This is a genomic window from Candidatus Bathyarchaeia archaeon (assembly GCA_038883335.1).
Taxonomy (GTDB): Archaea; Thermoproteota; Bathyarchaeia; order Hecatellales; family Hecatellaceae; genus JAVZMI01.
Genome location: JAVZMI010000002.1, coordinates 1 through 57,671 on the forward strand (window position 1 = coordinate 1; position 57,671 = coordinate 57,671).

Annotated in this window: 59 protein-coding genes (1 of these 59 running past the window's edge); 28 read left to right on the top strand and 31 right to left on the bottom strand. The window is 47.8% G+C overall.

The features are described 5' to 3' along the window. From QXJ75_01120 to QXJ75_01140, 5 genes are all read right to left on the bottom strand, one after another. Nucleotides 1-503, bottom strand: a 503-nt coding sequence (locus QXJ75_01120) for a hypothetical protein (GenBank protein MEM3736681.1), incomplete at its 3' end; no start/stop codon positions are given. A 14-nt stretch (nt 504-517) separates the two neighbouring features. Next, nucleotides 518-2,782 (bottom strand): CRISPR-associated helicase Cas3', encoded by a 2,265-nt coding sequence (gene cas3, locus QXJ75_01125; GenBank protein MEM3736682.1) that lies wholly within the window; start codon nt 2,780-2,782, stop codon nt 518-520. 18 nt (nt 2,783-2,800) lie between these two features. Beyond that, nucleotides 2,801-3,154 (bottom strand): CRISPR system precrRNA processing endoribonuclease RAMP protein Cas6, encoded by a 354-nt coding sequence (cas6, locus tag QXJ75_01130; protein MEM3736683.1) that lies wholly within the window; start codon nt 3,152-3,154, stop codon nt 2,801-2,803. Next, nucleotides 3,112-3,591, bottom strand: coding sequence for a hypothetical protein (locus tag QXJ75_01135; protein MEM3736684.1), 480 nt, complete (start codon nt 3,589-3,591; stop codon nt 3,112-3,114). Before QXJ75_01135 ends, cas6 begins: the two co-directional genes overlap by 43 nt. Nucleotides 3,592-4,044: 453 nt before the next feature. Next, complete coding sequence (locus QXJ75_01140; protein ID MEM3736685.1) at nt 4,045-4,467, bottom strand: hypothetical protein; 423 nt, start codon at nt 4,465-4,467, stop codon at nt 4,045-4,047. Nucleotides 4,468-4,930: 463 nt separating this feature from the next. On the opposite strand from QXJ75_01140, the gene QXJ75_01145 reads away from it, so the two are divergent. Together QXJ75_01145 and QXJ75_01150 are read left to right on the top strand one after the other, a co-directional pair. Next, nucleotides 4,931-5,056 (top strand): hypothetical protein, encoded by a 126-nt coding sequence (locus QXJ75_01145; protein MEM3736686.1) that lies wholly within the window; start codon nt 4,931-4,933, stop codon nt 5,054-5,056. Next, on the top strand, nt 5,031-5,333 hold the full coding sequence (locus QXJ75_01150) for a hypothetical protein (GenBank protein ID MEM3736687.1): 303 nt from the start codon (nt 5,031-5,033) through the stop codon (nt 5,331-5,333). The genes QXJ75_01145 and QXJ75_01150 overlap by 26 nt, the downstream gene beginning before the upstream one ends. Nucleotides 5,334-6,606: 1,273 nt before the next feature. On the opposite strand, the gene QXJ75_01155 is transcribed toward QXJ75_01150, so the two are convergent. The 4 genes from QXJ75_01155 to QXJ75_01170 all read right to left on the bottom strand — a co-directional run bounded on the left by QXJ75_01155 (nt 6,607) and on the right by QXJ75_01170 (nt 9,890). Beyond that, nucleotides 6,607-7,224 carry a LysE family transporter gene (locus QXJ75_01155; protein MEM3736688.1) on the bottom strand — a complete coding sequence of 206 codons (618 nt, stop codon included), beginning with the start codon at nt 7,222-7,224 and terminating at the stop codon, nt 6,607-6,609. A gap of 5 nt (nt 7,225-7,229) precedes the next feature. Then, nucleotides 7,230-7,529, bottom strand: a complete 300-nt coding sequence (locus QXJ75_01160; GenBank protein MEM3736689.1) for a hypothetical protein — start codon at nt 7,527-7,529, stop codon at nt 7,230-7,232. Nucleotides 7,530-7,720: 191 nt separating this feature from the next. Beyond that, entirely contained in the window at nt 7,721-8,083 is a 363-nt protein-coding gene (locus tag QXJ75_01165) for an ATP cone domain-containing protein (protein MEM3736690.1), read from the bottom strand. Nucleotides 8,084-8,345: 262 nt separating this feature from the next. Next, nucleotides 8,346-9,890 (bottom strand): AMP phosphorylase, encoded by a 1,545-nt coding sequence (locus QXJ75_01170; protein ID MEM3736691.1) that lies wholly within the window; start codon nt 9,888-9,890, stop codon nt 8,346-8,348. Between the two features lie 98 nt (nt 9,891-9,988). Here QXJ75_01170 and QXJ75_01175 point away from each other — a divergent pair, with 98 nt between their 5' ends. Together QXJ75_01175 and rbcL are read left to right on the top strand one after the other, a co-directional pair. Next, complete coding sequence (locus QXJ75_01175) at nt 9,989-10,975, top strand: ribose 1,5-bisphosphate isomerase (protein ID MEM3736692.1); 987 nt, start codon at nt 9,989-9,991, stop codon at nt 10,973-10,975. A gap of 4 nt (nt 10,976-10,979) precedes the next feature. Further along, complete coding sequence (rbcL, locus tag QXJ75_01180; protein MEM3736693.1) at nt 10,980-12,212, top strand: type III ribulose-bisphosphate carboxylase; 1,233 nt, start codon at nt 10,980-10,982, stop codon at nt 12,210-12,212. 121 nt (nt 12,213-12,333) lie between these two features. Here the strand turns inward: rbcL and QXJ75_01185 are convergent, their stop codons facing one another. Beyond that, a complete protein-coding gene (locus tag QXJ75_01185; protein ID MEM3736694.1) occupies nt 12,334-12,501 on the bottom strand; it encodes a hypothetical protein in 168 nt (55 codons plus the stop codon). 105 nt (nt 12,502-12,606) lie between these two features. Between QXJ75_01185 and QXJ75_01190 the strand changes: the two genes are divergently transcribed. The 4 genes from QXJ75_01190 to QXJ75_01205 are packed head-to-tail and all read left to right on the top strand — an operon-like array spanning nt 12,607 to nt 14,006. After that, the gene (locus QXJ75_01190) at nt 12,607-13,056 is read left to right on the top strand and encodes a 30S ribosomal protein S19e (GenBank protein ID MEM3736695.1); all 450 of its coding nucleotides are present in this window, start codon (nt 12,607-12,609) and stop codon (nt 13,054-13,056) included. An 8-nt stretch (nt 13,057-13,064) separates the two neighbouring features. Next, the gene (locus tag QXJ75_01195; GenBank protein ID MEM3736696.1) at nt 13,065-13,382 is read left to right on the top strand and encodes a DNA-binding protein; all 318 of its coding nucleotides are present in this window, start codon (nt 13,065-13,067) and stop codon (nt 13,380-13,382) included. Nucleotides 13,383-13,393: 11 nt separating this feature from the next. Next, entirely contained in the window at nt 13,394-13,549 is a 156-nt protein-coding gene (locus QXJ75_01200) for a 50S ribosomal protein L39e (protein ID MEM3736697.1), read from the top strand. A gap of 25 nt (nt 13,550-13,574) precedes the next feature. Beyond that, the gene (locus QXJ75_01205) at nt 13,575-14,006 is read left to right on the top strand and encodes a 50S ribosomal protein L31e (protein ID MEM3736698.1); all 432 of its coding nucleotides are present in this window, start codon (nt 13,575-13,577) and stop codon (nt 14,004-14,006) included. On the opposite strand, the gene QXJ75_01210 is transcribed toward QXJ75_01205, so the two are convergent. Then, entirely contained in the window at nt 14,003-14,332 is a 330-nt protein-coding gene (locus QXJ75_01210; GenBank protein MEM3736699.1) for a ribonuclease P, read from the bottom strand. The genes QXJ75_01205 and QXJ75_01210 overlap by 4 nt on opposite strands. Nucleotides 14,333-14,391: 59 nt before the next feature. Between QXJ75_01210 and QXJ75_01215 the strand changes: the two genes are divergently transcribed. Continuing rightward, nucleotides 14,392-15,096, top strand: a complete 705-nt coding sequence (locus tag QXJ75_01215; protein ID MEM3736700.1) for a 16S rRNA methyltransferase — start codon at nt 14,392-14,394, stop codon at nt 15,094-15,096. 258 nt (nt 15,097-15,354) lie between these two features. Here the strand turns inward: QXJ75_01215 and QXJ75_01220 are convergent, their stop codons facing one another. Beyond that, nucleotides 15,355-16,683, bottom strand: coding sequence for an Nre family DNA repair protein (locus QXJ75_01220; GenBank protein MEM3736701.1), 1,329 nt, complete (start codon nt 16,681-16,683; stop codon nt 15,355-15,357). Between the two features lie 115 nt (nt 16,684-16,798). Between QXJ75_01220 and QXJ75_01225 the strand changes: the two genes are divergently transcribed. Continuing rightward, nucleotides 16,799-17,464 (top strand): MBL fold metallo-hydrolase, encoded by a 666-nt coding sequence (locus QXJ75_01225; protein ID MEM3736702.1) that lies wholly within the window; start codon nt 16,799-16,801, stop codon nt 17,462-17,464. 79 nt (nt 17,465-17,543) lie between these two features. Here the strand turns inward: QXJ75_01225 and QXJ75_01230 are convergent, their stop codons facing one another. From QXJ75_01230 to QXJ75_01260, 7 genes are all read right to left on the bottom strand, one after another. Then, nucleotides 17,544-18,887, bottom strand: coding sequence for an S-methyl-5-thioribose-1-phosphate isomerase (locus tag QXJ75_01230; GenBank protein MEM3736703.1), 1,344 nt, complete (start codon nt 18,885-18,887; stop codon nt 17,544-17,546). Nucleotides 18,888-19,019: 132 nt separating this feature from the next. Then, on the bottom strand, nt 19,020-19,463 hold the full coding sequence (locus QXJ75_01235) for a NusA-like transcription termination signal-binding factor (protein ID MEM3736704.1): 444 nt from the start codon (nt 19,461-19,463) through the stop codon (nt 19,020-19,022). Further along, nucleotides 19,447-19,764, bottom strand: a complete 318-nt coding sequence (locus QXJ75_01240; protein MEM3736705.1) for a 50S ribosomal protein L30e — start codon at nt 19,762-19,764, stop codon at nt 19,447-19,449. The genes QXJ75_01235 and QXJ75_01240 overlap by 17 nt, the downstream gene beginning before the upstream one ends. A gap of 75 nt (nt 19,765-19,839) precedes the next feature. Beyond that, the gene (locus tag QXJ75_01245) at nt 19,840-23,661 is read right to left on the bottom strand and encodes a DNA-directed RNA polymerase subunit A' (protein MEM3736706.1); all 3,822 of its coding nucleotides are present in this window, start codon (nt 23,659-23,661) and stop codon (nt 19,840-19,842) included. Next, entirely contained in the window at nt 23,661-27,011 is a 3,351-nt protein-coding gene (locus tag QXJ75_01250) for a DNA-directed RNA polymerase subunit B (protein MEM3736707.1), read from the bottom strand. Before QXJ75_01250 ends, QXJ75_01245 begins: the two co-directional genes overlap by 1 nt. 2 nt (nt 27,012-27,013) lie before the next feature. After that, nucleotides 27,014-27,262: a DNA-directed RNA polymerase subunit H gene (locus QXJ75_01255; GenBank protein ID MEM3736708.1), complete on the bottom strand. Its 249-nt coding sequence runs from the start codon at nt 27,260-27,262 to the stop codon at nt 27,014-27,016. A gap of 154 nt (nt 27,263-27,416) precedes the next feature. Continuing rightward, nucleotides 27,417-28,175 (bottom strand): (5-formylfuran-3-yl)methyl phosphate synthase, encoded by a 759-nt coding sequence (locus tag QXJ75_01260; GenBank protein MEM3736709.1) that lies wholly within the window; start codon nt 28,173-28,175, stop codon nt 27,417-27,419. A gap of 68 nt (nt 28,176-28,243) precedes the next feature. Between QXJ75_01260 and QXJ75_01265 the strand changes: the two genes are divergently transcribed. Continuing rightward, nucleotides 28,244-29,482 (top strand): NAD(P)/FAD-dependent oxidoreductase, encoded by a 1,239-nt coding sequence (locus QXJ75_01265; protein MEM3736710.1) that lies wholly within the window; start codon nt 28,244-28,246, stop codon nt 29,480-29,482. 209 nt (nt 29,483-29,691) lie between these two features. Here QXJ75_01265 and QXJ75_01270 read toward each other — a convergent pair whose 3' ends face one another. After that, nucleotides 29,692-30,048: an ATP synthase subunit C gene (locus tag QXJ75_01270; GenBank protein ID MEM3736711.1), complete on the bottom strand. Its 357-nt coding sequence runs from the start codon at nt 30,046-30,048 to the stop codon at nt 29,692-29,694. Between the two features lie 65 nt (nt 30,049-30,113). Further along, nucleotides 30,114-31,196, bottom strand: coding sequence for a V-type ATPase subunit (locus tag QXJ75_01275; protein ID MEM3736712.1), 1,083 nt, complete (start codon nt 31,194-31,196; stop codon nt 30,114-30,116). Between the two features lie 12 nt (nt 31,197-31,208). Here QXJ75_01275 and QXJ75_01280 point away from each other — a divergent pair, with 12 nt between their 5' ends. Next, on the top strand, nt 31,209-31,415 hold the full coding sequence (locus QXJ75_01280) for a hypothetical protein (protein MEM3736713.1): 207 nt from the start codon (nt 31,209-31,211) through the stop codon (nt 31,413-31,415). 33 nt (nt 31,416-31,448) lie between these two features. Here the strand turns inward: QXJ75_01280 and QXJ75_01285 are convergent, their stop codons facing one another. Then, on the bottom strand, nt 31,449-33,905 hold the full coding sequence (locus QXJ75_01285) for a V-type ATPase 116kDa subunit family protein (protein MEM3736714.1): 2,457 nt from the start codon (nt 33,903-33,905) through the stop codon (nt 31,449-31,451). A gap of 247 nt (nt 33,906-34,152) precedes the next feature. Between QXJ75_01285 and glmS the strand changes: the two genes are divergently transcribed. The 3 genes from glmS (at nt 34,153) to QXJ75_01300 (ending at nt 37,562) form a co-directional block, all read left to right on the top strand. Next, nucleotides 34,153-35,976, top strand: a complete 1,824-nt coding sequence (gene glmS, locus QXJ75_01290; GenBank protein MEM3736715.1) for a glutamine--fructose-6-phosphate transaminase (isomerizing) — start codon at nt 34,153-34,155, stop codon at nt 35,974-35,976. A 98-nt stretch (nt 35,977-36,074) separates the two neighbouring features. After that, nucleotides 36,075-36,500, top strand: a complete 426-nt coding sequence (locus tag QXJ75_01295) for a 30S ribosomal protein S12 (GenBank protein ID MEM3736716.1) — start codon at nt 36,075-36,077, stop codon at nt 36,498-36,500. A gap of 645 nt (nt 36,501-37,145) precedes the next feature. Next, the gene (locus tag QXJ75_01300) at nt 37,146-37,562 is read left to right on the top strand and encodes a V4R domain-containing protein (GenBank protein MEM3736717.1); all 417 of its coding nucleotides are present in this window, start codon (nt 37,146-37,148) and stop codon (nt 37,560-37,562) included. 311 nt (nt 37,563-37,873) lie between these two features. On the opposite strand, the gene QXJ75_01305 is transcribed toward QXJ75_01300, so the two are convergent. After that, complete coding sequence (locus QXJ75_01305; protein MEM3736718.1) at nt 37,874-38,485, bottom strand: 30S ribosomal protein S7; 612 nt, start codon at nt 38,483-38,485, stop codon at nt 37,874-37,876. Between the two features lie 159 nt (nt 38,486-38,644). Here QXJ75_01305 and tuf point away from each other — a divergent pair, with 159 nt between their 5' ends. The 4 genes from tuf (at nt 38,645) to QXJ75_01325 (ending at nt 42,523) form a co-directional block, all read left to right on the top strand. Continuing rightward, complete coding sequence (gene tuf / locus QXJ75_01310; GenBank protein ID MEM3736719.1) at nt 38,645-39,937, top strand: translation elongation factor EF-1 subunit alpha; 1,293 nt, start codon at nt 38,645-38,647, stop codon at nt 39,935-39,937. Nucleotides 39,938-39,997: 60 nt separating this feature from the next. After that, a complete protein-coding gene (rpsJ, locus tag QXJ75_01315; GenBank protein ID MEM3736720.1) occupies nt 39,998-40,303 on the top strand; it encodes a 30S ribosomal protein S10 in 306 nt (101 codons plus the stop codon). Between the two features lie 165 nt (nt 40,304-40,468). Then, complete coding sequence (pyk, locus tag QXJ75_01320; GenBank protein MEM3736721.1) at nt 40,469-41,914, top strand: pyruvate kinase; 1,446 nt, start codon at nt 40,469-40,471, stop codon at nt 41,912-41,914. A gap of 3 nt (nt 41,915-41,917) precedes the next feature. Next, entirely contained in the window at nt 41,918-42,523 is a 606-nt protein-coding gene (locus QXJ75_01325; protein ID MEM3736722.1) for a MarC family protein, read from the top strand. Nucleotides 42,524-43,007: 484 nt separating this feature from the next. Here QXJ75_01325 and QXJ75_01330 read toward each other — a convergent pair whose 3' ends face one another. From QXJ75_01330 to QXJ75_01345, 4 genes are all read right to left on the bottom strand, one after another. Further along, a complete protein-coding gene (locus QXJ75_01330; GenBank protein ID MEM3736723.1) occupies nt 43,008-44,075 on the bottom strand; it encodes a glucose-1-phosphate thymidylyltransferase in 1,068 nt (355 codons plus the stop codon). Then, complete coding sequence (rfbD, locus tag QXJ75_01335) at nt 44,072-44,962, bottom strand: dTDP-4-dehydrorhamnose reductase (GenBank protein ID MEM3736724.1); 891 nt, start codon at nt 44,960-44,962, stop codon at nt 44,072-44,074. The genes QXJ75_01330 and rfbD overlap by 4 nt, the downstream gene beginning before the upstream one ends. Nucleotides 44,963-44,995: 33 nt before the next feature. Beyond that, nucleotides 44,996-45,448 carry a dTDP-4-dehydrorhamnose 3,5-epimerase family protein gene (locus QXJ75_01340; GenBank protein ID MEM3736725.1) on the bottom strand — a complete coding sequence of 151 codons (453 nt, stop codon included), beginning with the start codon at nt 45,446-45,448 and terminating at the stop codon, nt 44,996-44,998. Between the two features lie 109 nt (nt 45,449-45,557). Beyond that, on the bottom strand, nt 45,558-46,538 hold the full coding sequence (locus QXJ75_01345) for a glycosyltransferase (protein ID MEM3736726.1): 981 nt from the start codon (nt 46,536-46,538) through the stop codon (nt 45,558-45,560). A gap of 128 nt (nt 46,539-46,666) precedes the next feature. Here QXJ75_01345 and QXJ75_01350 point away from each other — a divergent pair, with 128 nt between their 5' ends. From QXJ75_01350 to QXJ75_01360, 3 genes are read left to right on the top strand one after another with little or no spacing between them, the layout of a single operon-like run. Then, the gene (locus QXJ75_01350; GenBank protein MEM3736727.1) at nt 46,667-47,398 is read left to right on the top strand and encodes a glycosyltransferase family A protein; all 732 of its coding nucleotides are present in this window, start codon (nt 46,667-46,669) and stop codon (nt 47,396-47,398) included. Nucleotides 47,399-47,419: 21 nt separating this feature from the next. After that, a complete protein-coding gene (locus QXJ75_01355) occupies nt 47,420-48,274 on the top strand; it encodes a glycosyltransferase (GenBank protein MEM3736728.1) in 855 nt (284 codons plus the stop codon). Nucleotides 48,275-48,308: 34 nt separating this feature from the next. Beyond that, nucleotides 48,309-49,445 carry a glycosyltransferase family 4 protein gene (locus tag QXJ75_01360; protein MEM3736729.1) on the top strand — a complete coding sequence of 379 codons (1,137 nt, stop codon included), beginning with the start codon at nt 48,309-48,311 and terminating at the stop codon, nt 49,443-49,445. Here QXJ75_01360 and QXJ75_01365 read toward each other — a convergent pair. After that, nucleotides 49,435-50,397: a glycosyltransferase gene (locus QXJ75_01365; protein MEM3736730.1), complete on the bottom strand. Its 963-nt coding sequence runs from the start codon at nt 50,395-50,397 to the stop codon at nt 49,435-49,437. The two genes, QXJ75_01360 and QXJ75_01365, sit on opposite strands and share 11 nt — an antisense overlap. Nucleotides 50,398-50,894: 497 nt before the next feature. Between QXJ75_01365 and QXJ75_01370 the strand changes: the two genes are divergently transcribed. Together QXJ75_01370 and QXJ75_01375 are read left to right on the top strand one after the other, a co-directional pair. Further along, on the top strand, nt 50,895-52,088 hold the full coding sequence (locus tag QXJ75_01370) for an MFS transporter (protein ID MEM3736731.1): 1,194 nt from the start codon (nt 50,895-50,897) through the stop codon (nt 52,086-52,088). A gap of 175 nt (nt 52,089-52,263) precedes the next feature. Continuing rightward, nucleotides 52,264-53,016: a radical SAM protein gene (locus tag QXJ75_01375; GenBank protein ID MEM3736732.1), complete on the top strand. Its 753-nt coding sequence runs from the start codon at nt 52,264-52,266 to the stop codon at nt 53,014-53,016. 86 nt (nt 53,017-53,102) lie between these two features. Here the strand turns inward: QXJ75_01375 and QXJ75_01380 are convergent, their stop codons facing one another. Next, a complete protein-coding gene (locus QXJ75_01380; protein MEM3736733.1) occupies nt 53,103-53,381 on the bottom strand; it encodes a hypothetical protein in 279 nt (92 codons plus the stop codon). A gap of 82 nt (nt 53,382-53,463) precedes the next feature. Between QXJ75_01380 and hjc the strand changes: the two genes are divergently transcribed. Continuing rightward, nucleotides 53,464-53,877 (top strand): Holliday junction resolvase Hjc, encoded by a 414-nt coding sequence (gene hjc / locus QXJ75_01385; GenBank protein ID MEM3736734.1) that lies wholly within the window; start codon nt 53,464-53,466, stop codon nt 53,875-53,877. A 3-nt stretch (nt 53,878-53,880) separates the two neighbouring features. Here hjc and menA read toward each other — a convergent pair whose 3' ends face one another. Further along, the gene (menA, locus tag QXJ75_01390) at nt 53,881-54,930 is read right to left on the bottom strand and encodes a 1,4-dihydroxy-2-naphthoate octaprenyltransferase (GenBank protein ID MEM3736735.1); all 1,050 of its coding nucleotides are present in this window, start codon (nt 54,928-54,930) and stop codon (nt 53,881-53,883) included. Nucleotides 54,931-55,056: 126 nt separating this feature from the next. On the opposite strand from menA, the gene rtcA reads away from it, so the two are divergent. Genes rtcA through QXJ75_01405 form a run of 3 tightly spaced genes read left to right on the top strand, consistent with a single transcriptional unit; the run spans nt 55,057 to nt 57,277 of the window. Further along, the gene (rtcA, locus tag QXJ75_01395) at nt 55,057-56,130 is read left to right on the top strand and encodes an RNA 3'-terminal phosphate cyclase (protein MEM3736736.1); all 1,074 of its coding nucleotides are present in this window, start codon (nt 55,057-55,059) and stop codon (nt 56,128-56,130) included. After that, nucleotides 56,111-56,752 (top strand): MGMT family protein, encoded by a 642-nt coding sequence (locus tag QXJ75_01400; GenBank protein ID MEM3736737.1) that lies wholly within the window; start codon nt 56,111-56,113, stop codon nt 56,750-56,752. Before rtcA ends, QXJ75_01400 begins: the two co-directional genes overlap by 20 nt. Nucleotides 56,753-56,803: 51 nt before the next feature. Then, nucleotides 56,804-57,277: a PadR family transcriptional regulator gene (locus QXJ75_01405; GenBank protein MEM3736738.1), complete on the top strand. Its 474-nt coding sequence runs from the start codon at nt 56,804-56,806 to the stop codon at nt 57,275-57,277. A gap of 16 nt (nt 57,278-57,293) precedes the next feature. Here QXJ75_01405 and QXJ75_01410 read toward each other — a convergent pair whose 3' ends face one another. After that, a protein-coding gene (locus tag QXJ75_01410) for a hypothetical protein (GenBank protein MEM3736739.1) crosses the window boundary here: on the bottom strand, nt 57,294-57,671 show its 3' portion. Its footprint extends 159 nt past the window's final position; 378 of the gene's 537 nt are visible here — the last part of the coding sequence; its start codon lies beyond the right edge, outside the window — the gene reads right to left on this strand; its stop codon occupies nt 57,294-57,296.

Sequence of the window (57,671 nt, forward strand, 5' to 3'; positions counted from 1 at the left end):
CAAGCAGCACCTATAGCAGCGATACACCAAGAGAACTTATCAACTTGAAGCTGGCTGCCTTCATGGTAAGTTAACCTCTTTTCTTCTCTATACCCCTTAGCCGCTGATACATCAATTGTTTGATATAGAGTCTTTCCGTCCTTAACTTTAGTGCCTATTTCAGGCACAAATTCACGCTTACTATAGAGATCAAGTATCTTACTAAAGTGTTGAATTGCTATATCTTTTACATCTTCTAAAGGCAGTTTACCTTTCAAATCTTTTCGTTCCTTAAAAGTTTGAAATACAAAAGGCCACGAGTTGCTTTCTGTTTTCTCAAAAATTTTGGGATCTGGACCTTGCGGGGCATCTCCTTTTACATTTATAGTATAAGCATAACCGTGATCATGGATGAATATTGGAGTCTCATTCCCTAGGCCGCCTATTAGAAGAGACAGCCCATAAGCTCTGAAACAATCAAACATTTCAAATCCAGTTTTGTTAACAATGAATCTACGGCTCATGTGTAATTAATTTGTCAATTATTTTTAAATAAATTTTCGTCTTTAATTGCAAAGGATTCTCTGTCGCTTAAACGAAGTATTCTCGATATTATACAATATGCTGTAAAGGGCTTTAACGCCTCAAAGTTAAACATGCGTGTTTCTAACTTCTTATATGAGTTTTCTGATGTTCGTATTTCTGCTGGATCCACGTCTATTGAGTATTCTTCACATACTTCTCTGATTGCGCCTTTGTAATAACTTCTCCATCCAAGCTCATAGGGCAATATTTCTTCTGCCCTAGTGTGGTGATGGTGGGCCATAGCGAATTTGAACGCCAATGCAAAATATATGTTGGGAAGTAAACTCTTGAAAATGGGATAAATCGCGTCCGCAGATATTGTTGCATGAGGCGGGACTCTTTGTTGATAAGCTGTGTGAGCGAGCGGGGTGTCATCCTCTTGTATTCCTATACTTTTTTGCCATTTGATGTTAAGCTTCCCTAAATCGTGAAGAGCAACACTTATTGCCAGCAAACCTTCTGTAGTGCGTTGGTCAAGACCAATAATATCTGCTAACAAGCGAATGGGCCGCATCTCTTTTTCCTTAAGCCTTTTAAATGCTTGGAGGCACTTTCTTGAATGCTCAACCCATGTTTCCTCCTTATAATCATAGCTTAATGCCATCGGATCCCGCATCTTACTTTCTACGGGGTTAAGGACTGAACCCTTCTCACCCAAAATTAAACCCATTTTCGCATCATATTTTGCGTAATCCGAATGTATTATGCAAAACCCATATGGATATAATCTGCCATGAATTTTGAGGTCTACAGATGGTTTTCCATACTCGTCATGTTCAAAAACGACTTCCCAATATTTTGCCCTATTCAAATATCGTTCTAAGACTCTAATATCAACATTAAGCCATGGCATACATAAAAGTTCTTCATATTTTAATGTTTCAGGATTATCCCATATCGTTACATTTGTCCCTAAAATTTCACGGACATTTCTTTCTATTCCATACCGATCTCCTTTAAATGCGGCGTCACTTAAACTCAGCACCACCCTGTATCTGCACCGATCATCATTCATTATCGTCTTGAAAGTTTCGTTCAAGATGCTGTTCACAAATTCGAGTTCCTCTTTCCAATGGATTATCTTACCGTCAAGATTTTCTACAACATAATTTCTGCTTCGTTCAATCTCTATTCCGCCATACGGTGCAGGAAAAGCCACATCGTAAACTGCAACCTCACCATGCCCACCTTCACGTGCACACCGACCGATTCTTTGTACGAGCGCGTCAGGAGGTGCAAGCTCTGTCAGTAGTAAATCACAAGAAATATCTAGTCCAACTTCGCACACCTGTGTAGTTATTATTAACGATTTAACATTTTTGTCTCTAATGGATGCCTTCATATTTTTTTCAATTCTCTTTCTATCTTCATCCAAAAATCTAGAATGTAATAAATAGACGTCAAAATCTTGAGCCTTAAGCTGTTTTTCAACAGTTTCATAAATGTTTTGTGCGCGGTCTACAGTGTTACAAACAACCATGATTTTGCTATAAGTTTCTGCGGCCTTTATAACATCTTTTGCTTCAAGAATCTTGCTACACCACCTCAAAACGACATGTCGATCTCTCCTCTTAGGTATATCTTTTTCATTTCCTTCAATCACTTCAACTTTATTACCAAAGACGGGGTTATCCATAAACCACTCTATAAAGGATTCTGGCAATGTAGCGGACATAATTAAGAAGGGCAATCCCAACTTTGCTGCCCTCTCTAAAAGAACAAGCATACTTTGAAGACCTAATTCATAATCATAGACATGCGCTTCATCAAAGCATAGAAAGGAGGAGACAGCAGCTCCTGCGGGAATATTCCCAAAATGTACTGGTAAACTTAACGGAGTGCAACAATAGGCACCCACAGTCTGGTCGATAGTTGCAACTATGATATCGCTCCTGAAAAATGGATCTTTGGAGTTTGCTCCATGTTGAGGTGAAACTGTATACTTGCTTTCGGTTTTAGCTAAGCCTCTTGTTATACGTTCAGCAATATCCTCCACTAAAGCGCGGGTCGGTAACGAATAAACCAGTCTATTTGGCAAGATATTATCTAGGTCGAGAAGCATAGGAGCGTAGGCTGCCTCAGTTTTTCCAGACCCACATGGAGCGCGTAATATAACCGATTTCCCATTAACCAAGTTTTCGGCAGTCTTCAATTGATGGGGATAGGGCTTCCTTCCATCAAGAATTTTAAAGAAAACCTCCTTCAACAAACTTACCATATGGTTGTCACCTAATAGTTAAAGTATTGTTTTTGTCACGCCGTATCCTGCTGTTTTGTTTCCTCCTATGTTTGAGTATTCCGCATATTTAGCCAGCATAACCGTCACCCTATTCCATTCACTTTCCAAATCCCCCATCTCATAAGCACACCAACCAGTAAAACCCACAGCCTTCTTGTCCCGCATAACTGCCAATCTCGTCCCAAGCCTATACCCACAAACCCCAACATTCTTCGCCAACCACTCCTTATAAGCCAAAAACTCCTCTTTACCAAAACGTCTACCATCACTAAATTTGTTCCAAACACGCAAAAGCCCAGAAAAAACCCTCACGGCATCGGGAACATCCAACGATAACTGCTGCCCAAACACGGCAAATAAGTAGGAGTCTCAAAAACAAGCCTAAACCGCTCAACAGCTTTAGCGTCACGCTCCAAATCCCCATAGCTTTTGCTCTTAATGCTTAAAGAAGCTATGCGAAAAACAGCGTCAAAAATCATAACACTGTTCTGTTTCTCAAAAAACCTTAACACGTAACCCGCCAAATCATCCCTCAAAAACCTAAAATCCACACGACAGAGATAAGCAGGATCCAACATAAAACCCTTATCAACCCGCGAACCACTTCGGAAACGCAAAGGCGTAACACTATAAGGCTTAGAAACATCCAACTCATGCAAAACATCAGCCGAAATTGGATCCACCTGCTTAACAACATGCAACAACAAACCCCTAGCCACATGCCCAGTAAAAGACGGTAAAACAACACTCTTCTCACCATACAACTCCAAACCAACCTCAACAGGCAACCAAATCACTCCCACAATGGGATTCGCACATTAACCTTACACTAAATTACATACCATAAACAATAATTAAAACTTTAAGGGTAACTTCTGTTAGTTGCAGCTAAACGACATTGTTTTGCATTATGGTGGTGTTAGCCACGGTTCTGCTTGTTCTTTGTATGTTTGTCTCCAGCTTTCCCTGCTCTTGTTTATGTAGGCGCGTAACTGTTCGGGCAGCTTGTGGCCCATCCAGAATTCTATGTATAGCAGATCCACTTTGTGGTCGCTTAGGAACGTACGGAAGGCCGCTCTAAGCGAGTGGGGGCTGTAGGGGTTTCGGCCCTTAAGCGCACCTGCGAATTTCTGGGCGGTCTTGCGAAAATAAGCGTGTAAGGTTCTGGCGGATACATTGTAGATTGACGATGCATCCTCAAGCTTTCGGCTTGATAAATGTTCCTTAAGGAGCTTAACAGCTCAGCTGCCGAGAAACGTTATGAATTGCACGCCTGTTTTTCTCCTAGCTAAGTCGAGGCATAATGGGGTTATTCCTTTTTCAAACTCTCCTTTGATGTCGCGGTATGTCAGTGCCAGGAGGTCGGATAGGCTTAGACCACTTTGGAGGAGGGAGGCTGCGATGCTCCTATACATTGGCTTGTCCATGACTGCTATGAACTCGCCTATCTCCGCTAAAGTCCAAGGATGCTTCCTATGGATGGGCTTGGCTGGCGGAAGACGCACATAACGCAGGCTTATAGGTATATCATAATATTTTGCTAGGCTTTGGACAGCCCCAACATAAACCCTAATAGTCTTTGGCGCATAGCCGCGATTAGTAAGCCAAACCACAAAACCGTTCAAAACCACCACAGCTATGCGTCTCCTTTCACGCCTAGGCAAAAGTCTATCCCGCTCAACCCGATCCAAGAAATCCCGCAATGACCCTTGATCACTATAAAACTGTTCAAAAAGCTTCAGCCCTCGACCATAAACGTTACGAGTGCTGGACTCTAAAGCCGAAAGAAAACCCCTTAAATCCGCGTCATCCGAACACGCCAAACACAACACCAAAAATCATCCAAACCCAAAAATTAAAATCGCAACAATGGAAGATCGCAGAAACAATCTCTGAAAAATCAAGAAAACTTTAACTCTAACCCCGCTCAAAATATAAGTTAGGTGCCCCCAAATGAAAAACAGGTCAAAAAACAAGTGGGAGGGCACCAGAACTAGGGGTTCAAATCCCACCCCCCGCACTCAACCTCGTGACTAGCGCCTAAATTCTCGGTTTTTCCATTTTTTCTGCAAAGATGCAGCTAATTTTCCGCAAGTCATAAAAAATGAGGGGAAACTTAGTATAAAAATGGTGGAGAGATTATTAGTGAAAGTAATTGTTGTTTATGAGTCAAAGTATGGTAACACCAAACTTGTAGCGGAGACAGTCATAGAGGGCCTAAAAGAAGTTGGGGGGGATAGAAGCTTCCCTTAGTGAACTTAAAGAAATAGACCTAGACAAAATCCCCAACTATGGCGTAATTTTGCTTGGTTCCCCAAATCACATGGGCGGACCAACAAGGGGCATTAAAAGCTTTATCGATAAGCTCGGCAAGTTGCAACTTGAAGATAAAAAAAAGTTCGCAGTTTTCGACACGTATATGGGAAAAGACTTCGAAAAGGCAGTAAAAAAGATGGAGAAACGAATAAGTGAAAAGGCTCCGGGATTAAAACAGATAGTTCCTGGCTTATCAATAAAGTCTTGGGAATGAAAGGCCCCATCGCGGAGGGCGAATTTCAAAAATGCAAGGAATTTGGAAAAAAGATAGCAACTCAAATCGGGTTGATGGCGGAGTATGGTTAAGAAAGAAATTCATAGCTCAGGAAAACCGACCAAACCAAAAGCACAACCTTTGTAGCGCTCTTATGGACACTTCAGCCCGCTGGAAGATTTGTCTTGTGACACCTTAGCACAATTACGCCTGAGGGTCTCTTAGATGTGGAAGTTGCTCTAGTGATTATTCAGGCTATAAATGCGATGTCTTTGTGTTGAGGACGTGGAGGTTCATAGCTGCTGCTGGATTACTGTTGATGAGAAAATGGAGGTTCTGGGCAAGAGTCTTGTCAGTATTTTAACAACTTTTTGACATATGGGGAGTAACCATCCAATTCACCGCTACCATGGGCTTTGTGGTGCCAGCAATATCGCTTTTTGTACTTCTTGCTAAAAAGTCTCAACTACAAGAGAGGACGAGATAGCTAAAGCCATCTGCGACGCAGATTTTCTTTTATTATCGTAGTTTATTTGCTACATATGGAGCTAATAGAATAGTTAGCAGAACGAGGCTCCAGATTCTTCCTTCAAATAGATTGTAGTCCGCAAGAAGTTCCCCCCACGGATTTCCAAAAACATAATGCCCGGCAATGAATTCAAACGCAATTGTTGAGATCGGCTATATAGCACCCGTAGAGAATGCCTTAAAATCGCTGAGTTCAAGGTTGCTAATTCTTAAAATTGCATAAGTCGCGACAAGAACAACTGCCATAAATGCTATCGAACTTATTTGATGAGCAGCTAAATCACCGACCACTGGTTTGTATACTTTGTTCCGTATTACCGCATTGATTATTGCAAGAACCATAAAAAGCAACCATGCTCCAATTGTCACAATAACGAATTTTAAATTCATATTCTCAACATGCCAGCGAGGCACATAAAAATCCTACGCTAAAGACACGTCAGAAATCATATGCTCGTGTTTAAATTCTCGGAATTTAAACCTAACCCCCGTACCATCGCGTGTTCGGTCGTGGACACTATAAAGTGGCTTATGGAGGGCTGAGGAACCTGGCTGTAGAAGTCAAGAAGAACAATTAGAAGATTTATTGAGCATCTCTAAGCCGAGAGTTCTATGGAAGGGCCCAAGAAACGGAAGCGCGCTCCAAATCCTAAACAACTACGCCAAGATTTCCCGTAATGTTTCTCGACCTGGCAATAAGCTTTGTAAATTTAAGGATGAGCTTAGCAGACCCTGTGAGGAGGCATTATAGAGCGGAGAAGATGAACCAGACCCCGAAGCCTATGAGGAGGAGTGCACAAAAACCAAAGATCATCCTACAGGTCCTCCGACTCCAAAGCCGCTTCGACTTGAAGACGATGACAGAGAGGAATAAATACCAAGAGAAGTCGCAGAGCCAATGGATTATAGCGAAAAGTAGGAAACCTATCAGACCGAAAGCTGCTGAACTCATGATCAAGGCGGCCCCGACTGTAGCCCACCAAAGGAAGAAGTAAGGGTTCGCTCCTGTAGTAGCCGCCCCAACAGTCAGCGAGCCGTAGCGCACCTGTAGACCCCCTAACGGAAGCTCTCCCTTAAATCGGAGCATCTTCACCCCCATGAAGACCAGCATCCCACCGCCTACCAGCCCCACAGCCGCTTTCACGAGGCTTGAAGCGAAAAACTGGGCTAACCCTAGATATATTAAGACCATCAAGGGGAACTCAACAGCCCCATGGCCTAGGGCGACCAAGGCTCCAGCATTTCTATCCGCGTACCCCCTTGCAACTGTCGCGGCGAAGACAGGCCCAGGCATCACCACACCCGAGAGCGAGATGAAGACAACTGAGGCGAGAAACAAGTACAAGTTGTGTAGGACCTCCAAATTCTTCAGCCTTGACAGTATGGCTTAATTCTTTCTAGTTCTCTCAGAATTCTCGCCAGTCTCACTTTTGAGATTTTTGTCCTCTGCATTAGATCCTCCAGCGGGACGGTTTGGAGATCCTTTAGTAGCATGATACCAGCTCTCGAAAGCTTCTCAAGCGAATCCCTATTTACGGAGTTTAGGATTGTGACTGGATAAAGGCTCTTCTCCTCGATGAGTTTTTCCAACCCTCCTTCAGGGGGGTATCTCCAAGCTATTAGCCGCAAACCTCTGCACTCACAATAACTCCCAGCTTCTAACGACACCTTAGTGTTAGTTACGAGCCATGCGCCGTCTAAATGTTCGCAGATTCCTTTCTCAGAGCCTTACCTCAAGTCTAAGAGACGGGCATGAGTGTACAACGCTTCCTTCAAACCTGTATAGATTCCTCTAGAGTTATGATACTTGAACTCGACCATATACCTCTTCATACCGTGAGGCAGATCCTCCTCAACGATTACGTCAACCTCATGGTCAACGCACGCCCCCTCAGAACCACTCCAATCTTGGTTCGATACCCATAATGTCTCAGAATCTCGCCGATGTAAACCTCAAAAGGGAAACCTGACGGCCCCAGACGCATGATTGCATCCTTAAGCCTGAACCTGACAGCCGAGCTGTATTTGTATTTCTCCAGAATATGGTAGATTCGCCTGTAAATCTCTCTCGTGCTTATGCCATCATACACAAAATCTGAGACTCTCTCGACAATCTCCTCCACTGCCTCTAGCGGAGCCCCCGCCCTCAGGCATGCCTCTCTCACCTTATTGAGGTCAAGAGGCTCAATCTTGCCAGAAGCCTTAACCACGCGGATTACCATCTCTTAACCGCTGTCCCCAGAGTTTATGTGACTTCTCTAATTTACTCTCTTCGGTTGGTTTTGGTTTAGCTTAGACTTCTTTTCCAGCTTCAGAAAGGGGCAGATTCGATCTTTGGCTTTGGATGTTAGTATGGAGAAATTTTGTCGTTTTGATTTTCCCGAGTAGCCAAGCTGTTTTGGTTTGTTAGAAACATCGGATAGCCCCCGGTTGCCACATGTTTTGGGCAAGCTAAATTCCACTCATTGCACTATTTTGGCGGTTTTACCTTTCGAGAATGAAAGTCTTCTCATGACGGGGCCTATCCTCAATCTTATCGAGGAGCATCTCCATCTTATCCCCAACCGCAACTATTTTCAAGCCTTCTAGCATCTTCTCCGCCCTTTGAAGCTTCACAGAGCTCTCAGCGTATATGGTGAACAGAGACTCCCCTTGCTTCACTCTACTTCCTAGCTTCTTATTTAGGATTATTCCTGCACCTTTATCCCTCGGAGAGCCAGCGACCCTCGCAACCTCGACCAGTTTTGCGGTATCAATCCATAACACGTAACCTCCATTGCTTGAAAGTACGTTAGTGTGGTGGCTGCCTATGGCTATGTCTTCAGGCTTCACGTTCGAGTTCCCACCCTGCTCCGCTATTATCTCCCTTAACTTCTTCTCCGCCATACCAGAAGCTAAGATCTCGGTCGCTCTCTTCTGCCCAGCTTCAAGACCACACATCTCAAACAGTATCCCCGCCAGGTGAGTTGCCTTATCGATAAGGTCTGGTACAACCTTTCTACGCGACAAAACTTCAAGAGCTTCCTTGGCTTCTAGCGCTGGGCCTACAGCGTGCCCTATGGGTTGCTCCCCATACGTGATGGCACACTGCGTCCTTATATTTAGCCTCTTGCCTAACTCTATGAAATCCTTTGAAAGTAGGCTAGCGTCCCCTATAGTCTTGATCTTAGTTCCTCTTCCAGTCGGTATATCTATGACGAGGTGGTTCGCACCCACAGCCTTCTTCTTGCTCATGATTGAAGGAAGCAGGAGTGGATCTATGGATAGAGGATACTCCACCTGAACGAAGATGTCATCTGCAGGGGCTAGGTGTATAGCGCCCCCCCAAACAATGCATCCATTAGTCTTCTCCACAACCCTCCTCATCTCGTCAACGCTCAACTCAACATTCATCAGGGTTTCAGCTCTCTCCGCGCTTCCAGCTGCAGAAGTTATAGCTCGTGAAGAACTCTTTGGTATGCACAACCCAGCGGCTGCCACTATTGGAACAACCAACAGCGTGGTTTTGTCGCCGGGAACTCCGCCGATGGAGTGTTTATCTACTATAACTTCTTTGTCAAGTACCAGCGTATCTCCAGTCTCAACCATGGCGTTAGTCAGGCTCACAGCCTCATCCAGGTCTAAACCTTCTTTCGCCAAGGCTATTACGAAGGAGGTTATCTCAACCTCGCTTAGGGCGCCATTCACAACATCCTTGACGATCTCTCTTATCTCGTTAGAATCTAACTGCCTACCCCTCAGCTTATTTCTAATGTATTCAGTAGATCTTGGGAAGCCTACTGGTTCCACCTCTATTAGACCACCATCAGGTGCCCCTAGATATTTATACACCTCCTCGTAGAGGAATATCTCCCCCCTTGAGAGAAGCTCTGTGGCGGTGTTGACTATGGCCACCCGCTCCCTCAGATTATAACTCAGTTTAACTCTGCCTAGACTTCTCACACCCATGCTTTCCGCGTCCTCACGGTTCAACACAACTATCGGCTTCCCCCCCGACTCTAACCCGATACGCTTAACCTTGAAGTTCAACCTCACGACCCTTCCCTGATGAGTTTATCTTGAAGATCAGCATTAGATGACTATAAAACTACTACCTCAAAACCATCTATGGCAGGGCGAGTTAATAAATGGAAACACTTTATCACCCGGAGGCATTAAGTATCGCGGAAGATATTAAAAACATGAAAATTAGGGGCGCGGGGAGAGTTGCGAGAGCAGCTGTGAAGGCGTTGCTTTTTACAGCGCGCCACTCTAAGGCCACAAACACCGACTCCCTCATAAAAGAACTTGAATCAACCGCGAAAATGCTGATGGAAACCAGGCCCACCGCGGTAAGTCTGCCAAATGGACTCAGATACGTTTTGAAGCGAGTCTCCGACGCTAAGGGTTACGCGGAGAGTACGGACGCAATTAGAAAGATAACTAGTAACGCTGCTTTACAGTTCATCGCCGAGTCGAAGCGGGCTGTAGAGAGAATCGGGGAGATCGGAGCTAGAAGAATAGGTAACGGCGATACAATATTGACCCACTGCAACTCTGAGGCCGCAATATCTATAATAGCTACAGCTTGGAGGCAAGGTAAAGATATACGTGTCTTTGCAACTGAAACTAGACCCAGGTTGCAAGGGAGAACTACCGTGAGAAGATTGGGCAGGGAGGGGATTCCAACCACACTTATAATAGACAGTGCTGCCAGACATTTCATGAACAAAGTGGACAAAGTTGTTGTAGGATCTGATGCTGTAGCAGCAAATGGGGCTGTAGTAAACAAGATAGGCACTAGCATGATCGCCCTCGCGGCTAAGGAGGCACGGACACCTTTCTACGTAGCCGCTGAGACCTATAAGTTCAGCCCAGCCACCACGCTCGGGGAACTTATTAGGATAGAGGAGAGGGACGCTTCAGAGGTCATTCCAAAAGGCACCTTGCAAAGTTTAAAGAATGTAACGGTGAGGAACCCTTCCTTCGACGTGACACCCCCCCAGTACATTGATCTCATAATAACCGAGAAGGGCGTAATACCTCCTCAGTATGCCATATCCGTGATACAACAAGAGTTCGGATGGGCGCTCTTTGAAGAAGGTGAACGCCCAATAACCCCGGAAGACGAGTAATGAGGTGAAACCAGTGGGATACATTGATTTTGTAGATTTGAAGTATATCCCTGCAGCCAGTGATCTGATATGTAAGTTTTACGTTGAACCTCAAGGATTAAGCCTCGAGGAAGCGGCAGGTGGGGTCGCGGCTGAGAGTTCTGTCGGGACATGGACAGAACTTGGAACTATGAGAGAATATGCTTGGAAACTACACGCTACAGTCTTCGAGATCAAAGGCAACCATGTGACGATAGCCTACCCAGCAGAACTTTTCGAGAAAAGTAACATGCCTAACATACTTAGCAGTATAGCGGGGAACGTCTTCGGACTTGCCGCCTTAAAGAATCTGAGGCTAGTCGACATTCAGATCCCGAGAGAGCTGGTTAAGAGCTTTAAAGGGCCAAGATACGGGATTGAAGGAATACGGAGAATCCTTAAAGTGCCTAAGAGACCGCTTGTGGGAACTATTATCAAACCAAAGTTGGGTTTAAACCCCGGCGACCACGCCGAGGTTGCTTACGAAGCCTGGTCTGGCGGCTGCGACATTGTAAAGGATGATGAGAACTTGGCCAGTCAACGCTTTAACAGGTTTGCAACGCGACTGCGTGAGACACTTAGGAGGAGGGATCGTGCTGAGAAGGAGACCGGAGAGAGGAAGATGTACCTTGTCAACATCACAGCAGAAACTGAGGAGATGCTGAGGAGGGCCCAGCTTGTTAAGGATAGCGGTGGCGAATATGTGATGATAGACATATTGACCTGCGGTTTCGCCAGCGTTCAGACTCTGAGGGATATGAATCTAGGGCTGGTTCTCCACGGCCACAGGGCGGGGCACGCCGCCTTCACGAGGAACCCAAAGCACGGGATATCGATGAGGGTCATCTCACGCATTGGAAGAATCATCGGGCTCGATCAGCTCCATGTAGGAGCAGCCGTGGGCAAGATGTCGGAGGAGAGAGATGAAGTTCTTGAGAACGTTCAGGCGCTAAAGGGGGAGTTATACGGCCTTAAAAGAGTTCTTCCCGTGGCTTCAGGTGGGCTCCACCCCCGCCTCGTCCCCTCCCTCGTGGAGATCTTCGGGAATGATGTTGTGATCCAAGCTGGAGGCGGGATCCACGGTCATAAAGATGGAACCTACGCCGGAGCCAGAGCTATGAGACAGGCCATAGATGCTACAGTAGAAGGGATAACCCTCGCCGAGTATGCAAATAGCCATGGCGAACTGCGGGCGGCGTTGAATACTTGGCCGGCTTGACGGCTAGAGTATAACGGCTTTAATCCTGAAATGTTTAGGGGAGATATGTGCCGAAGCCCCCCACCCACTAAGGAGCTGGGAAGAGCTTGTTTATCGGCATCTCGCTAACCCTGTAGCGATGTTAATGAAGTTTGATGGTAGCTTCTGCATAGCTCGGTGTTCTTATATCGCGTTCACTTGCCGTCTCCTTGACTACCCCGAAGCCTTCAGGGTTAAATGTGAACTGAGAAAAAATGGCTAAGACATACCTTTTTGCATATAACTCTCTCAGACTTACCATTATCTTCATCTACGCATATGAGCGGGAAAACTAGGTTGGGGTATACTAAAGGTAATCTTTTTAATGAGCTAGAGACATTTAGAGAGGACGTAAATCCTTAGGGGCGATAATTTGGTGGCTACACCATACGAGGTGCCGGCTGACAAGCTGATTGAGATGCTTTCTAAACATCTAGCCGAGAATGTTGAGGCCGTAAATCCGCCGCAGTGGGCCGCCTACGTTAAGACTGGAGCCCACGCTCAACGCCCCCCGGATGCGGATGACTGGTGGTATACTAGGTGTGCTTCACTTCTGAGAAAACTATACATCCACGGGCCTATTGGTGTCTCGAGGTTGCGTTTAGAGTATGGAGGGAGGAGAACTGGTAGAGCATCAAGACCTGAGCGCTTCCGCCGAGGGGGAGGAGCTATTTTGAGGAGGGCTCTCCAACAGCTCGAGTTAGCCGGTCTCGTGAAGACTTCGAAGAGAGGGCGCTCACTTACCACTGAAGGTAAAAGTTTACTGGAGCAGGTTGCTGGGAAGATTAAGATCGAGATGGAGAAGATCATGCAGGCAGGAGGTTAACCTGTGGTATGGCGGAAGAAGAACTTGAGCGGTTGAAGCAGCAGCGCCTCATCGATCTGAGGAGGAGGATAGCCGAGGAGGAAGCTAGAGCTAGAGCTGAAGCTGAAAAGCAGGCTGCTCTAAGGGTGGTTTTGACGGCGGAGGCTAGACAGCGTCTGGCGAACATAAGGATGGTGAGACCTGATTTTGCAGAGCAACTAGAGTTGCAGCTAATCCAGCTTGCTCAGGAAGGCAGGCTTCAAATTCCAGTTACAGATGAGAAGTTGAGGGAGCTTCTTGATAAGGTGAGCTCTCGAAAGAGGGAGATAAGCATTAGGAGATATTGAGGAGACCTAAAGTGGCGAGATATAAGACGCTATCTAAGAAGATTAAGTTGGCCAAAGAGTTTAAGAAAGCAAATCCTGTCCCAGCTTGGATTATCGCCAAAACGAGGGGAAGAGTCCGCCGGACACCTACTAGGAGACATTGGCGAAGGGTCAAGATAAAGATCTGAAGGGTTATGGACGCTTGACGCTAGGATGAGAGAGGGAGACCAAACAATGGAGACCGGTATGGAAGAGAAGACTGAAAAAGTAGCTGAGGAGACGACTCGTTCAAAGAAGGGGGAGGTTAAGGAGGTAAGGGAAGCCGAACCGGCTAAAGTAAAGAAGGATAAGGCTAAAGAGATGGAAGAGGAGATTCTCGAGGAGAAGATTTACACAATCCCTCTCGGGCGTGTATGGAACATCCAACAGCCCTATAGGACACCGAAGTCGATCAAACTTGTGAGAGATTACGTAAAGAGACATATGAAAGTTGACGTGGTAAAGCTCCACGACGGGTTGAATCGCTTCATGTGGCGGAGAGGAATAGAAAAACCGCCACGCCGAGTACGTGTAAGAGCCACGAAGGATAAGGAAGGAAATGTCACGGTATACCTGGCTGAGGGGAAGGAGTCGCGTGCCCCTTAAGTCAGCCTGCGTCGTGGTTTCAAGGACATCCGTTTAACGTTGCCGCAGCTTAAGCAAGTTATGGTGAGGTGGGGCTCCCTTCTCTGCTGTATTCTGACTCTGCAGTTTGAGTTAGGTAGGAGGAAAGTTTTACATTTTTTACAGATCAGAAGCTTCCACTTCCTCGGAATTCTAACCCTACATTTCATCCCTACATGGCGGGCCATCTCACTGTAACGTTGAGCAAGCTTAGGATCTTGGTTATAGATTTCTAGAGCCAACTTGAATAGCGCCTCTACAGTCTGCTCCGCCAACTGTCTACGATCCCTTCTCTCGCCCAATCCCAAATCGACCGACCCTTAATAGTGGAAGCCACATAATATCTAAAGCTTAGGCGGGTGGTTTGATGTTAACCTTGATCATAGCAGAGTCTGCGTTAGAGGTTATCCCTGAAGAGATTAGGGGTGACCCTCGAATTCTAGCATACTCTAAGAGAGCCGGGAAGGATCCGTGCCGGATGTTGTTGGACAAGTCTTATCACTATGCGGCAATGGGACGCATCGACCAGAAAGAGAAGCGTGGTAGACCTGACATCGTCCACCTAACACTCTTAGAAGCGTTAGGCTCACCCCTCAACTTAGAGGGTCTACTCCAAACCTATGTTCACACTATTAACGATCAGACTATCACCATCAACCCAAAAACCAGAATCCCAAGAAACTATAACCGCTTTGTGGGGTTGATGGAGCAGCTCTTTCAGACCGGGAAAACTCCGATGAGAGGCGATGTGTTACTTGAACTTAAAAAGGCTGAGCTGAAGAGTTTGATCAAGTCGATCGGGGCCTCTTACGTATATGCCTTCAGCAGAGTTGGAAGGCCGGCCACTGTGAAAGAGATCGGGGTGCTCCTGAGAGATCGAAGGAACCCCGCAATTTTAGTCGGCGGTTTCCCGAAGGGCCATCTTACACCCAAAACATTGGAAGCAGCGAATGACTGTTTCTGCGTAGACCCTTCTCCATTAGACGCGTGGGTAGTAGTTTCAAGAGTCATATCAGCTTACGAAGAGGCAATAGGACTACCTGAACGGCGGCTGAGCAGGATTCGAAGGTAACGGGGGTTATTTTTATTCGTAGACGAATGTGCCCCCCTCCAAAAAGGATGACTCCGCTCGGATCCCGCAGACTCGTCTCCATATTGACGATGAGAGCTCAGAGAGCCTCCCTAGTTGCCTCTCACATCGAAACATTATCTATTAGAAACTGAAGATCAAAAGCATAACCAGTTCACCGAGGAATTTTTAGAGTGTATAAGTATAGAATTAGGCGCCGCAAAGCGTGAGCGGCATATAAGCCCTGACAGGCTGAGTACACTAGCTCGGCGCAAGGAATTCGGTGATCCGCGTCTGGAGGAGCAGCTGCCTCAAGACTGTACTATTAGCAATCCAAGTTTTGAGGGGTATGGCAAGATGCCTCGTTGCGTGAGCCAGCGCGGCCTCGAGGCTATCAAATTTCTCAGGGGCGGCTCTAAGGGCTCTCCGGACACTCTCCCTAACGTTCCAAACACCCACAGGGAGAACATAGCCGGGGTGGATCTCCCTCAGCAGGAGGGCGGCTGCTTGCCTCCGCTCTACGCTGAGCTTCTCGGCTGTGGCTAACCGTGCGGAGTAGTAGCAGCCGCCTACACTAGCGTAAGTCCTTCGCCCTCCCCAATCTTCCCAGTCGCCCATTATCGCTGGGGCAGCCCCGTTGGCGTTCCATGTTGTGCCTGGAAACCACGCCTCAATCCACTCGAAGCGCCATGTGTAAGGCATAAGGAAGACTACGAACCTGTTGTCGAGGTTTGTGTAGGTGTAAACCCTGTACTCGTTGATCGTCTCGTATTGTTTGATCTCCTTGATGAGGTGGAGGGATAGAATACTGTCGATGGCTGTTATGCTCCACCTCGTCGGCACTAGCTTCCTACTGGACCTCAGCCCTAACATCCCCAAGCTGAAGGGGCGTTGGATCCTCGTCACCGCAACGCCTTCCTTATAGAGTTGGACAACCGCCTCAGACGCCCTCAGATCGCCGTCAGAGAAAACCTTCTCAACCCGCCAGTCCGTTTTGATATTTGGCACGTTGAAGAATCTGAGAGGGGCTGAAGGGCCGAACGGTTGCGAATTGTCGTCAAGAGTTAAAACTCGCCGAGGCGTCTTGGCGAAGGTGGCCTCAGCTTCCGTGGGGGAGATACCCATCGCTAACTCTTGAAGCTTATCGAGGATTCGCCCTCCTTTGCTCGCGTCATCTACGGAAGCTCTGATCTTGCCTCTGATTAGAGAGAAACGGTAGTCTATTATCTCGCTAATCGATAATCCTATCCACCGTTCTGGGGTGTCTAAAATCTCCGTATCGCCGAAGTAAGGTGGCATCATAGGGCCGAAGGCGACCTTAGGGTAGCCTACGTGACCTACAAAGACACTTGGAGGAGATGAACCTTCAATATGTTCAGAGGCAATTAGTGGAGTTAGCTTGGCTAGCGCCTTAGCCTTGGCGGCTATTGGGCAGAAGGGCTTGCCGCAGAGCATCCTTCCCCCTTTACAGAGGAGACAGATGGAAACTTTCGGCTGTATGAACTCAATACCTTCTAGAAACTCGAACCCCTTAAACTCCTCTTCGGAGAAAATTCTGCGTTGCTGGAGGAGCTCTCTAATGTGTGGCATGAATCTTCAGTAGTACTCTTTATTAGTCAAGAATTTAAGGAATTACCGCGTGCCCCAAAGTTTGAGTTCTAAGGGTTTGTCGTGATGGTAGCTTTACCAGGCTGAGGTGGAACTCGTGAGAATATGTGACCGAATATTTTTCTATCCTGGCTCCGAGTCTGACATCCTAAGCTCCAACACATACTTGATAAACGATAAGGTCTTAGCAGTTGTAGACCCCGGTAGCATAAGCCGGCTGGACACTCTACTCAAACACTTCAGGGAGGATAGAGTAAACGTTGAAGATCTAGAGCTGATAATCAACACGCACAGCCACTTCGACCACTGCGGAGCGAACTTCCACCTTCAGAGGGCCTCGAGAGCGAAAATAGCAATGCACGAATTGGAAGAGAAGTTTCTAGCTAATTCGCGGAGTATAGCGCTCAGGTTCGGAGACATGATGCCTACATTCAAGGTTGACCGACGCCTTCGGGATGGAGAAAAGCTCGTCACTGGAGACCTAATCTTTGAGGTAGTTCATACCCCAGGCCACACGCCTGGCGGTATTTGCCTCTACGAACCAAGCCTCAAGCTCCTTTTCTCAGGCGACACCATATTCCCTTACGGAAATATCGGAAGGACAGACCTCCCGGGAGGAGACCCCGCTCAGCTTGCAAAGTCGATAAGGCGACTCACCGGGTTAGATGTGAGGATACTTGCCCCAGGTCACATGAATATAGTTACTGAGGCTGTGAATGAGCAGATTGAAGCCTCCTTGAGAAACGCTGAACTGCTATTATGACCGAAGATAGACGACCTCCCTCCATACGGAGAATTGTCTAAAAACTAACCTTTGTAGGTAGACTCTTTTGGAAGGCAAGCTAAGGCTCTAGTAGATGTCGTTGAAGTAGCTTCTCCATGTAGCGCGGCACACTAGCAGGCTCAACCACCCCATCCTCTGTTATTATGCCCGAGATCAGACTAGGTGGGGTTATGTCGAAATACAAATTTCTGACGGTCATACTTGGCGGGAAGCTATCCAGCACATCTGATGGGTCCCTCTCCTCGAGTATAGGTTCTTCGCCAAGATAGTTTCTAACATCGAACTTGGAGAACTCACAAACCGCATAGAACGGGATACCCTTATCCTTCGCGGCCAACGCAATCAAATAAGTTCCCACCTTATTGACTAGTGAGCCATCGGCGAGTACGCTATCCGCACCAACTAACACCATGTCAGCTTCAGTAATGAAGTGGCCAACTGCTGCGTCGGTGATTAGCGTTACGGGTACCCCTACCGTTGAAAGCTCAGCTGCAACCTCTCTTCCCTCGCAGAGCGGCCTTGACTCTGAAACTACGACTCTCATCCTTCTCCCTTCCGAGGCTACCTGCTTGAATGTCTCAATAACCATCGAGCTGTTGCTATGCGTTAGCACTGTGTACCCGTCGCCAATATTTCTACACGCTTCCCTCACAGCCTTCTTCGAAGACAGCTCTAAACCTTTAACCGCCTCCTCGACCTCCCGTGCAACTGAGATTTTTAGTGAAGCCAAACTCGTAGCTTTAAGTCTTAAAATTCGGGAGCACAGGAGATCTATAATGTTAGCAATTGAACACATGCTGGGTTTAAGGTTTCTAAGCCTCTCAGCTGTCTCCTCGAGGCGCCGCAAACATTCCTCGGGAGCCCCCAGCTCGCATGCATCCGCAGCTAACCTCAAAGTCTGAGCGGCTTCCACTGCAAGTTGCCGTGCACCCCGCTTTCTATCAGATGCTATCTCCCAGAGTTTCCTAGCGACATCCGGGCTTGGTGGAAGTCTAGCGTCAAACTTAACCCTCATAAGCGCCTGCCGGAGCATGGGCACAGTTTCGTATAGGTCTATCTCCTCCGGTTTTATCCACCGGTATTCCTCGTTCTCCCAGTTTACCGTTATACTTGGCTTGTCAGCCTTGAAGAGATAGGGATACACAACCCATAGAACATTTTTCTCCTTGTCGGGAACTAGCAGGAGCTTACCTTTAACGGCTAGGTGAACTTCCCGAGCGTTGAGACCTACCTCCTCTTGGATCTCTATTAGCGCCCTGCTCGAAGGGTCTTCGTTCCCCTCAATATAGCCGCTGACCCCGGCCCACTTGCCCTTGAAAGTTCCAACCCTACCGCTCCGTTTGAGAATTAAAATCAGCCCGTTATATTCGAGGAAAACTGTTACAACTTTTCTCAGCTCCAAAGGTCCAACCTCCGATTCAGAGTAACAAGCCTCCTTAAAACCTGAGAATTAGGTTAAAACGACAACTGAGGAGGCGCGCCTAGGAAGTGCAAAGGGGATACAATAATAACATGAGGATACGTATCGCCTATTTCAGGTTATGATTATGTTGTCTATGTCGTAGTATCTTTTCACAAGGTATCTGCCTCTCTCAGCCTTCTCTCCACCTCGGCCGATAGCTGCACCCTTGTCCCTAGGATCTACCGTGACGACAGCTATCTTCCTGCCATCGAGCTTCTCGGTTATACGAATCTCCTTTATCCTCGCCGGGCTGAAAAGATTCTTTATGAACTCAGTAGGGGTCTCAGCATACTCAACTATCTCAATATCTCTCCCAGTCATCCTCTTAAGCGCCTTCACCTTTGACCCCCCTTCCCCTATGGCTAAACCCGCTTCATTAGGCTTAGTCACGAAGATAATTCTGTTACTATTCTTGTCAATGAGACAGTCTCGGGAGGTGGCTCCAGTTACACTCTCGAAAAGTGCAATGTAACGCATCTCGTCAGCTGTGAGCTTTATCTTATTTGATATCAACACCCTTCACCAACCTCATGAGAGTTTCACTTTCCCCGATCTCCGCCAAAGCCATTGCTGCAACCGTATGAGTTCTACTACATGCGACCCCCAGATCGGTGCTTGAACTCGGATATTGAAATACAGGCGTATTCGACAGTTTCGCGAGCATGTTTACCTCAGCTCTAACTTTCTCAGGACAATTTGAAGCTAATATAACAAGTTTAGCCTTCCCACTTTTCAGCATCTCCAAGGCCTGTTTGCAGCCAAACCTAGCCTTACCCGCCTTTAACGCCATCAAGATGGCTTTATTCATATATGACATTCTTACACCGCCCTAAACCACACCCTAACAATAGTTGAAATATAATTAAAGCAATATGATTTCGCGATACTAATTTTAAGACCTCTCCTTGCCTGGTGCCATGTAGAGATTAACAGTACCAGTCCCTACAGGGATCATTTGACCACATATCACACTCTCGGTTACTCCGGTTAGATTATCCTCCAGACCTCTAACGGCTGCAGAGATCAGTGTTGGAACTGTTATCTCAAAGGCAGCTCTCGCTAGGACACTGGCCTTCTCACCGCTCACCCCATGCCGCCCAATCTGCATAACTTCGCCAAGACAGGTCATCATGTCTGCGACCAGCATAACATGTCTAATGTCAACATCTAACCCTTGTTCACTCAATACGCTCCTTATCTCTCTTATCAGAGCGTTCCTAGCAGCCTCTATCCCAAGAGTCTCAGCGATCTCGTGTATGCTGTTAGTATTAGTCCTAGTCGGATCGACACCCTCTACTCTTATTACCTTTGTTAGATTCGAGCCGTCAGTCTTAATTATCCACTCCCCATCTTCCTGAGTGATTAAGGCCCTACTGATGCCTTGCACCCCCTTTATGCATAAGGACGGGATTTTCTCAAAGAGCTTAGTTAACTCGCTAGTATCATCAGGTTTTATTTTCAACGAATCCCCATGAGTTGAGATGGAACACTTCATAGACTTAAATGCTGACTTGATCTGGTTGAGGTTTACGCCTCCCTCCTTCATTGCCAGCCTATCAAGTTTCACGATTATCGAAGCCTCAGCCTGATCGAGAAAGATTCCTGAAGACACGTCGCGGAGGGTGGTGTAGACTAGCTTTTGGGCTATAGCAGTTGCCTTCTCCCTATCCTTTCTGAACTCCCCCTGCAAATAAACCGTCATGATAGGTGTGGAAGGGATCTTTCGAGCATCTACCAACTCGATGATTCGTGGAAGACCTAGGGTAACGTTCATCTCCTTAACGCCGGCAAAGTGGAAGGTTCGTAGAGTCATCTGTGTGCCAGGCTCACCTATCGACTGTGCAGCAACCACCCCCACGGATTCTCCAGGTTCAATCTTCGCCATACTATAATCGCGAACCGTGGTTGAGATAACCTTGTCCACGGCCTCCTTACTAAGCTTCGACCCTGAGAGGTCCTTCCTCAGCTCATTGATAAGTAGGGGGGTTAATTCATTTTTAACCTCGTCCAATCTTTCATTAATATAACGCTCAGACGCAGCCATTCCTCCAGAAGTGGAAAGTTTCACCCTCTCGACAAGCCGCTCAATATTGACGGCTTTGCCGTGGTCGCTCTTGGCAGGGTCAACTCCGTCCTCTCCATAACGGAATTGGATAATTTGACCGGTAGCCGTTCTCACAGTCTCGTCATGTTCAACCCTTAAATCTTGGAGGGCATTAACGAGGCGGCGTTGCATATAACCACTCTGCTGAGTTCGAACAGCCGTGTCCACCAAGCCCTCCCTGCCACCGATAGCGTGGAAGAAGAATTCAGTCGGCGACAAACCGTCTCGGTATGATCTGTAGACGAAGCCGCGGGCTTCGGGGCTAGGGTCGCCGGGTTCGAAGTGGGGCAAGGCACGATTCCTGTAGCCGCGAATTATCCTCTTCCCTCGAACTGACTGCTGACCTAGGCAGGCCGTCATTTGACCTATATTTAGGCTTGAACCGCGAGCTCCAGTCCTAGTCATTATAGCCCCGCTATTCTCCATACCAAAGTAATAGTTAGCCTTGGCCCCAGCCTCGTCGCGAGCCTTGGCAAGCTCGTTCATAGCGTAGATCTCGAACGACTCCTCGATGGAACGGCCAGGCAGCCTCGGTAGAGTTCCATCCTTAAGTGAGGCTGTCAACTTAGTTATGTACTTTTTAGCGTCAGCTGTTCTCTTCTCTATAGCCGATTTAACCTCCTGTGATATATCCAACTCTTCCAGAGAGTAGGAGAACCCTTTTAGAGATAAGAAATTGTTTACGAGTCTGCAGAGAGAATTCATAAAGGCTTTGCCTGCTTCAGTTCCATACTCTTTTATTATTCTGTGTAAAATGCTCTCTGACTTTTCAGCCCCTATAGCACTCCTGTCTATCACGCCGGACAGCAGTTTCCCATTTTTAATAACGACATAAGCATCCTTGTCGCAGTCTTCGTAGAGGCATTTGGGGCAACCAGGGCAGATGTTAGCTTTCATGACGTAGTCCAGCCCCTTCGGTAGTAGGAGACTGAATAAGTCCTTGCCAGACCATAACGGTTCTTTACCTTTTACAGTTGGCTCTGGAATTTCACCTTCATAACCAATCGAGACCAGCAGATTGCACAGCTCATCCCTACGGAGGAACGTAGTCTTTCTAGTTAGGAGGTATGATGCTGTGATGAAGTCCCGAATAGCGCCAATAAGAGGCCCACCATATCTCGGGGAGAGAATTTGATTTTGAACCTGCATTAAGACCCTAGCCTCTGTCACTGCCTCCTCCGTTTGTGGAACATGGAGGTTCATTTCATCCCCATCGAAATCAGCGTTGTAGGGAGGACATACACAGAGGTGTAGTCTAAAAGTCTTATATGGTAGAACTTTGACGAAGTGTGCCATCATAGACATTCTATGAAGGGAAGGCTGCCTATTGAAGACCACCACATCGCCGTCCTTCAGGTGGCGTTCTACGATAAAGTGAGGCTGGAGGCTTTCGGCGACTTTACTTCTATCGACTACGAATTCAAGTCTGATACGCTTGCCGTCAGGCCTAACCACGTAGAGAGCCCCAGGGTAGGTTGATGGCCCATTCTTTACAAGTTGCCGGAGCTCTTCGATGTTCCACTCGGTTACAACTTCCGGATAGGTTAGCCGCATCGCTATCTCCAATGGTACCCCTACCTCATCGATGCTGAGGTTTGGGTCAGGGGAGATTACAGTCCTAGCTGAAAAGTCTACTCGTTTGCCGGAGAGGTTACTTCTGAATCTACCCTCCTTGCCCTTCAACCTCTGCGAGAGAGTCCTTAAAGCCCTACCAGACCTGTGCCTAGCTGGAGGAATCCCAGAAGTCTCATTGTCGAAGAAGGTTGTAACATGGTATTGGAGGAGGTCTGAAAGTTCGCGAAAGATGAGAGGAGGAGCGCCGCCTTCAGCCGCATACTCTTTGAGGCGATTATTTATTCGTATTATATCGACCAGTTTATGTGTTAGATCGTCCTCAGACCTTATGCCTGACTCGAGCATTATCGAGGGTCTAACGGCAACGGGCGGGACGGGTAAAACTTGTAGAACCATCCATTCTGGTCGAGCGGATTGAGGAGAGAAACCTAAGACCGCAAGATCCTCGCTCTTTATTAGTTCTAATCTTCCCCTTATGATGGACGGTTCGAGGGGGCGTGTCCCTTCATCCGTGATTTCGAAGAAGTTTGTGGGCTTACTAAATTCGATATGGTTATGTTTCTTCATACAATGTGGACACCTAATATTCTTCCTCGCTTCATGCCTAACCTCCTCGTATATGTTCACAGGATCGATGCCGACTTCATCTCTGGCTTTTGCTATTCTAGCCTTATACTCCTCAACTTTTTCATCTGAGAGGAGGATTCTACCACACTCGCTACAGAATAGGTTTAAAAGTTCATGTATAATCTTTGTAAAACCTGTGTGAATAACTGGCGTAACGAGTTCTATATGACCGAAGTGACCAGGACATTTCGCCGGGGGATTCCCGCAGGTTTTACACCGTGTCCTAGGCTCCAATGTACCCATGCGTTCATCCATCAGCCCCATCGGTATCGGCGCCCCATCCTCGTCGTAGGTGTCAGCCTCTTGCAATTCGACGACGGATAATTTCCTGATCTCCTGAGGGGATTGGACGCCGAACTTGATCTTCTTGATAGTTTTTGTTACCTCTTCTACTACTTCCAGCGACATCATGTTCTGTCCTCCAGAATTAGTCTAGGAGCAAGGCATAGACTCATCAGTTCTTGGAGAAGAAGTTTGAAGGCGTATGAAACTACCACAGGCGACACAATAGCGTCATCGCCACAAAGGTTGCAGACGTATCTCCTCTGCATCTGGTCGTAGTAAGCGATAAAGCCACAATGCTCACAGACATACATCACACACCTATCAGACTCGTCTAATAGCCTGTTCTTTAGGAGAACTGCCGCCCCATGACCTATTAAACAGTCTCTCTCCATCTCCCCAAAACGGAGACCACCACCTCTAGCTCTCCCTTCAGTAGGCTGCCTTGTTAACATTTGAACTTGACCTCTAGACCGGGCGTGCATCTTGTCAGCAACCATGTGATGGAGCTTCTGGTAATAGATCACACCCATGAAGACGTCGGCAACGAGTTTCTCACCTGTCATGCCATTATACAGAGTTTCTCTTCCACTGTGGTGAAAACCTAACTCCTTTAAAGCTCTCCTCAACTCCTCAGGTTTAGTGCCTACGAAAGGGGTACCATCGATTGTGTGCCCACAAACTGAGGCAACCTTGCCTGCCAGAGTCTCTACAAGTTGCCCTACAGTCATTCTAGATGGGAAAGCGTGAGGATTTATGATTATATCCGGGACTATCCCGTCCTCCGTGAATGGCATATCTTCTTGAGGAACCAACATCCCTATGACGCCTTTCTGCCCGTGGCGGGAGGCAAACTTGTCGCCGAGCTCTGCAGGCCGAGTGTCTCTAACCTTGACTTTTACAATTCTAGTACCTTGCGATGTATCAGTCAAAAAGACTGTGTCCACAACTCCCTTTTCGGATGGTCTCATGGTAATCGAGGTATCCCTCCTCGTAGGCCCTTTGACTTCAAACTCCTTGTATTCTTCAAGGAAACGTGGCGGACTTGTCCTGCCCACTAAAACGTCAGAGCCAGAAACCTCGGCTTCAACACCAACTATCCCGTCGGCTTCCAAGAGGCGATAGCTCTGTTCACCCCTAAAGCCTCTAGCCCCAGCCTCAGGAATCTCGAAGCGGTCTTTCCCTCCACCGAGGTATTGCCTTGACTCAGCTTCATATACCCTATAGAAAATCGACCTGCCCAACCCCCGCTCTACTGATGACTTGTTGAAGACCAGAGCATCTTCCATATTATATCCTTCGAAGGATAGAACCGCTATAACGTAGTTCTGGCCGAGCGGTCTTTCATCATAACCCACCGTGAGCATAGTCTTAGTGGTGACTAGAGGTGTTTGAGGATAACTCAGAATGTACGACCTCGAGTCAGCTCTCAGATGGAAGTTAGTGGAGTAGATCCCTAAAGCCTGCTTTACCATTGCCGCCTCGTATGAGTTTCTCGGGGATTGGTTATGTTCAGGGTACGGTATGAGTGAGGCGCAGATACCTAGGATGGTGTAGGGTGCTATCTCAAGGTGTGTATGTTTCGGTGTGAGGTCACTTTCGAATATTGCAATGTAAGCATTCTCCTCTTCGTCAGCGTCTAAAAACTCAATGATGCCATTCTTGATCAGATACTCCCACGAAATCTCTCCACTCTTAAGTTTCTCTATATGCTCAGAAGTAAGGAGAGGGCGGCCATCCCTGCAGACAATTAAGGGCCGCCGAACTCTTCCGGCATCATAGGTTACGTGAACCTCTCTGAGGATGACCCTCGTAGACCTCTCTTCATAAAAGGCGATGTTGATCTCATGGCTGATCTCACCCTTCCTCCTCAGCTCTCTAATTCTCGACACAAGTCCAAGAGGGTCGCTACAATACCCTATAACCCCATCAAGGAATACTTTAGCTCCGTTAACTTTGAGCTCTCTGCTAGCTTTTTCCAATTCTACAACGCCAAGGTTCAGTAGAAGCGCCCTGACTTTTTCTCGGTCTATACCTACCGATATAGACGACGAGAGAGCGAGATTCTTTACGAGACCACAATTCGAGCCTTCGGGTGTTTCATTTGGGCATAGCCGCCCCCAATGGGTGGAGTGGAGGTCTCTAGCTTCAAAGTTGGGCTGACTTCGGCTAAGGGGAGATTGAAGACGGCGAAGGTGGCTTAGAGAGGCCACGTAGTTTGTCCTATCAAGTAGCTGAGTAACACCAACCTTACCCCGCCCCCAGTTACCGGTGGCTAGGGCATGCTGAATCCTCTCGGTGATAATACCAGGTCTGACTGCAGCGTTAATTGCACCTATGGCGCCAACTCGCTTCAGACTGGTTCGCTCCAGCTGGTATTTCATATCACGGCAAAGGTTGCGAAACATTGTTCTGAATAGATCTGCCAATAGAACTCCGGCCAATTTCACCCGCTTATTAGCATAATGATCTTTGTCGTCAGATGCTCTGATGCCGAGTTTGAGTTCTATCATCCGATTAGCTATCTCACCTAGGAAATAGGCCTTCTCCTTCCGTTTGTCTGGCGTTCTACCTATGTGTGGTAGAAAGTTCCTGTCTATAACTCCCTCAGCCTTCTTGAGTCTGTACTCTTCAATCTGACCGAAGGCAACCCTGTTACCAATGTATAGGATCGCATCTGAGGTTTTGAGGACCCCCTCAGACTTCTCGAATGAAGGCTCCAGTTGATCCTGTATCTCCTCCAGCGGCGAGACAACCTCAGCTATCTCTCTATCTGCCTCAACCCCTAAAGCCTTCATCAAGATTACAAATGGTATGTCCGCAACAACTCCAGGGATGGAGACATTTATAGACCCGTCAGATTTCATCTTGACTTCTATGCGAGCTCTGAACCCGACGGTTGTTGAGAAGACTTTTGCTTTGTAGGCTACACCGACCCCCGACTCGTCATAGTCTACTAGAATACGGTTAGCGGCGAGATCTTCGAGACCTACCATTACTCTTTCTGAGCCGTTTATGATGAAGTAGCCACCCGGGTCTCTTGGATCCTCACCCATCCGAATTAGTTCATCTTCACTCACCCCTGAAAGGTTGCATTTTTTTGATTTTACCATTATGGGTATGTCGCCTATGTAGATGGGTTCGAGTGGGGATATCCTCTTTCCATCCCTCTCGATACACATTTCTAGGTAGAGAGGGGCTGCATAAGTGATATTGCGAAGCCTAGCCTCCATGGGGAGGATGCCATGGGCGGACCCGTCTACCTCCACAACCTTGGGCTTCTCAAGATTAACCTTCCCAAACCTGATTCTGTAACGGTTCTCAGCTGCTATATCTATACCGCCTACCTCATCAACTATAGCTTGCAGACCATTCTCTATGAAGTCATCGTAGGATTTCAGATGTTGCTTTACCAAACCTTCCTCTTTGAGAAAACGCTCCACGAGGCTCCAATACTGTTCGTGTGACGCGGCCATAGCTACTCCTCCACAACATACCTATAGTATACACTCTCGCCTGCCGTCTCACTTTTCCTGACGATTTTTATTACGTCCCCAACTTTAGCCTTAAGAGCTTTAACTGCGGGATCCGAGAGCTTAATCCTAGGCAGCTGGTAAAGTTTGATCCTATAGGTTGATAAAAGCCGTCTAACCTCATCCTCTGAGGCTATCATATGTTCAGGAACCAGTTCATGTTTAGGTAGGGTGAATTCTTCTTCTTTCACCAAAGGATATGATCACTTCTCTTAGTATAGTTAAACAATTAGTTAACAGATATGGTATTCAACTCTATGATTAACCTGCACGGGTAGAGTTTCGATAATAGAATGGAACTAATAAACTTTTTGCGAAAATAGCGAAACGTGCGCGGGAGTATAGAACTTAAAAATCGCGGACTCCCTCTGAGACAGCTGGTTTACAGTTAGAGACATTTAACTCCTTCATCTTCTGAGCCCACATAGCCACCAGCCTTCGATCCACCACACCTTTAACCCTGTCCCTGCCGGTGCAGACTGCACCCCTAACGCCGATGATGTCTGCACCTATCCCCCAAACCTTAGCGATATCATCAACGCTCAAGGAGCCCGCCAGAGCAACTGTTAGACCGTTATCATGAGCTTCAGCTGCAAGCCTATTCAACTCGTTGGTGTCTAGGAAGTCAAAGAGGCGCCTGCCGTCCTTAAGTTTGAGATCGACGAGGATGCCGTCACACTCAGCTTTATATGCTATAGCTGGAAGATCCAGCGGCGAGATGCATCCTATTTCCTTATAGTCACCATATCCTGAAGCAACGACCTTGACCTTAGGCCTATATCCTTTCGCAGCCTTACAAACAGCAACCATTAGTTCCGTGGCTTCGCTGAAGTTTCGAGACCCATATAGTCCCGCTTTTACATAGTCGACATCTGAGCAAGCAGCCCCAAAAGCTGCTAGGGCAGCTGTGCCTGGCAGATTTGGCAGATCGCCTAGTGTGGCGCTAACTTCCACATCTATTGCTACTCGTTTGACTCGTTCTATGATCCATGGGAAGTTCGCCCCAAGAGAACCCTCTCGAGGATTCTTCACATCCAGTATATCAGCCCCACCTTTAATTGCCTCTAGTGCCTCATGCTCATCTACTACACTAACGAGAAGTTTCACTATAGGCGGCCTCGCAACGCTGTGAACTATTTATCCTCTGAGCGGATATATTTAACCTTGAAATCCTGATGGTCTTTGATGTCGCAGTTGTTGGGGCTGGGCCTACCGGGTGCATGGCCGCATACACTGCATCAAGGTTAGGTTTGAAGACGGCTCTAATAGAGGAGCACAGGGAGGCTGGACAGCCTCTACATTGTACTGGAAAGTTGACTGCGAGGGCCTTTGAGGAGTTCAATCTCCCAAAAGACATAATATTGAACAGTGTTAGGGGTGCCTACTTGTACTCCCCCAGCAATGTTAGGCTGAGGGTCTGTAAGGAGGATGTGGAGTCTCACATAATCGATAGGGAGGCATTGGATGGGTGGCTGGCAGGGAGAGCATGCGGGGTTGGTGTAGAATTTCTGACAGGCATGAGGTGTCTCGAAGTAACTGGGCACGGCGGTTTTAAGAGGCTGAGGCTGCGGGGGGAGGAAAACTCATTGGAGGTTCTTACACGGCTGATCATTGACGCTGAAGGGGCTAACGCCACGCTGTTAAGGGGCATGGGTTTAAGGGGTGCAGAATCCTTCTTGGTTGGGTTACAATACGAAGCGGACGGCGTGGATTACGAAAGGGATGACTATGTAGAACTTTACTTTGGTAGCAGATTTACCCCGGGATTCTTCGGCTGGATAGTCCCACTCGGAGAGCATAGAGCTAGAGTTGGCCTTTGTGTGAGTAGTAAGGCAGCCTACCCTTGCAGAAAGTATCTGGACAGCCTTCTCAGAGAACACCCAGTTGTCTCTAAGAAGCTTCGAAGTGCCAAGCTAAGGCGCCTATTTGGCGGGAGAATACCTCTTCACGGGCCAATCTCTAAAACCTACGGTGACAGCTTCTTGGTTGTTGGGGATGCAGCAGCTCAGACGAAGTCAACCTCAGGTGGGGGGGTCTATTTTGGGTTGAAGGCTGCTAGGATAGCGGGAGAGACCGCCGCCGAGTGCTTGAACGCGGGAGATTACAGCCAACAGCAATTGAAGAGATATGAAAGTAGGTGGAGGGCTAAGTTTGGGAGTGAACTGAAGTTCACATCCAAAGTCCGCACCTTCCTAGACAGACTCTCCGACAGAGACCTCGACTTGCTCTTTCGGCTATTTGGTTCCGATGAGAAGTTTATGAGAATTGTTGAGGTGTACGGTGATACAGCATATCAATCAAGGCTGTTGAAACCGGCTGCTCTCACAGCCGCTAGGGTCACCCTAGAAAATCCATCCAAACTGGGTTTACTCCTAAAGTTTGCCGCGAAGGGGCTCCTAAGCATCATAAGATGAAGGGGGCAATAACAATACGTAGCATGTAAAGTGGCTTCTGAAACCTATTCGCGGTCTCTGTTATTAACAGAGACAAGGTGAGGATGAGACGTTTTCTGGACCACATGGAAGGTGAAATTCAACTTTTATAATCTAACTGCAAGCATCCGTGGTCTTGCCAGTTAAAAGAAATGAGAGTTGTGGGGAGGTTATGTCTCTCTTCTGCGTGGCTATGCTGCAACGGCGCCTGGGAGCACCAGCATTATGAAGACTGCTACTATGAGCCCATATATGGCGATAGCTTCGATGAAGACTACAAAGATGAAGAACTTCCCAATAATCTCGGGTCGTTCAGCTCCAGCGGCAGCAATCGAAGAGGTTGCTATGCTTAACCCTATACCAGCCCCTAATCCTGGCCCAGCTATAGCAATACTAGCACCTATCGCCATTAAGCCCAGCTGTGAAGCCACGGCAGCGGTTGTAGCCTCGTCTTGGGCGTGCACATTTAGTAGATTAGCCGCTCCAACCAGCGAGACACCCAAAACGAATATGAAGAACATCTTCGAATTGATCTTCACTATTTCCACCCTGCGACCGAATTTGGATGGTTGTCTATTTTCATCCCTTTTGCTTTAAAAGCTTTTTGTTATTTTCATAGTGGGTGAGGGGGCTGGTGGAGCACAAGTTGACGTTCCGCCTTCTCACTGGGCAAACCTAAATGTTTAGCTACAATAATAGCCATTAAATCACGAACCTCGTAGAGCTTCATATACAGGTAAGCGAGAATCTCAGTCAAATGGAAGAAGCGTTGAAAGAAGACCCTCCCACACTCGTTAGCATGATAACGCTTGAAGGCAACCTCAAAGATTGATAAATCCTCGTTTATCTCATATGCACCAAGTAAAGGAGAGATAACGTTTATGTAATAACCTGAGGTGAAGACTTTGAGAGAGTCCTTCTCCGTAGCCGCCGCAGCAGCCTTCTTGAGCTCTTTCTCCGTAACCCTATGCAGCGCGGGAATAAAATATTCCTCGATATCGCTTGGTTTAAAGCCCATCTTCTTCATCCTCAGGACAACCATAATATTAACCATATCAAAGGTTACACCCAAGAGCTCCGTGCATTGACGGTCACGCCCCTTCAGCCCTCTAGCTTTTTCCCACTCCATAATGGACGTATACTTGATTATGGTCTGCTCAACCTCCAAGGCTTGCCTTACAGGATTTACAATCTCCTTTACGAGATCCCAAATCTTAGCTTCTAGGATCCCGTCGCCGAGGAGCTTCAGGACAGGCTTAACATTCTTACTCTCCACAAGGCTTTTACAAGCTGCGGCGTCGATGTCTCTGTATGGGTGGATGAAGTTGGAGGCTTTCTCCCACGGTATCTCCAAAATGATGGATTTGACTATTTGAGCGATGCATCTTCGGCGTATAGAATTGCTGAATTCTCCGAGGAAGTTTATCGCGTTATTGTCTTTTAGACGCGAGACGAAGAAGTTAAGGTCTGCCTCATATGACTTCATTAGGCTGTGTTCTACTTTCAGGATGTCAAGCTCTCCAAGCGCTGCCGAGGACACGTAGGGGGCGTATGGTGTACCTTCAAGCCGCCTCAATATGGCTTGGACGCTTTCAGCCCCTAGCATAGCATCATAATCACTCTTGACAAGAAGACGGGACTTCTTCCCCCTAGCCCTCGGCGAGAGCTCCCCATATTTGTATACTGAACTTAGCACTTTTCTTTCACCTTGGCAAACTCGAGAATTCTATTTGATAGACGAAGTAGCAAGATGACACTGCCGATAAACCCAACCGCCACTGCTATGAGGACTATAACAAACCTCACCGCAAGCGTTAACCCCATTGAGGCTGTGATGAACAAGCTTGCGAACAGAGAGATAAGTACCAACGCGGGCGATATTAGGCCGGCCAGTAGAATCCGCTTCATCGAGTAGCCTTTAATCTCCACTGGACGTAATTGAGCTAATTTAAACAACCTTCGCAAACTTCCACTCAATTTTGAACGCCTCAAATGGTACACCATCTCCCCTATAGAACTTGGAGAACCATTCAACCCAGTGAAGCCTAAGGGTGTGGGCGAAGGTTATGATACCTTCCAGAGCTAGGATCATGAAGAGCGTGACCAAGAAGAAGATAGGCACGAACATAAAGCTACCCCACCCCAATAGAGCTATCTCAGAGAATAATGCATGCACGATCCCTAAAGCCATTATCCGCCCATAAGATATGGTGTTAGATAGTGACTCAATCGCCTTGGTGATAGCCTCGGAGAAACCTTCTGAGAAACCTTCAGCAATACCGTGGAGTAGTATCATCCCAACAAATGGCGCTATCAAGATAAGAGTGAAACTTAGAGGCTCATCTATGATCATCCTGCCTACCTGGAGACCTCTGGTTAGTATGAGATAAGATAAGCCGCCATAGAACCAGAGCCATGAAACAGGGCACAAACATTCTTTAAATTCCCTATGTACCAGTTTGTTAGCTAAGTCGAGGACTATCCCAAAAATTATCTGAATTATCCCAACGATTATGGCGACCTTTAGCAATACGATAGGACCACCGAAGTCCATTAAAGCAGGATTGAACCACAGCGGCTCCGATAGACCAGTCAACATCGTATACCAGTAGGGGCCCTCAGGGTAGTGGTGGTTATGAGTAAACGTTGGTCCGAAGAAGTCACCGTAGAGGAGACCGAACAAAATCGCCATAACTCCACAACTTATGATTAGCACACGCCCCTTATAGAGGGGATCCCACATCTCCCCCTGTATCTTATACTTGTCGAAGATGGGCTTTATGAGAAGGCCACCAACCAAGACAATTATGCCGTGGCCTATATCCCCGAACATCATGCCGAAGATTATCGGGAATGAGAGCACCATTATAATCGATGGATCCAACTCGTGATAGTTGGGCAACCCATATGCTTCCACAAGCCGCTCATAGCACCTTGCAATGGTCGGATTCCTCAACACCGTTGGAGGCTTATCACCCTCCTCCTCACTTGCAACGTGAAGAACCACACCGGGGAAAGCCTCCCTCACCATGTTAGCGAGCTTTTCAATATCCGATTCTTTGACCCACATCTCGAATACAGTGGTTCTAGCTGTCCGTCTAGATCTCCTCTTCAACTCCTCCAACTTAAGCTCGATGCCGACAGCTTCATCATAGGCGTGTAGAGGGGCTACTTTCCTCGCTATCTCCTCCAACTTGGCTAAGAGCTTGGGGTGCTCATCTGTGAGCACTTTTATCCTTTGTTCTATACGTAAAATATTGAGGGCTCTCTCCAATATTCTAACATGCTCAAGAGGGGCAACAGCCAGCAGCCGTCTGACTCTTTCCAGCAATGACTCAACCTCTGAGGGCTGCTCCTCACGCACAGCGTTAATTATTACGTCAACTTCTTGAAGAGTTAGATATTTATCGACATTGAGCAGAACCTCGAAGCCTCTCGAAATTTCTTGCGCACTCCTAGAAACCCCTCGCACCGCTTCCTCAACTTCAGGAGAACCTAAGGTTAGACCAGCCAATTTATCAAGTAACCTTTCAGTCTCTCCGGCATTTGCCCAGAAACGCTCTCCAAGTATGGCTACGATTTCCTTGCTTAACTTCTCTCTTAGGTTCTTCATCGCCTCCTTAATGGTGACAGCCGATGTGCGGGCGGAATTCAGTTTGCCGACTGCCTCAAGCTTCTTCTCAACAACGTCTTTAGCATCGCGGAGAGTAACTTCAAGTTTTGCTACATGCTCCTGCGCATCAGGCAGACTCACTCGGGTCTTCTCGGTGAGGGAGAGGAGCTCATTTATCTCATCGTAAGCTTCCCTTAGCTTAGCCTCATCGGGCGGTAGTTCCCCATAGGGGAGGGCTAACTTTCCGACCATATCCACATAGAGTAGAGCTTTCTGGACTTCCAGAAGTCTGCTATGGAGATCTTTTATGATATCCCTCTCAGCTAGAGATCGCCGATCTATTGCGGGGATGGATGAGAGGTCAAGCCCATACTCGCGGAGGAAGCCCTTAACCCCCTGCAGTTCATCATAGAACTGAACTCGGTCGCGTTCAAGGGATGACTTCTCCTCAGCAGCCATCTTAACCAGATTCTCAACTTCGGCGATACTAACCTCTATGCTCCGCAGCTGTTCTTCTATCTCTCTCAAAAGTTCCGCGGGCTCCGACCTGAGGGCTACTGGTTCAGGGGGGTGAGGGATGCACCCAAGTTTCTTCTTAACATTAATTATCCTGTTGGACAGGTGAAGGAGGTGGTCTTCCCTCGTAGACCTCTCAACATCCTCGGTTACAGTTTTATATTTGTTGATCTTCACGGTGTTAAGATTGATGAAGTGCGCTAAACCGAGTCTGCCTATGCTTCGTAATAGATCATCTATCCTATCAGACGGGGCTACAACCTCGACCCTAACCATACTCGCTGGGCGGAGCAAACAGACTCACAACCAGTAAATTTCAATCTGAGGTAACATCTAAGTATCTTATAATTTTTAAGATTTCCGCAAGTTGCTTAGAAGCTGCTTAAAACTTTGAAAATAGACGAGAAACGCTTAAGACGTTATTGCCACCTATTGGAATCTTGCAATTAAAGGCTGCTCAGGACAGCAGCGGAGTGAGCCTTGACATTTCGCACCTAATAAATCTGGAGGAGGTTGAGGAGGGTTGTGTGGGATCTTCGGCTGCGTGCAGAGATCTGATCAGGTAGCCAAAGTCATCTACCAAGCTTTAAAAAGGTTGGAGTATAGGGGATACGACTCAGCTGGGATAGCAACCCTCCACGAAGGAGTTATATTCGTGAAAAAAGATCAGGGAAAACTTGATCACATCCATGCGCGACTAAACCTTGAAGATCTTCCCGGCAGGGTCGGAATTGGACATACACGGTGGGCAACCCATGGTGCACCGCTACAAGTTAACGCTCACCCACACATTGATTGTTCACATCGAATCGCCGCGGTCCATAATGGAATTATTGAGAATTTTGTAGAGCTGAAGAAAGAGCTGGAAGGATCCGGGCACATCTTCGTATCGAAGACCGACAGCGAAGTTATCCCCCACCTTATAGAGGACAAAATAAAGGCTGGGTTAAAGTTCCCAGTGGCTGTGAGGGAAGCTGCAAAAAGGCTGGAGGGTTCATATTCAGCTGCAGTCATCTATGAGGGAGAGCAGGATGGGATTGTCTGCCTGAGGGAGAAGAACCCTCTGCTAATCGGCGTAGGTTCAGAAGGGCTTTACGTGGCTTCAGATATACCAGCCATCCTTCCATTCACCAATAGGATAGTTGACGTAATGGATGGCGAATTAGTAGTAATTTCTGATACTGGTTACGAGATACGAAAAATAGAAGATTGGAGTATCGTTGAGAGGAAGCCAAAAATTATTGACTGGAGCATTGAGACAGCTCAGAAGGGAGGCTTCCCCCATTACATGCTCAAGGAGATACATGAACAGGCTCGGTCGCTCAGAAACGCTCTGTTACTTCAAGATAGATACCTAGATCTGATAGCTACTTTTCTAGACCGCTCCAAACAGATATTCCTTTTAGCCTCAGGCACCTCATACCATGCTTGTCTTGCAGCTTCATATATGTTCAGCAAGTTTGCATGCGTCGCTGCCTACCCAGTCGTCGGATCTGAGCTGATCCAGCAGTATGGCGATTCAATCCACATAGATAGTACCATACTCGCCGTCAGCCAATCCGGAGAGACGGCTGATATCCTCCAAGCCGCCGAGTACGCAAGGCTAAGAGCAGCGACAGTGCTGGGGCTGACTAACGTTATCGGGTCAACTTTGACTAGGATCTCCCGTGCATATATCTGCCAACAGTCAGGACCAGAGATCGGAGTGGCTGCTACCAAGACCTTCACAGCTCAACTTATTGTCTTGGCGCAGTTGGCCTTGCGGCTTGCAAAACTCAGAGGAAAGATTTCTCAAGATGAGATTGATGAGTTCAACGTTAGACTTAAGGAAACACCTAACCTTGTCGAGCTTGTTATCAAAAGGGAGGAGGGTAAGATAAAGCTCCTCGCGAAGAAATATCGAGAGTCGCCTATTTTCTATTTCCTAGGTAGGGGAATTAGTAGTGCAACAGCGCTGGAAGGACGATTGAAACTCCTCGAAGTTGCCCGAGTTCCAGCCCTCTCTTACCCAGCTGGGGAGAGCAAACATGGCCCTATTAGTCTTGTCGAACCTGGTTTCCCCATAATATTCATTGTGCCTAGGGATGAAACGCGAAAGATGGCGCTAAGCAACATGATGGAGATGAAGGCTAGGGGAGGGGTTATTATACCTGTTGCAGAGGAGGGCGACGAAGAAGTGTTAGGGTATGGTGAAGACCATATAGAGGTCCCTAAGGGCGCTCCAGAAATCCTCTCACCTATCCTCTACGTGGTGCCTTTGCAACTTTTCGCATACTATATGGCAGTGGAGAGGGGTTACGACCCTGACAAACCATGTAATCTAGCAAAATGTGTCACAGTACTTTGAAATAGAGCAACTCCCGAGCCACTCCAAGATATCCTTATATAATAAAGTCGTAAATAAATAGCCACTTCCATCCGTGAATATAAAAAAAAGTGATTGAAATGCCGGGCGAGTTTGCTGGTAGGAAGCTCAGACTCACTAGACAGTCCTTCAGGTGGAGTGACCGTTACTACAAACGGAGAATGCTAAAGCTGGATGTAAAGTCAGACCCCCTCCAAAAGGCGCCGATGGGACGGGGAATAGTCCTTGAGAAAGTAGGCATTGAAAGTCGGCAGCCTAACAGTGCCGTCAGGAAGTGTGTAAGGGTTCAGCTGATAAAGAACGGCAAGGTAGTAACAGCTTTTCTGCCAGGTGACGGCGCACTCAACTTTGTGGAAGAACATGATGAAGTTTTAATCTGCGGCATCGGAGGACCTCGTGGTAGGGCTTACGGAGACCTCCCCGGCGTTCGATACCAGACCATCGCCATAAATGGTGTATCCTTAACAGAGTTGCTGTTAGGGAAGAAGCAGAAGCCTGCACGCTGAAAGGCGATGGTGGCGCTCTCTTTACAGCTTCTACCGGCGAATGGACATACCTTTGTCCGTTTATTTTTAGACTCTTATTCCGCCACGACTACGCGAGTTTGAAACAGTGATAAATTAAGGCAATCTTATTTAAGAGTGGTAAGACTTGTCTTCGCACGCAATATACTTTAGTGAGTATTGTTGCGTGTTCGAGACGGAGCTGTGTATTGCTTGTTGTCTCTCTCTTTGGTTGGCTCGAAGAGCCTTGTTCTCCCACCCATAATTGTCATCTTGACACTGTTTTCTTTCACCAGCAACTTCACGTAGCGGTTTACAGTGTACCAGAGGGGATTTGTTAAGACTCCGATGTCGGATACTGTGAGAAGTCTAGTTGCGTCCTCTGAGAGAGCCGAGAAGACTGCCTAATTTCGTCTTGGTAAATATTCAACGTGGGTTACAGATTTTGTAGGGTTTCGACATTTTAACATTTCCAATGTCGATCGATTTTCTTAGCACCATGTTAAATATGGAAATTCAACACTCAATCAGTAAGTAAACCCATGGGCTAGATTATACTCAAAAAGGAAATCGAGCCCAACCCATGTGGCATAAAAATTACCTACTTGACCTCCAATGTATAGGAAAACCTGCAAGTCTGAGGTTGGAATGCTAATTAAATTTTTAAATTGCCTAAGAAAGACCTTAACACCCTCGGTCGCTGATGTTTTTATTTATTACTCGGCGAAAGAGTGTGGAATCTACTTGTACGGCTGGTTGAACGCTAACTATGAGCCTAAAAATGTTGACGAGCTTCTGTCATATCTCCAACGGTTCATGAAAGAAATGAAGCTAGGATTACTAAACATATGCGCGTTCAACCCTGAGGATGGAAAGATTGTTTTAAGAGTCGAGAGAGGCTTCGAGGTGGAAACTGGTGTAGGCGGTGAGACATGTGTTTTTATGCGAGGAATGCTCGAAGGTCTGATCGAGCAGATCATAGTCAGAAACATTACATTGGAGGAAACAGCGTGTGCCTCAGCTGGCTCGCCTTACTGCGAATTTAGCGCAACCATTAAGCGGTGAAGAGTAGATTTAGTGAACAAACGTGGGGTCCCTAGTCGAGAAAGACTTCACCCCTGGTATTACTTTAAATTCTTTAAAAATCAACAAATACCGTTCTGTCAGTCTTAAAAGTCTGACCAGAGGAGACATTTTTACCTTTAGTCTTCTATTGGGATATTGGTGTATACGCCCCCAATTTTTACTCGTTCTATAGAAGCCTTCCATAGCTGCGATGCTTAGCTCCGCAGCCTCTCAGAAGATCGCTATTTTCACATTCATCTTGCCAATAGAATAGTGAGGCGAATAATCTTTTAACCAGAGGTTATTCGCCTTTACCTGGAGGAGAGCGCAATCCTCTCTTGTTCATCTCTCTTGGCCACGGCATAGCTCTTGCTATCTCTCTCAGCTGCCAATAGTATCTCATCAGCAAGGCTTTCATCTATTGTCTTAATGTTGCCGAAAGCATTTTTCCTAGCCCCATCGGCCAAGAACCTCAAAGCTAAGTCAAGCCTGCGGAGAGGCGCCACATCCACGGCGACGTGATATACAATTCCTCCATAACTAATTCGGGTAGTATCTTCGCAGGGCGCCGAGTTCTCTATAGCGCGAATTAGAACCTCTATCGGATTTCTCCCCGACTTGAGGTGAATTATCTCAAAAGCGTTCTTTACTATCTGTAAAGCACGGGCTTTCTTGCCACCATTTTTTCCAGGCCTCATCAATTGGTTTGCAAGTCTCTCAACTATCGAGATCTCAGACTTGAGAAAACGTTGATGTTCATGCCTGCCCCCTGAGTGGGCTGTAAGAGTATCCTTTACTGAAATGTATCGTGCGAGCCCTGGATCCTTTACCTCTAAACCTTCGAAACCCCACTTGCCAAAGAGCTTTATGGGCTCAGACCCAACCTTCTCAGCCACACAATCACCAGCAGTTTTGCAGTGTATACTTCCCAACCTCGATTTAAATATTTCACGCGTAATGAACGGAGCGACAATTTGTTGAGAAAAAGTTTAAATCGACGGAATATGATAAGCCATAAGCCAAGGCTGATAAATAAGCCGTATATAAACTTGTAGGAATGACACTCGGAGGTTTGAAGTAGATTGCCTGAGAAGCCTCACCTGAACATAGTCGTAAGCGGACATGTAGACCATGGAAAGTCGACTTGTATGGGTCACCTGCTTTTCTTGAAGGGTGCAGTCAGCGAACGGGATATAAAGGAGTATGCGGCGCAGTCAGAGAAAGCTGGGCGAGGAGAGACTTTCAAGTTTGCCTGGGTTATGGACCGGATGAAGGAGGAACGGGAGAGAGGGTTAACCATCGACCTTGCCTACTGGAAGTTTGAAACCGGCAAATACTTCTTCACGATCATCGACGCACCTGGCCACCGTGACTTTATAAAAAACATGATTACAGGTGCCAGCCAGGCTGACTGTGCAATCTTGGTATCCTCGGCTAAGAAGGGAGAGTTCGAGGCTGGGATTGAGGCGGGAGGCCAGACCAGGGAGCATGCTTTCCTCTTGAAGACATTGGGGGTAAATCAGTTAGTTGTGGCAATTAATAAAATGGACGACCCTACAGTCAATTACAGCCAAACTAGGTATGAAGAGTGCCGAAAGCAGCTTGAACACCTACTTAGGACTGTCGGCTTTGACACCTCGAAAATCCAATTTATACCGATATCGGCTTGGGTTGGCGATAACCTTGTAAAACCGAGTGATAAGATGGGTTGGTATAAAGGACCGACTCTAGAAGGGGCTTTAGATCTATTCGAGGTTCCACCCAAGCCTATAGATAAGCCTCTCAGAGTTCCAATACAAGATGTCTACACTATAACCGGCATTGGAACAGTACCGGTTGGGAGAGTTGAGACCGGCATCATGAAGGAGGGAGACAATGTCGTCTTCATGCCGGCTAATGTGAAGGGTGAGGTTAAATCCATTGAAACCCACCATGTAAAAATCCCACAGGCTATCCCTGGGGACAACATAGGCTTTAACGTGAGAGGCATCTCGAAAGCCGACGTTAAGAGGGGGGACGTATGTGGGCATGTGACAAATCCCCCGAAGGTGGCGAAGGAGTTTATAGCTCAGATAATAGTTGTCCACCACCCGACCTCGCTCGCCCAAGGTTACACGCCGGTGCTTCACGCCCATACAGCGCAGGTGGCATGCAAGTTCGCAGATTTGATGAAGAAGATTAATCCTCGAACTGGTGAAACCGTAGAGGAGAAGCCTGCCTTCCTAAAGACTGGGGATGGGGCGTTGGTGAGATTGCAACCAGTGCGCCCAATAGCGATCGAGACCTATGCTCAGATACCGCAGTTAGGGCGGTTTGCTATAAGAGATATGGGCACGACTGTAGCTGCAGGAATCGTAAAGGAGATAGTCGAGTGATAGGTTCGACTTACCTTACCATCCTACTATAGCGTTAAATGTTGGACAGAGGATTGCATGGTGCAGAAAGCCAGAATTCGCTTGACTAGCGTGAATCAGCAGAAACTGGACGAGATCTGCAAAGAGATCAAGGATATAGCGGAGAAGGTTGGAGCGAAGATTTCAGGCCCCATACCACTCCCCACAAAGCGGATCGTGCAACCCACAAGAAAGAGCCCCTGCGGCGAAGGCACCGCCACATGGGATCATTTCGAGTTGAGGGTCCATAAACGGCTGATTGAAGTTGAAGCCAATGAGAGGCTTATGCGGCGGGTTATGCGAGTAAGAGTCCCCGACGATGTATATATCGAGATAAGCCTCGTTTAAGAGATGACCGAATCCTTTTTCCCTCCTCTCATTACGTTTGGAAGCAAAGTGTAACCACGGCGTTCTAGGTAAGGCTGCCCGTTAGGGCATGAGAACCTTGGGAGAACAGATTTCAACACTCCGTACGTGGAGCGTCAGCCATAGCACATCCGTGGAGGTTCTTACTTGTTAAAGACGAAGATAATTTGCACGATTGGGCCCTCAACTTTCTCTTACGAGAAGCTGCGCGCGTTAGTTGAGGCAGGTATGGATGTGGCCCGCCTCAACATGTCCCACGGAACACTCGACAGCCACAAAAAGATTATAAGTTTAGTTCGGGAGCTCTCATTGGAGCTAGGGAAACCTCTTGCCATACTTTTAGATCTACCCGGGCCTCGACTGAGGATAGGCAACTTCTCGGCTGGGTTCGTTCGCCTCCAGGACGGGGAAGAGTTTACACTTACAGCCGACCAGGTCGACGGTGATGCGAGTCGGGTATCAATTAACTATCCTGACCTAGTCGACGAGGTTAGTGCAGGCGATGAAATCCACCTAGCCGACGGAACGATCAAGCTTGGTGTTTCCGAGGTTAAAGGGTCTGATATACGCTGCAAGGTCTTAACGGGCGGCATACTCCACTCAGGTAAGGGAATGAATATCCCGGGAAAGAGGCTTAACATACCAGCGATAACGAAGAAGGACATTGAAGGGATAGGGTTCGGAGCTGAGAATAAAGTTGACTTCGTAGCTTTATCCTTCGTTCAAACAGATGCGGATTTGAAAAAAGCCAGAGAACTTCTAACTGAGAAGGGGAGCCAGGCGGGTTTGGTGGCCAAGATCGAGCGTAAGATCGCAATCAAGAATCTCAAGAGGATACTTAGAGCCTCAGACGGCGTGATGGTCGCCCGTGGAGATTTGGGGGTTGAGACAGGCTTTGAGAATATCCCCCTCCTCCAAAAACAGATAATACGTGCCTGTAATATGGCTGGGAAGCCTGTGATAACCGCCACCCAAATGTTAGTCTCGATGGTGACGAACCCTAACCCAACGAGGGCTGAGGTGAGTGATATAGCAAACGCCGTCATAGACGGAACTGACGCTTTAATGCTCTCAGAGGAGACTGCGGTTGGGATGTATCCGGTCGAGGCCGTTAAGGTCATGGTTAGAGTTGCGAGGAATGCTGAGAGGAGTCTCCCCTATGCGCGGATTCTTACCGAGAGGAGGGAAGCTCTCAAGCGTACAATGGCTGGCATTATCAGTTACTCAGCATGCCAAATAGCCATGGATATAAACGCAAAAGCGATGGTCGTACCTACTAGGTCGGGCCTGAGTGCCTATAGGGTGTCCATGTGTAGACCTTCACAGCCCATCATCGCCTTAGTTAGAAATGAGACACTTCAGAGAAGGTTACTCTTATCTTGGGGGGTGAGACCCTACCTGCTGGATACTCATCTTCCCGGCGAAGTGCTTCCCCCTACGGTGGAGAGGTTGCTGGTTAGGGAGGTACCCCCGCAGGGACCTCAACATGTGGTTATCGTATACGGTGGATTGAAAACCAAGGTTGGCTCCACGAATAGTATAAATGTTCAAATTATAGGGCGTAAATCTCAGAGTCCACACTTAAAGGGTTGAGAAATGTTAGAAGAGTATGCAATGCTTCCTGAGCCTCTCATGGCCCTTACAAGAGGTGTGGTCGCCTTATTCATAATAATGGACCCGCTGGGGAACATCCCCATATTTGTGGGTTTGACTACTGATTTAAACCTTGAAGAGCGGAGAAGAACCTTTCGTGTGGCTCTGATCGTATCATTCGCCCTACTGGTAGTATTCGCACTCACAGGCGACCGGCTGCTCTCTATTTTCAACATCTCCCTAGACAGTTTCATGATAGCTGGGGGGATGCTGCTTCTGCTACTTGCTATGAAGATTCTAGTCTATGGCGGGTGGGAGGAGAAGAAAGTTGAGCCTGATAGCGTCGGAGCAGTCCCCATCGCTTGCCCGCTTTTGGTTGGCCCCGGAGCGATAGTTACCGTTATTATACTCCTCCAAAGCTCAGGGATACTCATAACTTTCTCAGCAGTCATAATAGTCCTAATTATAACATGGCTCATCCTGCGGTACATTGGTTACATTTACCGTTTTCTGGGTAAGACTGGGTCTCTGGTTATTGCTAGGGTTATGGCCATCTTCATCGCTGCCATAGCGGTCGGCTACATCGTGGATGGATTGTCTACCATATGACGCAGACTTGCTGCTAAGTTTACTCGCCACAGAAGACAAGAAGCTGTAAATTTTACAAGCTTAGCTGTCGAATTTAAGCAACTCACGCTTGTTTTTTAGGCTCTAAACATTTTCTAAAGCTGTTTTTCGGCTAATTTTTCTATAATAAAACGTATTAGTTGTAAAATATAATAAAGCTTAAAGCTCGGAGGTGAAAGCTTACGGGAGACACGCCGAAAGCTGGGGAGATTAAGGTCGTCGAGAGGAAGGGACGGAGAATTACGATGGTGGCCACTGGCAAGAAAGGGTTTGGAGCTTGGAAGATAATCAGGAATGAGTCTATATCCTAACGGCTCGATTGATCTGCTCTATTCTAGTCTCGATTTTTTTTATATCATCTAGCACTCAACCACTTCAATAGCACGCTTGTAATCTAGTCTACATACCTGCCAGCATGCCGGATGCTTTAGGGTAATTCCGGATGGCATAAGCATTCCAAGTGCAATCAAACCTTGAGAATTGCACGATCCCCCACAATAAATCTAAATCCCTTAGGTAAACACTCAGCGTCATGGGTTATCTCGGAGTGTTTCCCTATCAGGCTATCGACAATTCTTCCTTTGCATGCGATGAACACGTCGTCCATGATTATGGAGTTCTCAACCTCAGCATCCCTAATGGTAACATTATTGCCTATAGAAGTGTAAGGCCCAATGTAGGCGTTGGGGCCGATCTCGCACCCCTCGCCGATTATAGCCGGCCCCCTTATATGCGTGCCACTCAGAATTTTAGTTCCCGCCCCAATGCCGACATTCCCAGTCAGAGACGCATTTTTCTCTACAACGCCATAATTGAAGCCCTCCAGATCAAAAAGCACTAGCTGGTTAGCTTCGAGTATATCCTCCGGCCTTCCTGTATCCTTCCACCATCCCCGCACGACATGAGCATGAACATCCCCGCCCAGGTCTATCAACTGTTGTATAGCGTCAGTTATCTCTAGCTCGTTCCTCCAAGAGACTTTAATCCTTTTTATAGCATCGAAGATCTTCGAGGTGAAGAAATAAACACCCACAAGTGCGAAGTTACTCCTAGGCTCCCTAGGTTTCTCCACCAACCTTACAGGCTTCCCGTCTACTATCTCAACTACACCAAACCTCTCAGGGGCATTCACCTGAGCTACCGCGATGAGCGCATCGCATCTTGAACCTTTAAACTCATTCACAAGGTAGCTTATACCGTTCTTTAGGAGGTTATCGCCAAGGTACATCACGAAAGGCTCGTCGCCGAGAAAATCCTTAGATATCAAAGCTGCGTGGGCTAGACCCTTAGGTTCAGGTTGCTCTATATATGTGACTTTGACTCCAAACTTTGAGCCATCACCAACCGCCTCCAAGATGCCCTCCTTCACAGGGCCTAAAACTATCCCTATCTCACTTATCCCCGCATCTTTGAGGTGGCCTAAACCATAGAAGAGCATAGGTTTGTTCGCTATTGGAATCATATGTTTATTGCCGGTGTAAGTTAAGGGTCTAAGCCTAGTGCCGTAGCCTCCGGCTAATAGTAAGCCCTTCATAACCCCCCTCTAACCTCCTCCTCCCTCATTTGAGTGAGGGCCTGACTTAGATTGAAGTTTTTCAACTTAAGCTCGCTAGTAAACTTTCCTATATTAAGCGACGAGTCTCTCGGCCTCCTCGCTTTCCAACCTAACAAGCTAGAGGGTACAGGCCGGATAAGATTTCTATTCAGTCCAAAAATTTCGGATACAGTTATAGCCATCTGGTATCTGCTCGCCCTCTCAGATCCAGCCACGTGGAATATGCCGGTTAACCGCTTATCAGCGATCTCCATAATCAACCTAGCCAAGTCGGTATTAAAAGTTGGTGAGACGTACTGGTCGGTTGCAATGTTCAGAACATGCCCCGACCTCAACCCATTTATCACCCACGTAGCAAAGTTAAGTTTAGCCCCGATCCCCCAACCAAACAACGCGCTGGTTCTCACTATACACCAGTCTCTGGCTAGGTTCCTCACCTTCTCTTCTCCGAGAAGTTTAGTATAACCATAGAAGTTGATAGGGTTTGGAGGGTCGCTCTCAATATACATACCTTTCTCGCCATCGAACACGTAGTCTGTTGATACATGGAGAAAGTATGCCCTGACCTGTGAGGCGGCTTCGGAGATGTAGCCCACCGCATTGGCATTGACTTCCAATGCGACGTTTTTTTCAACCTCACATTTATCCACATCGGTGAAAGCAGCAGTGTTTATAATCACCTCAGGGTTTACCTTGCGTATGGTTTGCAACACCAGTCTCTTGTCTGTGACATCCAGCAGTAGGGGTTTAGGCGCTCCTGCTATGGGTGTTCTAGCGGCTGCATAGACGTCGCAACCTCTCATCACGGCCTCCTTTAAGACTTTCGCGCCCAGGAGACCTCCTGCGCCGATGATGAGGATCTTCAATTTGAATCCGCTGGTGACAACCAGATTTAGGTTTCACGTCCAATTGTATGGAATCTTGTCTGAGTTGTAGGGAAGCCTCTCCTCGTCTGGGTTCGCATAGTCGTAGAGTTTCGTTGGCATGTTGATTAGGATTGCAGGCTTGTCCCCTATTACCTTGAAGCCATGCCAACAATCTCCCGGTATTCTCAATAGCATCGGTTTATCTTCACCTATAAGGAACTCGTTTATCATTCCGCATGTAGGGGAGCCTTCTCTGTCATCATAGATAGCTACTTTAATGCGGCCCGAGGGTACCGTGAAAAAGTCTATCTGCCCCCTGAGGTGCCTGTGCCATGCGCGTATCACACCTGGATGGCTCTTTGAGAAGTATGCCATCTTAACATCCTCATATATATCCCAGTCCTCCCGTATAATCTCGCAGAGTAGCCCCCTCTCGTCTATATGCTCCTCAAGCTCTCTGACCATTACTCCCTTGATTAGCTTCATCCAACCACCTCTAGGTTAGTTATAACGCTTAACAAGTGTATATGCAGTTTTCTACGTGTCAGCTCCACTCGCTGGCTGAGAAGCCACCCGCTGACTCCGCGTGACCTATTCACTTTAGGAGTTGCGTATAGATGCACGCTACTTTCTCAATGATCTGTGAGGGGTTATGGTAGGCGTGGATATACTTCTCCTGAGCCTCCGCCACTCTCTCCCTCACTGGGGGATCAACTAGAAGGGTGAGCCCCTCCACAACTCCTTCTTCACCTTCAACGCTTACAACTGGTGGTGGGGGTGGCACGCCGTTCCTACCGTATAGGGAGTTGTCTATGGATTGGAGGACTGGTCTATGGCAGGCCATTGCCTCGAGCGATGTCATATGGAGGTAAGGCAGACGGAAATCCGTTGCAACTACATCTACATGGTGATAGAGGCTGGCCATCTCTTCGTGTGGACGTCTAGGGTGTACTCTACACTTTACATTTAGGCTTTTTAGTAGAGAGAGCAACTGCCATCGCTCATTACCGTAATCTATAACCTCTACCGCGCAGTTGGGGTGGTTGCGTTGAAATTTTGCAAACCCTTTCAGAAAGATGTCTGCGCCCCTCATGGTACTTAGGCTCGACGCAAGCAGGACTCTAAACCTATCCGTCTGGGGTAGGGGGGCTGGCTTGAAGAGGTGGAGGTTTACTGGGTTAGGGAGATACTCGGCATCTTCCCTGAAGTACTTGGCAACTTTGATTATGTCAGGGACTGAGACCAGTATTCTGTCGGCGGTTTTCAGGTTCTTTTTCACGATCCAGCCGAGTCTAGTATTGAGCGTATATCTTAGATCGGAGCCGTGGAACTGGCAGACTGTAGGTTGCCTCTTCAACATTTTCACAAGGTAGTGATCTTGGAGACCGTAGTGGACGTGGAAGATCTCGGCCTTCGTGAATAGAATTTTGAACAATATACCTAAGGTCTTCGAGTATAAACCTCGAGTCCTCCGTTTGTGAGTATACTTGATCCATGGCGGCGCATATTTTATAAGCGTCTCACCGACGTAGGCGCAATCGCCAACCATCGCGACGGAGAGCGGCTCAGTTCTCATCATCCCGACCAATCAACTCTGTCTAGACATTGTCAAGCTGGCAGTTATAATTATGGCTTCTCAGCGATCACAGATTTGCGTCATAATTTAATTTAACTTGCCGCTATTTTTTATGTTGAGGTAGAGGTATGGCGGAGGTGAAAGCCCCTCCCAACACTCGAGGGTTAGTGTCGATAATAATTCCAGTCCATAATAAGGTCAAGGCTGAGAGGTGCCTCCGCGAGATTGAGAGGCAAACATACCCAAATATAGAGGTCATCACGGTAGAGTTCAAGGGTTTCCCTGCTGAGAAGAGGAACTACGGCTTCCGAAAGAGCCGAGGGGAGTATGTGTATTTCCTAGATGAGGACGAATATTTAAGCCCCACGGTGGTTGAAGAGTGCGTGGCTAAAGCTATGGAAAGCTACGACGTAGTGGCGGTGCCAGTCGTCAAGAAGCCAACTAAATCATATATGGCAAACAGTATCTCTATCATTAGGGAGAGCACCTTCAAGACTATGTTCTTCAAGAGAAGAGTGCTAGAAGATATAGGACTCTTCGACCCCTCCTTCACCCTATGCGACGACCTAGAACTCTTGGAGCGTGCGAGAGGAGCTGGCTACAAGATGGCCGCAATATCGAAGGGATACTTAATCCACGATGAGGAGGTCGGGTTGAAGGATGTAGTCTACAAGACACTTGCCTCACGTAGGGCTTTCAGAGGGCTGAAGAAGAAATATGGAAAGGCAAAATTTAACCAGATAGTAAGACCGGTCTTCCACAGGAAGAGAATCTTCAGAGAAATCCTCAGAAGACCTAAATACATTGTAGGTGTTCTCCTCACGATGTACATACGCTTCATCACTAGAAGACTACCGTAGAACTTAGGTGGCTGTGAATCTTTGAAGAAAGAGACAGGGCGATCCCCAACAAATTTGGCATGCTCCGTTGTCGTGATAGCACGTAACGCAGAAGCTACATTAGAGGCTTGCCTAAGGTCGATTAAGAAACAGAGCCGATATCCGGACGAAATTATAGTAGTTGACAACGGCTCTACCGACTCGACATCCAAGGTTGCTACCAGAATGGAGGTTAGGGTCATAAGCGAGCCGAGGCGTGGGAGGGCTAGGGCTAGAAACGCCGGGATAAAGGCGGCGAGAGGTGATTTGATCGTCTTCATTGATTCTGACGCGGTGGCAGATGAGAGCTGGTTGGTAAATCTTTTAAAATATCAGGGTTTAGAAGATGAGAGAGTTGCAGGGGTTGCGGGTAACATTCTCGCTAGCAACCGGCAAAAAAGGATTCCGAGGTTGCTAGATCTCGTCGTTGCCAACTGTCCACACTATGGTACTGGGAATATTCTTTACTTTAAGAGGGTTCTAGAGGAGACCGGAGGCTTTGATGAAAGACTTGGGGCTGCCGAAGATGTGGAGTTGGCTTGGAGAATAATCCGTAGAGGGTATACATTAGGGTTCGAGCCTAGGGCAGTGGTTTACCACAACCACCCTGAGAGACTATACAGCTTTGTAAGGCAGCAGTTCAACTTCGGGCGTTGGTCAATATTCGCAAGAGAAATCTCTCAGATGCCCCGCTTGAAGACGAAGCTCCTAATACCTTTCGCGCCACTAACCTTTTTTAAACATCTACCCCAAGCTAGAAAACATCCACTCCTACCCATCCTGCTAACCTCGGCCTCTATAAGCTACGCCCTAGGAACTTTGACTGGGCTACTTAGAGGCCCACCTGACCTACCATGAGAAGTCTAGGAACTATTAAAGAGCGTTTGAAGAGATGAAAATCGGAGTTATACACCGGAATGTGGCTACCACTAAAGGCCTTGTCGGTGGAGGTGATGTATTTCTCGTCTACCTTTTGAGGGCTCTCAAGGAGAAAGGCCACACCGTAACTCTGTTGACCACCAAGCCGACCAGATGGGATGTAATCGAGAGGGATCTCGGATGGGTCTTTAAGCCTGATGTGGAGGGTCGGAGTTCTCTGCTACCCAGCCTTGAGGTGGCTGGCTTATACAGGCAGTTCCTCCCTCCTCTACCAGTGCTGTGGTTGAAGCATAAATGCGACGTAACTTTTGACTCTTATGGACGCAACCTCTTCTGGAACACTGACATAATTTACATACATACCCCTCCAACCAGAGAGGAACTCTCCACCAAGTATAACAGGAACAACCTCACCAAAACATACTATAACATTTACCGAGCTATCGCGGGGCGGTTGAAGCGGGGACTCAAAACTCGGATTCTCACGAACAGCGAATACTCGAAGGAAATAATCTCAGCTACCACTGGGTTGGAAGCCAGAGTAGTCTACCCCCCTGTAGATGTCAAGCTCTATAGGGCGCTGATCAATTGCGACGGTCTTAGGAAGAACTGGGTTGCCACAGTCTCCCGTTTCACGGCGGAGAAGAGACTTGAACTTATCCCCGAGATAGCTGAACGTGTAAGGGACGCGGTTTTTCACATAGTAGGCACCACCCCCTCTAAGCAGACATCCAGCACCGTCATCGAGTCTATAAAGAAAAGAAGCCAAGAGTTGGGAGTGACTGGCAGGGTTAAACTCCACATCAACACATCTTTCGACGAGAAGATGGCTGTGTTGGCAGCTTCAAAGGTCTATCTTCACACAACAAGAGACGAACATTTTGGAATGGCGATCGCCGAGGCGATGAGCGGAGGACTCGCCCCCATAGTGCCAGACGAAGGAGGGCAGAAGGAGATCGTGCCCTGCAAGGACTTCACATACAGAAACCTGGAGGAGGCGGCTCAGAAGGTTGAATACTGGTTGAATAATTGGAGTAGAGAGTCCGCGCTCTACTTCGCCAAATCAGCAGAGAGGTTCAGCTTTGAGAGGTTCAGAGAGGAGATCGACAGCATCATCCGCGAGGTTGCAACCTCAAAACTCAGAGGTTGAACACCCAGTATTTGAAGAAACCGTAGAGTAAACCCACCAGATATACTGTGGAGAGTAGCAACCCTACCATGGCGAGGTGGATTTTCCAAGGTCTCTTTAGTTTTGCCGCTTGCCGCACAAGCAGAATGGGGAGAGGTATAAACGCCCAAATCGCCGCGGAGATTAAACCATAGACGAGGAGAAACCAAGCCGCAATCGTCACTAATCCTGAAAGTGTAGCTCTAATGATGCTGCCCCCTATAACCTTCTGGTGGAGTTTAAGGTTGAGAGCCCTAGCCATACCTCGATATATTAGTCGACGGACCTCCTCTTGGAGGGATGGAGTTCTAATATGCCTAGCGACAGGCTCGTCCAGATCTACAACGGCCTTGTAACCCCGCTCAGTAACCTGATGATGCAGGGAAACATCCTCCCCCGCCCTCCTGAGCCGCCCATCCATACGTATAGCCCTAGCAAGTTCAGGCCGCATAATCAAGCAGACAGTTGCACCGCCACTAGCTACCTTCACACCCCTCTCATCAGCTGATTTGAGCTCCTTGTAGTACCCAGCTACTGAACCAAGCCCGCCGCCTTCGAGGCGTGCCGTAAGCTCAGCAGTCCCCACCGAAGGATCATCGAATAAGGGGATAAGCCTTTGGAAGAAGTTCTTCGGGACAACTATGTCGGAGTCTACCCAACAGTAGAAGTCAGCGCCAGTTGGGGCATGATCCAAGGCGAAGTTTCTGCATACCGCGAGATTCCTCTCTGGACAGTGGAGTATAATCGCTCTGTCCCCAAATGTGGCTCTCACCGCCTCCACGGTACCGTCGGTTGAGCCGCCGTCTACGACTAGGAGATGGTGATCATATCCTTCAGCAGCCTCCTTGAGGGCTGTTAGAACACCTTTATTGAGCCACCTCTCGCTGTTGAGCGTGAGCATCATGGTTACAATCTTCACCAGGAGAGACGACACATCTCCCTCGCTATGTTCTCGCTCTGATAACTCGTCTAAAGATTAATCACTTACTCCTTAAAAGTGGCGCCGAAGATCCACATAGACCTATCATTCAACCAGTTAACTTGCAGACTACCGACCCGCTACGTATGATATGTTGAAATAGGATGCTTAAGGTAATATTAATACAAGGGCCTGTAAAAAAATAAAACTAAGATGACTGGGGATAGCTTAGGGCGAAGATGCCTAGATTAGGTCTCTACACGGCGGCTCAAGATTATGTTCGATGCCTCGCCGATGATGTAACCTGACAAATATGAGAAACATGATATATCAGAGTTAAGCTGAGGCGAACTATGCGGCATCTTTAATTGGGGCTGGAAGCTAGTTAACCCAGGCTAACACAAAAACTATACTCTACCCGCTAATATTTTTATAACCACGGCATAGTTCGAGGTGCACGCCAACTGGGTTCAAAATTTCACTACGGCTGGGTAATAGTCGCCTCAGGGCTGATGGTAGTCACAGGCGCACTGGGCTTCGCCAGATTTGGATACGCCATGATACTGCCCGCCATGCAAGACGACCTAGGACTGACCAACTCCCAAATGGGGCTGCTCGCCTCAGGAAACCTCATCGGCTACATGGCCTTTACCCTCATAGCGGGTGTGCTAGCAACCAAGTACGGCCAGAGGATAACAGTTGGGCTATCCATGGCGGCAACCGCAACGGCTCTAACGCTGACTGGAGCCGTGCGGTCCTTCGGGGCAGCTCTAGCTATGCGAACGTTAACGGGGATCGGTAGCGGGGGAGCAAATGTCCCAACTATGTCCCTCTGCACGGCGTGGTTTGCACCTGAAAGGAGAGGTACAGCAGCTGGCATTATGGCAGCCGGCAGCGGGATAGGGCTCATATCCACAGGGCTGCTGGTGCCGCAGCTCCGCCTACTCTACGGTGACCTTGGATGGCGCTACGCTTGGTATCTCCTCGGGCTGCTCACCTTCAGTATAGCTGCCGCCGCATACGTTACGCTAAGAAACCGCCCTGCGAAGAAAGGAGCCACCACAGTTGGCGGAGAGCTGCACAAGCATCTAGAGGACTATGACCCGCCAGAGCCAGTGAGGTGGGCGGCAGTCTATAAGAGCCCAGCCCTACTTCAATTGGGTCTAACCTACTTCATGTACGGTTTCAGCTACATAATATACGCCACATTCTTCGCGGCTTACCTAGAGAAGGAGGCAGGGTTGACGCCTTTAGCGGCGGGGGAGTTGTGGCTTCTAGCCGGCGTGTTAAGCATCTTCAGTGGCTTCATATGGGGTACCTTCTCGGACAGAGTAGGTAGGCGGTACGGTCTAGCGACGACCTACCTACTCCTCGCAACCTCATTCCTCCTCCTAGCAACCGTCAAGAGCCTAGAGGGATTTTGCTCCTCAGCCATAATCTTCGGTTTGACAGCGTGGGCAGTACCAACCATAATGGCCGCGGCCTCAGGGGACTGCGTCGGCCCAAGGATGGCCCCAGCCGCGTTAGCATTCATAACTACTGTCTTCTTCGGAGCTGGGCAGTCCATGGCGCCTTACGTCGCAGGTTACATGAAAGACGCAACCGGCACCTTCGCTCCCGCCTTCCTGCTGGCAGCAGCTGCCGCAACAGTGGGCGCGATATTAGCCCTCCTACCGAGAAAACCATGCAAGCCAAGCGAGCAATAAAGCCTTACTAAGGGAGACTAGGCTCCACATACCTACTTTCTGAGTTCAATGACTCTGCCAAGAGACTTTCAATGTTTCACTTATAAACGGAGTATACGCCTAAGAAGGGACTTTTAGAAGCCATATGGTATAGCATCCGCTAGTTATAATGTGTTGGGGGATATTATTGAGTACGGTGCAATATGACCCGTTAAGGCTGGCACGGGAAACTGAGAGTATTGTGACCAGAGGCGCTCTCAGAAAGTATTATCGGGTTGCCAGGCCGGGGCGATGGTATGGCGGCATCGCAACCGCTGACTGTTGTGGGTGTTGTTTGAGGTGTGTGTTTTGTTGGAGCGGCACCCCGAGGGATTATCCAGATAGAGTTGGGGCATTCTACACTCCTGAACATATATTCAAACAGCTTACTAGGTGTGCTGAGAAGTTTGGTTACGGAAAAATGAGGGTGAGTGGAAACGAACCCACAATAGGTAGAAGACATCTCTTAGAGTTACTTGAGCTAATTGACCGTACTCACTATGAGTTCATCTTGGAATCGAATGGGATACTAATAGACTTTGAATTCGCCAGACAGCTTTCCAAGTTCAAGCATCTTCATGTGAGAATTTCGATCAAAGGAACAACTCGAGAGGAATTTTCATTACTCACAGGGGCTGCGCCTGAAGCGTTCGACCTGCAGTTAAATGCATTAAAGAATTTGCTAGATGCAAGCGTCCAATGCCACCCTGCTGTTATGCTCTCATTCAGCTCTGAAGACAATTTTGAGGCGTTGAAAGAGAAGATACGCGCAATAGACGCTAAGCTGGTAGGCGAAGTTGAGGAAGAATATGTTTTCCTCTATCCTCACGTCGCCGAGAGGTTGAGAAAATCTGGAATTAAACCGCGCATTGCTTACAGCCCCGAACGCATTCCTGAGGAGCTAATATAGTTTGGTGAATCCATCTGAACTAGATGAACTCTTCTGTAAAAATTGACCCGACACAATAACTTTGTTCCCGGAGGCTCCGCAAAGGTTCAGACTGCATAGACTTGCGCCCGCTCTCCTACCTCTTCCCCCTCTTTAGCCTTTCTCTTCTTCTTGACTTTTAGCTGGTAGGAGGCGATCATTTCCTGTATTAGCATCTTGAGTTCCCAGCTGTCCTCTCTAGCCTTATCCTCTAAGGCAGCATGCAGCTCCTCGTGGCTGGAGACCTTCAACCTTCTCATCAAGTCGTCTTCCAGCCTTCTGAGAAGATCTTTGTCCTCAGGTATTCTAAGACCTAAACCTTTGAGGAGCAGAATATAACATGGCATAAGCTATCTGTCATAGATATTATGGAAACCAAGTTATTTAAGGTTAAGTCTTTGTTTCCTCATCTTCAGTGAGGACGCTGCGTTGAAGAGGGGAGTGGCTGAGGAGAGGGAGCTGGTTCATAGGTTGGACACTCTGGGCTTCGCAGTCCTTCGAGCCCCAGCTTCTGGATCCCGAACTAAGCTTGACAGGCCTGACCTGGTGGCTGGGGGGTACGGGGTACACCTTGCATTAGAGGTAAAGACTTCCAGTAGACCAACACTCTACATAAGTAAGATCACTATAGACCAGTTGTCGAGGTTCGCCCAGAGGTTCGGGGCCACCCCATACCTAGCGGTGAAGTTCAAACATCAACATAAGGGTTGGGTGCTTATAGACCCAAAGAAACTTGCAAGGACGAAGACTGGATACAAGCTGACACTAAAAGAGGCGTTAAAAGTTGGATTGCGACTTGAGGCTGTGGCTAGCGGCAAACTCACCGATTATATTCCAACCTGAGATCTATCTCCTCGTTCCAAGAGAAGCCATCCGCATATGCTCCATTTGCCTGTAGACAAATAGTATAATCACCGTCAAACCTGATATCACCCCCACCACCGCAATATATACGGTGCCCTCAGGTTTGATTCCTTCAAGTATATAACCCACGGTGAGAAGGAGCCCTGTGGTAAGGTGGGTTATTATTGTGGAAGCATTAGCCGGGGCGAGGTTAGAGGGCTCTGAATGGTATACTTTTGCATGCTGCACAGCCCTGACGGCGAAGGGCAATGTAAGGATGCCCAGTAGAGTGTAGGGGGAGATCACCTTGCAACCAACCCCTGCGAAGATGGAGAAATAAGTCGAGGTCATTAAAACTCCATAGCCCACAGCAGCTCTCCGCCTGCCTAAGCGTACCACGAGATGACGCTTGCCGACGGTCTTGTCCGCTGTGTAGTCTGGAAATTCATTTATGTAGAGTACCGCGGTGATCAACATGGAGACTGGAATGGCTGCGAAGACGGGCTCCCAAGTTAGGGCCTGAGTTTGAACATAGAAAGCTCCTGCAGTCATCATGACTCCGAAGTTTAAGCCCACGAAGAGCTCTCCTATACCTCTGCTGGCGAGGTTGAATGGAGGGGCAGTATAGAAGAACCCTGAGAACACTCCAATTAGACCAAATATCAAGATCACAAACCCCCTTGCCAATGCGAGATATAACCCTATAGCGCCACCTGCCGCGAAGAATAGCAGCGCCCCACTAAGCACAGCCCTCGGCGTTAGCATGCCAAGCTGAATCATCCTGCTTCCACCACTGAAGGGTCTGACGAATTCCACGTTAACGTCATCATCCCGTGATTTATGGTCGAAGTAGTCGTTAGCAACATTTGTCCCGATATGAAGGCATACCCCCCCAAGCAAGGTTAATATAAACAATGGAAACAGGAAAGTGTTAGTTGTAGCCCAAGCTACAGCCGTACCTAGTAGGACTGGTATGACGCTGGCAGTTAAGAAAGGAAGCCTCATCTCCACCAGCCAAGCTTGAAGACCTCCCAACCCTACGCACCTTGACACTATACTACCTCGCCTCCATGAGGCGCTATCTTAAGGCGTCGATAGCGTGGCACCTCAGAAGTTAAAGTAGAATTTCTCAGGTATAAATTCATTAACCCGGTATCGGAGAGGTCTTAGGGAGCTTAGATGGTGGAAATAGACGGTAGCATGCTTGAAGGGGGCGGCCAGATTCTCAGAACTGCAGTATGTCTCTCGGCACTCACCAACAGACCTCTAAGAATATATAATATCCGCGCCAAACGCCCAAAACCAGGCCTCAGGCCTCAGCACCTCTCCGCTGTATCTGCAGTTGCCGAATTAAGCGGGGCAGAGCTTGAGGGTTTAAATGTAGGCTCCATGGAGGTCAAGTTCACGCCGAGAGCCCTACGGTCGGGGGCTTTCCGGTTCGATATAGGAACCGCCGGCAGCTCAACCCTCCTCTTACAGTCAGCACTCCCAGTAGCAGCCTACGCGCCAGGGGTAACCCTCCTCGAGATACACGGAGGTACGAACAACCCACTCTCGCCCCCTATCGACTACCTCAAAATGGTGCTCCTACCCACATTGGAGAAGACAGGTTTCAAGGGTCGGATCGAGCTATTGAGGAGGGGCTTCTATCCGAGAGGTGGCGGAGGCTTAATCGCCGAAGTTCAGCCTGTTAAAAGGCTGAAGCCAATTCGCTTGTCAAATTTTGGTGAAGTGCTCAAGATTAGAGGTCTGTCCTATAGTTCTCTTCTACCGAGGCACATCATCGAACGAATGGCGAAGAGCGCGGAGGACCGCCTGAAGAAGTGGGGTTTTAGGGATGTGGAGATCGACTTGGAGGCGCTTGAGAGTGGAGATGCAAAGTGTGCAATCGACCCCGGTTGTGGCATAGTTCTGGTGGCTGAGCTTGATGACGGAGCGCTCTTGGGCGTAGACCGCCTTGGCGAAGTCGGTAAACGAGCAGAGGTAGTAGGTTCAGAAGCTGCCGAGGATCTCATAAAACAGCTGGAAAGACGAGCCCCAGTTGACAGGCATCTTGGCGACCAGCTTATCATGTGGGCAGCCCTCGCAGAAGACACGTCGGTCATGAAGGTAAGCGAACTCACCCTTCATACAGTTACTTGCATTAGGGTCTGTGAAAGCTTCCTCGAAGCCAAGTTCGAAGTTGAAGGGAAAGTTGGTGAGCTTGCAACTATCAGGTGTAAGGGAGCTGCTTTTGAGAACAAACTTATCTAAGCCGCTTGGAGGGTACATCACGGGCGAAATACCACCTCAACTTTTAATTTACTATTCTAGGGTTGGGGAAACGTGGTTTTGTGTAGCTGCGGATAGTGAAGACCAAATACTGGCCGCCAAATTCGCCCTTAAAGGATTAAAGCAAGCCTTAGAGCAGACGGGAAAATGCTTCGAAGGGTGGCAATTAAAAGTTGAGAGACAACCCAAAAAGGAGATCCAAACTGTGCTTTCGACACTAGCCCGCATTTGGCGGGGCGAAGGGTTAGACGCGCTGCCTAGGCTTTCTATGGAAACACTTCCTCCTTTTAACAGACGGGTTCTTGATGTCGTTTTAAAAATCCCCAAGGGTTTCGTGTCTACATATAGGGAAGTTGCGATGGCTGCGGGTAGTCCTCGGGCTGTGAGGGCTGTGGGTAACGCTCTGGCAGCTAACCCTTTCACACTTATCGTTCCATGCCACCGAGTAGTCAGGACTGATCTATCTGTCGGAGGCTACTGGTTGGGGGCGGGTGTTAAGGAGATGCTTCTTAGAAGGGAGGGTGTCGTATTCCGTCGGAACTCATCTGAGGGTTTGATGGTGGAGGAGGAGAGTGTTTATAAATTTTCTAGGTTGAGTTTGTGAAAAGTTTATATTTATCGCTAGAGATATCTCTAGTGATATGAGGTAATGGAAATGGCAAAAACTCGAGCCCTAATACCAAGAGGCTTCTCCAGATTCTACATACTCCACCTACTTAGAGAGAAAGGACCAATGACTGGAAAGGAGATTATAGATGAGGCTGAAAGGAGGAGTGAAGGATTATGGAGGCCTTCTCCAGGGTTAGTCTACCCACTCTTGGGACGGCTACTCTCAGATGAGCTCATCGAGGAGACTGAAGGGGGGCGATACACTCTAACCGGGAAGGGTGCAGAGGTCCTCAAAGAGTTTGCCAGAGTTCAGGAGGAGATAGGTAAGCGCGTAGAGGTTGTCAGGAAACTAGGCTTCTCTGGCAAGATGTTAGCGGAAGACGCCCTCGACCGCCTCATGGCAATGGCCAGCGACCAGAGAAAATACATCTCTCAAATGTCCGCCGAAACAAAGAGCGCACTCCTCAAAAAGTATAAGGCCTTCCTAGAAAGCGAGTTGAAGAAACTGGAGGAGACCTAACCTTTTTTTCTTAGCTTCATCCTTCAACGAATACGTCTACCTTATTAAAGGCCACTTGAGAGAAAAGCTTCTTAACCTGTTTAAAATGCTCTTTATCGGTTTCAAAGCGGAGATTGAGAACTCCTGAGCTGCCTAGCCTGCCAAAACGTGCAACCTCTTTCACTTCTGGATTGGTTAGACCAAGATCGTCTAGCAGCCTACGAACCTCAGCGACCTCGTCGGCTACATATGCAGGAAGCTCCTGAAGGAGTAATCTGGCTTCCAACTCCTCTAGTTTCTTCTCCAGAGCGTTGGTCTCACGTTTGATAGGCCTAAGGGCCTCTTCGGTTTTCTTGTTAAGCTCACGGATCTTTGCGCGGAATTCCTTGGGAGGTATATTTGATGTATTTAACTC

Bases quoted from the DNA above. Each gene is read 5' to 3' on its own strand.
- cas3 (MEM3736682.1), bottom strand. From the start codon at position 2,782: ATGGTAAGTTTGTTGAAGGAGGTTTTCTTTAAAATTCTTGATGGAAGG.
- QXJ75_01145 (MEM3736686.1), top strand. From the start codon at position 4,931: ATGGTGGAGAGATTATTAGTGAAAGTAATTGTTGTTTATGAGTCAAAG.
- QXJ75_01165 (MEM3736690.1), bottom strand. From the start codon at position 8,083: ATGGTAATCCGCGTGGTTAAGGCTTCTGGCAAGATTGAGCCTCTTGAC.
- QXJ75_01175 (MEM3736692.1), top strand. From the start codon at position 9,989: ATGGAAACACTTTATCACCCGGAGGCATTAAGTATCGCGGAAGATATT.
- QXJ75_01185 (MEM3736694.1), bottom strand. From the start codon at position 12,501: ATGAAGATAATGGTAAGTCTGAGAGAGTTATATGCAAAAAGGTATGTC.
- QXJ75_01195 (MEM3736696.1), top strand. From the start codon at position 13,065: ATGGCGGAAGAAGAACTTGAGCGGTTGAAGCAGCAGCGCCTCATCGAT.
- QXJ75_01205 (MEM3736698.1), top strand. From the start codon at position 13,575: ATGAGAGAGGGAGACCAAACAATGGAGACCGGTATGGAAGAGAAGACT.
- QXJ75_01215 (MEM3736700.1), top strand. From the start codon at position 14,392: ATGTTAACCTTGATCATAGCAGAGTCTGCGTTAGAGGTTATCCCTGAA.
- QXJ75_01220 (MEM3736701.1), bottom strand. From the start codon at position 16,683: ATGCCACACATTAGAGAGCTCCTCCAGCAACGCAGAATTTTCTCCGAA.
- QXJ75_01240 (MEM3736705.1), bottom strand. From the start codon at position 19,764: ATGTCATATATGAATAAAGCCATCTTGATGGCGTTAAAGGCGGGTAAG.
- QXJ75_01245 (MEM3736706.1), bottom strand. From the start codon at position 23,661: ATGTCGCTGGAAGTAGTAGAAGAGGTAACAAAAACTATCAAGAAGATC.
- QXJ75_01250 (MEM3736707.1), bottom strand. From the start codon at position 27,011: ATGGCCGCGTCACACGAACAGTATTGGAGCCTCGTGGAGCGTTTTCTC.
- QXJ75_01265 (MEM3736710.1), top strand. From the start codon at position 28,244: ATGGTCTTTGATGTCGCAGTTGTTGGGGCTGGGCCTACCGGGTGCATG.
- QXJ75_01285 (MEM3736714.1), bottom strand. From the start codon at position 33,905: ATGGTTAGGGTCGAGGTTGTAGCCCCGTCTGATAGGATAGATGATCTA.
- QXJ75_01295 (MEM3736716.1), top strand. From the start codon at position 36,075: ATGCCGGGCGAGTTTGCTGGTAGGAAGCTCAGACTCACTAGACAGTCC.
- QXJ75_01300 (MEM3736717.1), top strand. From the start codon at position 37,146: ATGCTAATTAAATTTTTAAATTGCCTAAGAAAGACCTTAACACCCTCG.
- QXJ75_01325 (MEM3736722.1), top strand. From the start codon at position 41,918: ATGTTAGAAGAGTATGCAATGCTTCCTGAGCCTCTCATGGCCCTTACA.
- QXJ75_01330 (MEM3736723.1), bottom strand. From the start codon at position 44,075: ATGAAGGGCTTACTATTAGCCGGAGGCTACGGCACTAGGCTTAGACCC.
- QXJ75_01340 (MEM3736725.1), bottom strand. From the start codon at position 45,448: ATGAAGCTAATCAAGGGAGTAATGGTCAGAGAGCTTGAGGAGCATATA.
- QXJ75_01345 (MEM3736726.1), bottom strand. From the start codon at position 46,538: ATGAGAACTGAGCCGCTCTCCGTCGCGATGGTTGGCGATTGCGCCTAC.
- QXJ75_01350 (MEM3736727.1), top strand. From the start codon at position 46,667: ATGGCGGAGGTGAAAGCCCCTCCCAACACTCGAGGGTTAGTGTCGATA.
- QXJ75_01360 (MEM3736729.1), top strand. From the start codon at position 48,309: ATGAAAATCGGAGTTATACACCGGAATGTGGCTACCACTAAAGGCCTT.
- QXJ75_01370 (MEM3736731.1), top strand. From the start codon at position 50,895: ATGGTAGTCACAGGCGCACTGGGCTTCGCCAGATTTGGATACGCCATG.
- QXJ75_01380 (MEM3736733.1), bottom strand. From the start codon at position 53,381: ATGCCATGTTATATTCTGCTCCTCAAAGGTTTAGGTCTTAGAATACCT.
- rtcA (MEM3736736.1), top strand. From the start codon at position 55,057: ATGGTGGAAATAGACGGTAGCATGCTTGAAGGGGGCGGCCAGATTCTC.
- QXJ75_01405 (MEM3736738.1), top strand. From the start codon at position 56,804: ATGGCAAAAACTCGAGCCCTAATACCAAGAGGCTTCTCCAGATTCTAC.